54 protein-coding genes, 1 pseudogene and 1 riboswitch (1 of these 56 running past the window's edge) are annotated in these 53477 nt (G+C 74.6%); of the genes and pseudogenes, 27 read left to right on the top strand and 28 right to left on the bottom strand.

Annotated elements, in window-relative coordinates:
* Nucleotides 1-190: the 5' portion of an NCS2 family permease gene (locus ACFWP2_RS02840; RefSeq protein ID WP_380447626.1), read on the bottom strand. It extends 1271 nt beyond the left edge of the window; the window shows 190 of its 1461 coding nt (coding positions 1-190); its start codon is at nucleotides 188-190; its stop codon lies beyond the left edge, outside the window.
* Between the two features lie 176 nt (nucleotides 191-366).
* On the opposite strand from ACFWP2_RS02840, the gene ACFWP2_RS02835 reads away from it, so the two are divergent.
* From ACFWP2_RS02835 to ACFWP2_RS02825, 3 genes are all read left to right on the top strand, one after another.
* Entirely contained in the window at nucleotides 367-693 is a 327-nt protein-coding gene (locus tag ACFWP2_RS02835; RefSeq protein ID WP_380447624.1) for a DUF2530 domain-containing protein, read from the top strand.
* 52 nt (nucleotides 694-745) lie between these two features.
* Nucleotides 746-3223: an HAD-IC family P-type ATPase gene (locus ACFWP2_RS02830; RefSeq protein ID WP_380447622.1), complete on the top strand. Its 2478-nt coding sequence runs from the start codon at nucleotides 746-748 to the stop codon at nucleotides 3221-3223.
* Nucleotides 3224-3301: 78 nt separating this feature from the next.
* A complete protein-coding gene (locus ACFWP2_RS02825) occupies nucleotides 3302-3571 on the top strand; it encodes a hypothetical protein (protein ID WP_380447620.1) in 270 nt (89 codons plus the stop codon).
* Here the strand turns inward: ACFWP2_RS02825 and ACFWP2_RS02820 are convergent.
* Nucleotides 3535-6831 (bottom strand): sacsin N-terminal ATP-binding-like domain-containing protein, encoded by a 3297-nt coding sequence (locus ACFWP2_RS02820; protein ID WP_380447618.1) that lies wholly within the window; start codon nucleotides 6829-6831, stop codon nucleotides 3535-3537. The two genes, ACFWP2_RS02825 and ACFWP2_RS02820, sit on opposite strands and share 37 nt — an antisense overlap.
* Nucleotides 6832-7025: 194 nt before the next feature.
* Entirely contained in the window at nucleotides 7026-7907 is an 882-nt protein-coding gene (locus tag ACFWP2_RS02815; RefSeq protein WP_380448189.1) for a DUF3027 domain-containing protein, read from the bottom strand.
* 590 nt (nucleotides 7908-8497) lie between these two features.
* On the opposite strand from ACFWP2_RS02815, the gene ACFWP2_RS02810 reads away from it, so the two are divergent.
* The 4 genes from ACFWP2_RS02810 to ACFWP2_RS02795 all read left to right on the top strand — a co-directional run bounded on the left by ACFWP2_RS02810 (nucleotide 8498) and on the right by ACFWP2_RS02795 (nucleotide 12127).
* A complete protein-coding gene (locus tag ACFWP2_RS02810) occupies nucleotides 8498-9850 on the top strand; it encodes an MFS transporter (RefSeq protein WP_380448187.1) in 1353 nt (450 codons plus the stop codon).
* A gap of 73 nt (nucleotides 9851-9923) precedes the next feature.
* Complete coding sequence (locus tag ACFWP2_RS02805; RefSeq protein WP_380447616.1) at nucleotides 9924-10472, top strand: hypothetical protein; 549 nt, start codon at nucleotides 9924-9926, stop codon at nucleotides 10470-10472.
* A 10-nt stretch (nucleotides 10473-10482) separates the two neighbouring features.
* Nucleotides 10483-11283 carry a futalosine hydrolase gene (locus tag ACFWP2_RS02800; protein ID WP_380447614.1) on the top strand — a complete coding sequence of 267 codons (801 nt, stop codon included), beginning with the start codon at nucleotides 10483-10485 and terminating at the stop codon, nucleotides 11281-11283.
* On the top strand, nucleotides 11276-12127 hold the full coding sequence (locus ACFWP2_RS02795) for a 1,4-dihydroxy-6-naphthoate synthase (RefSeq protein ID WP_380447612.1): 852 nt from the start codon (nucleotides 11276-11278) through the stop codon (nucleotides 12125-12127). The genes ACFWP2_RS02800 and ACFWP2_RS02795 overlap by 8 nt, the downstream gene beginning before the upstream one ends.
* A 24-nt stretch (nucleotides 12128-12151) precedes the next feature.
* On the opposite strand, the gene ACFWP2_RS02790 is transcribed toward ACFWP2_RS02795, so the two are convergent.
* Nucleotides 12152-12535 carry a cold-shock protein gene (locus tag ACFWP2_RS02790; RefSeq protein WP_360348240.1) on the bottom strand — a complete coding sequence of 128 codons (384 nt, stop codon included), beginning with the start codon at nucleotides 12533-12535 and terminating at the stop codon, nucleotides 12152-12154.
* A 470-nt stretch (nucleotides 12536-13005) separates the two neighbouring features.
* Between ACFWP2_RS02790 and ACFWP2_RS02785 the strand changes: the two genes are divergently transcribed.
* The gene (locus tag ACFWP2_RS02785) at nucleotides 13006-13245 is read left to right on the top strand and encodes a hypothetical protein (protein WP_380447609.1); all 240 of its coding nucleotides are present in this window, start codon (nucleotides 13006-13008) and stop codon (nucleotides 13243-13245) included.
* 43 nt (nucleotides 13246-13288) lie between these two features.
* On the opposite strand, the gene ACFWP2_RS02780 is transcribed toward ACFWP2_RS02785, so the two are convergent.
* Nucleotides 13289-13918: an HAD family hydrolase gene (locus ACFWP2_RS02780; protein ID WP_380447607.1), complete on the bottom strand. Its 630-nt coding sequence runs from the start codon at nucleotides 13916-13918 to the stop codon at nucleotides 13289-13291.
* Nucleotides 13919-14017: 99 nt separating this feature from the next.
* Between ACFWP2_RS02780 and ACFWP2_RS02775 the strand changes: the two genes are divergently transcribed.
* The 4 genes from ACFWP2_RS02775 to ACFWP2_RS02760 all read left to right on the top strand — a co-directional run bounded on the left by ACFWP2_RS02775 (nucleotide 14018) and on the right by ACFWP2_RS02760 (nucleotide 18089).
* On the top strand, nucleotides 14018-15061 hold the full coding sequence (locus tag ACFWP2_RS02775; RefSeq protein ID WP_380447605.1) for a FecCD family ABC transporter permease: 1044 nt from the start codon (nucleotides 14018-14020) through the stop codon (nucleotides 15059-15061).
* Nucleotides 15058-16116 carry a FecCD family ABC transporter permease gene (locus ACFWP2_RS02770; protein WP_380447603.1) on the top strand — a complete coding sequence of 353 codons (1059 nt, stop codon included), beginning with the start codon at nucleotides 15058-15060 and terminating at the stop codon, nucleotides 16114-16116. The genes ACFWP2_RS02775 and ACFWP2_RS02770 overlap by 4 nt, the downstream gene beginning before the upstream one ends.
* Nucleotides 16116-16934, top strand: a complete 819-nt coding sequence (locus ACFWP2_RS02765) for an ABC transporter ATP-binding protein (RefSeq protein WP_380447601.1) — start codon at nucleotides 16116-16118, stop codon at nucleotides 16932-16934. Before ACFWP2_RS02770 ends, ACFWP2_RS02765 begins: the two co-directional genes overlap by 1 nt.
* Before the next feature lie 168 nt (nucleotides 16935-17102).
* Nucleotides 17103-18089: an ABC transporter substrate-binding protein gene (locus ACFWP2_RS02760; protein ID WP_380447599.1), complete on the top strand. Its 987-nt coding sequence runs from the start codon at nucleotides 17103-17105 to the stop codon at nucleotides 18087-18089.
* A gap of 7 nt (nucleotides 18090-18096) precedes the next feature.
* Here ACFWP2_RS02760 and ACFWP2_RS02755 read toward each other — a convergent pair whose 3' ends face one another.
* A complete protein-coding gene (locus tag ACFWP2_RS02755) occupies nucleotides 18097-18963 on the bottom strand; it encodes a DUF6597 domain-containing transcriptional factor (protein ID WP_380447597.1) in 867 nt (288 codons plus the stop codon).
* A gap of 65 nt (nucleotides 18964-19028) precedes the next feature.
* On the opposite strand from ACFWP2_RS02755, the gene ACFWP2_RS02750 reads away from it, so the two are divergent.
* Complete coding sequence (locus ACFWP2_RS02750) at nucleotides 19029-19616, top strand: TIGR03086 family metal-binding protein (RefSeq protein ID WP_380447595.1); 588 nt, start codon at nucleotides 19029-19031, stop codon at nucleotides 19614-19616.
* A gap of 181 nt (nucleotides 19617-19797) precedes the next feature.
* Nucleotides 19798-20157: a hypothetical protein gene (locus ACFWP2_RS02745; RefSeq protein ID WP_380447593.1), complete on the top strand. Its 360-nt coding sequence runs from the start codon at nucleotides 19798-19800 to the stop codon at nucleotides 20155-20157.
* Between the two features lie 78 nt (nucleotides 20158-20235).
* Here the strand turns inward: ACFWP2_RS02745 and ACFWP2_RS02740 are convergent, their stop codons facing one another.
* Both ACFWP2_RS02740 and ACFWP2_RS02735 read right to left on the bottom strand, forming a co-directional pair.
* Nucleotides 20236-21111: a LysR family transcriptional regulator gene (locus ACFWP2_RS02740; RefSeq protein WP_380447591.1), complete on the bottom strand. Its 876-nt coding sequence runs from the start codon at nucleotides 21109-21111 to the stop codon at nucleotides 20236-20238.
* A gap of 151 nt (nucleotides 21112-21262) precedes the next feature.
* Complete coding sequence (locus ACFWP2_RS02735) at nucleotides 21263-22225, bottom strand: PRC and DUF2382 domain-containing protein (protein ID WP_380447589.1); 963 nt, start codon at nucleotides 22223-22225, stop codon at nucleotides 21263-21265.
* 199 nt (nucleotides 22226-22424) lie between these two features.
* On the opposite strand from ACFWP2_RS02735, the gene ACFWP2_RS02730 reads away from it, so the two are divergent.
* Nucleotides 22425-22793, top strand: coding sequence for a nuclear transport factor 2 family protein (locus ACFWP2_RS02730; RefSeq protein ID WP_360348212.1), 369 nt, complete (start codon nucleotides 22425-22427; stop codon nucleotides 22791-22793).
* 84 nt (nucleotides 22794-22877) lie between these two features.
* On the opposite strand, the gene ACFWP2_RS02725 is transcribed toward ACFWP2_RS02730, so the two are convergent.
* The 4 genes from ACFWP2_RS02725 to ACFWP2_RS02710 form a co-directional block, all read right to left on the bottom strand.
* Nucleotides 22878-23678, bottom strand: a complete 801-nt coding sequence (locus ACFWP2_RS02725; RefSeq protein ID WP_380447586.1) for a hypothetical protein — start codon at nucleotides 23676-23678, stop codon at nucleotides 22878-22880.
* Between the two features lie 129 nt (nucleotides 23679-23807).
* Nucleotides 23808-24221, bottom strand: coding sequence for a VOC family protein (locus ACFWP2_RS02720; RefSeq protein WP_380447584.1), 414 nt, complete (start codon nucleotides 24219-24221; stop codon nucleotides 23808-23810).
* Nucleotides 24222-24293: 72 nt separating this feature from the next.
* Nucleotides 24294-25334: a fatty acid desaturase family protein gene (locus tag ACFWP2_RS02715; RefSeq protein ID WP_380448185.1), complete on the bottom strand. Its 1041-nt coding sequence runs from the start codon at nucleotides 25332-25334 to the stop codon at nucleotides 24294-24296.
* 172 nt (nucleotides 25335-25506) lie between these two features.
* Nucleotides 25507-26112 carry a TetR/AcrR family transcriptional regulator gene (locus ACFWP2_RS02710; RefSeq protein ID WP_380447582.1) on the bottom strand — a complete coding sequence of 202 codons (606 nt, stop codon included), beginning with the start codon at nucleotides 26110-26112 and terminating at the stop codon, nucleotides 25507-25509.
* A gap of 69 nt (nucleotides 26113-26181) precedes the next feature.
* Here ACFWP2_RS02710 and ACFWP2_RS02705 point away from each other — a divergent pair, with 69 nt between their 5' ends.
* On the top strand, nucleotides 26182-27054 hold the full coding sequence (locus tag ACFWP2_RS02705) for an alpha/beta fold hydrolase (RefSeq protein ID WP_380447580.1): 873 nt from the start codon (nucleotides 26182-26184) through the stop codon (nucleotides 27052-27054).
* 92 nt (nucleotides 27055-27146) lie between these two features.
* Here ACFWP2_RS02705 and ACFWP2_RS02700 read toward each other — a convergent pair whose 3' ends face one another.
* Together ACFWP2_RS02700 and ACFWP2_RS02695 are read right to left on the bottom strand one after the other, a co-directional pair.
* On the bottom strand, nucleotides 27147-27758 hold the full coding sequence (locus ACFWP2_RS02700) for a TetR/AcrR family transcriptional regulator (RefSeq protein ID WP_380447578.1): 612 nt from the start codon (nucleotides 27756-27758) through the stop codon (nucleotides 27147-27149).
* 166 nt (nucleotides 27759-27924) lie between these two features.
* A complete protein-coding gene (locus ACFWP2_RS02695; RefSeq protein ID WP_380447576.1) occupies nucleotides 27925-28698 on the bottom strand; it encodes an SDR family NAD(P)-dependent oxidoreductase in 774 nt (257 codons plus the stop codon).
* Between the two features lie 142 nt (nucleotides 28699-28840).
* On the opposite strand from ACFWP2_RS02695, the gene ACFWP2_RS02690 reads away from it, so the two are divergent.
* Nucleotides 28841-29476 carry an NAD(P)-dependent oxidoreductase gene (locus tag ACFWP2_RS02690; protein ID WP_380447574.1) on the top strand — a complete coding sequence of 212 codons (636 nt, stop codon included), beginning with the start codon at nucleotides 28841-28843 and terminating at the stop codon, nucleotides 29474-29476.
* Between the two features lie 50 nt (nucleotides 29477-29526).
* On the opposite strand, the gene ACFWP2_RS02685 is transcribed toward ACFWP2_RS02690, so the two are convergent.
* Complete coding sequence (locus tag ACFWP2_RS02685; RefSeq protein ID WP_380447572.1) at nucleotides 29527-30480, bottom strand: hypothetical protein; 954 nt, start codon at nucleotides 30478-30480, stop codon at nucleotides 29527-29529.
* 170 nt (nucleotides 30481-30650) lie between these two features.
* On the opposite strand from ACFWP2_RS02685, the gene ACFWP2_RS02680 reads away from it, so the two are divergent.
* Nucleotides 30651-33152, top strand: a complete 2502-nt coding sequence (locus tag ACFWP2_RS02680) for a helicase-associated domain-containing protein (protein ID WP_380447570.1) — start codon at nucleotides 30651-30653, stop codon at nucleotides 33150-33152.
* Between the two features lie 11 nt (nucleotides 33153-33163).
* Here the strand turns inward: ACFWP2_RS02680 and ACFWP2_RS02675 are convergent, their stop codons facing one another.
* Nucleotides 33164-33418: a hypothetical protein gene (locus ACFWP2_RS02675; RefSeq protein ID WP_049652328.1), complete on the bottom strand. Its 255-nt coding sequence runs from the start codon at nucleotides 33416-33418 to the stop codon at nucleotides 33164-33166.
* Between the two features lie 108 nt (nucleotides 33419-33526).
* On the opposite strand from ACFWP2_RS02675, the gene ACFWP2_RS02670 reads away from it, so the two are divergent.
* Nucleotides 33527-33928, top strand: a complete 402-nt coding sequence (locus tag ACFWP2_RS02670) for a hypothetical protein (RefSeq protein ID WP_380447568.1) — start codon at nucleotides 33527-33529, stop codon at nucleotides 33926-33928.
* 82 nt (nucleotides 33929-34010) lie between these two features.
* Nucleotides 34011-35648, top strand: a complete 1638-nt coding sequence (locus tag ACFWP2_RS02665; RefSeq protein ID WP_380447566.1) for a DNA repair helicase XPB — start codon at nucleotides 34011-34013, stop codon at nucleotides 35646-35648.
* Nucleotides 35649-35654: 6 nt separating this feature from the next.
* Here the strand turns inward: ACFWP2_RS02665 and ACFWP2_RS02660 are convergent, their stop codons facing one another.
* Complete coding sequence (locus ACFWP2_RS02660; protein WP_380447564.1) at nucleotides 35655-35816, bottom strand: hypothetical protein; 162 nt, start codon at nucleotides 35814-35816, stop codon at nucleotides 35655-35657.
* Nucleotides 35817-36173: 357 nt separating this feature from the next.
* Between ACFWP2_RS02660 and ACFWP2_RS02655 the strand changes: the two genes are divergently transcribed.
* Nucleotides 36174-38225 carry a HelD family protein gene (locus tag ACFWP2_RS02655; RefSeq protein ID WP_380447562.1) on the top strand — a complete coding sequence of 684 codons (2052 nt, stop codon included), beginning with the start codon at nucleotides 36174-36176 and terminating at the stop codon, nucleotides 38223-38225.
* 91 nt (nucleotides 38226-38316) lie between these two features.
* On the opposite strand, the gene ACFWP2_RS02650 is transcribed toward ACFWP2_RS02655, so the two are convergent.
* From ACFWP2_RS02650 to ACFWP2_RS02640, 3 genes are all read right to left on the bottom strand, one after another.
* Entirely contained in the window at nucleotides 38317-39003 is a 687-nt protein-coding gene (locus tag ACFWP2_RS02650) for a copper homeostasis protein CutC (RefSeq protein ID WP_380447560.1), read from the bottom strand.
* Nucleotides 39004-39101: 98 nt separating this feature from the next.
* Nucleotides 39102-40058 carry a hypothetical protein gene (locus ACFWP2_RS02645; RefSeq protein WP_380447558.1) on the bottom strand — a complete coding sequence of 319 codons (957 nt, stop codon included), beginning with the start codon at nucleotides 40056-40058 and terminating at the stop codon, nucleotides 39102-39104.
* Nucleotides 40055-40438 (bottom strand): PadR family transcriptional regulator, encoded by a 384-nt coding sequence (locus ACFWP2_RS02640; protein WP_380447556.1) that lies wholly within the window; start codon nucleotides 40436-40438, stop codon nucleotides 40055-40057. Before ACFWP2_RS02640 ends, ACFWP2_RS02645 begins: the two co-directional genes overlap by 4 nt.
* A gap of 66 nt (nucleotides 40439-40504) precedes the next feature.
* On the opposite strand from ACFWP2_RS02640, the gene ACFWP2_RS02635 reads away from it, so the two are divergent.
* On the top strand, nucleotides 40505-41236 hold the full coding sequence (locus ACFWP2_RS02635; RefSeq protein WP_380447554.1) for a hypothetical protein: 732 nt from the start codon (nucleotides 40505-40507) through the stop codon (nucleotides 41234-41236).
* Nucleotides 41237-41365: 129 nt separating this feature from the next.
* On the opposite strand, the gene ACFWP2_RS02630 is transcribed toward ACFWP2_RS02635, so the two are convergent.
* The 5 genes from ACFWP2_RS02630 to thrC form a co-directional block, all read right to left on the bottom strand.
* Entirely contained in the window at nucleotides 41366-41722 is a 357-nt protein-coding gene (locus tag ACFWP2_RS02630; RefSeq protein ID WP_380447552.1) for a hypothetical protein, read from the bottom strand.
* 113 nt (nucleotides 41723-41835) lie between these two features.
* The gene (gene groL / locus ACFWP2_RS02625; protein ID WP_270144962.1) at nucleotides 41836-43458 is read right to left on the bottom strand and encodes a chaperonin GroEL; all 1623 of its coding nucleotides are present in this window, start codon (nucleotides 43456-43458) and stop codon (nucleotides 41836-41838) included.
* A gap of 324 nt (nucleotides 43459-43782) precedes the next feature.
* Complete coding sequence (locus tag ACFWP2_RS02620) at nucleotides 43783-43986, bottom strand: cold-shock protein (protein WP_030289665.1); 204 nt, start codon at nucleotides 43984-43986, stop codon at nucleotides 43783-43785.
* Between the two features lie 524 nt (nucleotides 43987-44510).
* Nucleotides 44511-44789, bottom strand: coding sequence for a MoaD/ThiS family protein (locus ACFWP2_RS02615; RefSeq protein ID WP_380447549.1), 279 nt, complete (start codon nucleotides 44787-44789; stop codon nucleotides 44511-44513).
* 27 nt (nucleotides 44790-44816) lie between these two features.
* Nucleotides 44817-46097 (bottom strand): threonine synthase, encoded by a 1281-nt coding sequence (gene thrC / locus ACFWP2_RS02610; protein ID WP_380447547.1) that lies wholly within the window; start codon nucleotides 46095-46097, stop codon nucleotides 44817-44819.
* 16 nt (nucleotides 46098-46113) lie between these two features.
* A riboswitch (SAM riboswitch) is annotated at nucleotides 46114-46248 on the bottom strand.
* Between the two features lie 111 nt (nucleotides 46249-46359).
* Between thrC and ACFWP2_RS02605 the strand changes: the two genes are divergently transcribed.
* The gene (locus ACFWP2_RS02605; RefSeq protein WP_380447545.1) at nucleotides 46360-47397 is read left to right on the top strand and encodes a glucosyl-3-phosphoglycerate synthase; all 1038 of its coding nucleotides are present in this window, start codon (nucleotides 46360-46362) and stop codon (nucleotides 47395-47397) included.
* Between the two features lie 61 nt (nucleotides 47398-47458).
* Nucleotides 47459-48925, top strand: coding sequence for a trehalose-6-phosphate synthase (locus ACFWP2_RS02600; RefSeq protein WP_380447543.1), 1467 nt, complete (start codon nucleotides 47459-47461; stop codon nucleotides 48923-48925).
* Here the strand turns inward: ACFWP2_RS02600 and otsB are convergent.
* Together otsB and ACFWP2_RS02590 are read right to left on the bottom strand one after the other, a co-directional pair.
* Nucleotides 48912-49751, bottom strand: a complete 840-nt coding sequence (gene otsB, locus ACFWP2_RS02595; RefSeq protein ID WP_380447541.1) for a trehalose-phosphatase — start codon at nucleotides 49749-49751, stop codon at nucleotides 48912-48914. The genes ACFWP2_RS02600 and otsB overlap by 14 nt on opposite strands.
* A 122-nt stretch (nucleotides 49752-49873) precedes the next feature.
* Nucleotides 49874-50119: a DUF3263 domain-containing protein gene (locus ACFWP2_RS02590; protein WP_380447539.1), complete on the bottom strand. Its 246-nt coding sequence runs from the start codon at nucleotides 50117-50119 to the stop codon at nucleotides 49874-49876.
* 102 nt (nucleotides 50120-50221) lie between these two features.
* On the opposite strand from ACFWP2_RS02590, the gene ACFWP2_RS02585 reads away from it, so the two are divergent.
* Nucleotides 50222-50572, top strand: a complete 351-nt coding sequence (locus ACFWP2_RS02585; RefSeq protein WP_380447537.1) for a cupin domain-containing protein — start codon at nucleotides 50222-50224, stop codon at nucleotides 50570-50572.
* Nucleotides 50573-50664: 92 nt separating this feature from the next.
* Here the strand turns inward: ACFWP2_RS02585 and ACFWP2_RS02580 are convergent, their stop codons facing one another.
* Nucleotides 50665-51945: an extracellular solute-binding protein gene (locus tag ACFWP2_RS02580; protein WP_380447535.1), complete on the bottom strand. Its 1281-nt coding sequence runs from the start codon at nucleotides 51943-51945 to the stop codon at nucleotides 50665-50667.
* Nucleotides 51946-52313: 368 nt separating this feature from the next.
* On the opposite strand from ACFWP2_RS02580, the gene ACFWP2_RS02575 reads away from it, so the two are divergent.
* Together ACFWP2_RS02575 and ACFWP2_RS02570 are read left to right on the top strand one after the other, a co-directional pair.
* Nucleotides 52314-53261 (top strand): ROK family protein, encoded by a 948-nt coding sequence (locus tag ACFWP2_RS02575; RefSeq protein ID WP_380447533.1) that lies wholly within the window; start codon nucleotides 52314-52316, stop codon nucleotides 53259-53261.
* A pseudogene (locus tag ACFWP2_RS02570) lies at nucleotides 53258-53477 on the top strand (N-acetylglucosamine-6-phosphate deacetylase); the annotation flags it as partial. The gene ACFWP2_RS02575 and the pseudogene ACFWP2_RS02570, both read left to right, overlap by 4 nt.

Below are 53477 nucleotides of genomic sequence, written 5' to 3'. Positions count from 1 at the left end.
CCAGGATGATCGGGTTCAGCACCAGGATGTACGCCATGGTGAAGAAGGTGGCGACACCGCCGCGGATCTCGCGCGGCAGGGTGGAGCCTCGCTCGCTGATCCGGAAGAAGCGGTCGACGGCGCTCGTGGGGGGCTTCGGCGCGGCGTCGGCGGGTTCGGGCGACTCGGTGGTCGGCTGGACCACAGGCATGCGTGCGTCCTCTGTGGGGGAGCTGAGGAGGGGGAGGGGAGGCCCGGGGGCGACGGTGGCCGGGCGCAGATCTTTAAGTATGGTTTCCCGATCGCACACGCGCTATCTTCGCGCGTAGAGCGCGCAGGGGGTCCGAACACCCCACAACGGCCCCGGCGCACCGTACCCTAGGCCCCATGCCCAAGACGCCACTGCACCCCTCGCCCCCTCCGCTGGAGGCCAACGACGTCGCCATCGTCGGCGGCGGCACGGTGCTGTGGTTCGTCGCCTTCCTCGCCCTGCTCCCCTTCCAGGGCACCCTCTCCGCGCACGGCCACGGCACCTGGCCCTGGATCTGCCTCTCCGGCGGCCTGCTCGGCCTGATCGGCCTCTGGTACTGCCGCGCCCGGCGGGACGCCATCGCCCGCGGCCGCGCCGCCGAGGCGGCCGGACCCGCGCCGGGGCACACGGCCGAACGGACGACCGGGGACAACGGCCAGAACCCGGCCACCCGGTCGGACTGAATAGTCCTTTAGTAGCACGCACCGGACATAAGGCACCCGTAGAGTCGGTGCCATGACGCAGCCTGCCCAGCCAGCGGAAGAGCCGCCGACCGACGCAGCCCGCCCGGACGGAGCACACCCCCTCGGCCTGCTGCCCGGCCGGCGCGGCGGCCTGACGGCCGCCGAGGTGGCCGAGCGGGTCGCGAAGGGCCAGGTCAACGACGTCCCGGTACGGTCCAGCCGGTCCACCAGGGAGATCGTCCGGGCCAACGTCTTCACCCGCTTCAACGCGATCATCGGCGTGATGTTCGGGATCATCCTGATCGTCGGTCCGATCCAGGACGGCCTGTTCGGCCTGGTCATCGTGGCCAACACGGCGATCGGCATCATCCAGGAGCTGCGCGCCAAGAAGACCCTGGACAGCCTGGCCCTGATCGGCGAGGCCCGCCCGCAGGTCCGCCGGGACGGCTCCGCCCAACAGATCGGCGTCTCCGAGATCGTCCTCGACGACACCGTGCTGCTCGGCATCGGCGACAAGGTGATCGTGGACGGCGAGGTCACCGAGGCGGACGGCCTGGAGATCGACGAGTCGCTGCTCACCGGCGAACCCGACCCGGTCCTCAAGCAGCCCGGCGACCAGGTGATGTCCGGCAGCTTCGTGGTGGCCGGGGCCGGCGCGTTCACCGCGACCAAGGTCGGCCGCGAGGCCTACGCGGCCCAGCTCGCCGAGGAGGCCAGCAGGTTCACCCTGGTGAAGTCCGAGCTGCGCTCCGGCATCGACAGCATCCTGCGGATCATCACCTACCTGCTGATCCCCACCGCCCTCGGTCTGATCATCAGCCAGCTGGCCGTCGAGGGCCGGGACTGGAAGGAAGCCGTCCGGCGCATGGTGGCCGGCATCGTGCCGATGGTCCCCGAAGGGCTGGTGCTGCTGACCTCAGTCGCCTTCGCGATCGGCGTGGTGCGGCTCGGCCGCAAGCAGTGCCTGGTCCAGGAGCTCCCGGCGATCGAGGGCCTGGCCCGGGTGGACACCGTCTGCCTGGACAAGACCGGCACCCTCACCGAGGGCGGCATGGACGTCATCGACCTGCGGGTGCTCTCCGACGGGGAGCCCGCCGCCGTCGCCCCGGAGACCGTCAAGCACGCCCTGGCCGTGATGGCCGGCGCCGACGCCCGCCCCAACCCGTCCATGCAGGCGGTCATCGACGCGTACGGGCGCGGCGACGGGCCCGCGAACGGTTCTCCGGGCGGTTCGGGGGGCCGCGACGGCTGGCGGGTGATCGAGGCGATGCCCTTCTCCTCCGCCCGCAAGTGGAGCGGCGTGCAACTGCTGGAGCCGCAGGGCGGCGAGGCCAGCTGGCTGCTCGGCGCGCCCGACGTGCTGCTGCCCGCCGGGCACCCGGCGCTGGCCGAGGTGGACGAGCTGGGCGCCCGGGGCCTGCGGGTGCTGCTGCTGGGCCGCACCCCCGTCCCGCTGGACTCCCCCGACCCGGCGGCCGACCTCACCCCGCTCGCCCTGGTGGTGCTCCAGCAGCGGCTGCGCTCGGACGCCGCCGAGACGCTGCGCTACTTCGAGAGCCAGCGGGTCCGGGCCAAGGTCATCTCCGGCGACGCGGCGGTCTCGGTCGGCGCGGTGGCCGGCCACCTGGGCCTGCCCGGCGCCGACCACCCGCTGGACGCCCGCACCCTGCCCGCCGATCCGAAGGAGCTCGCCGAGACCGCCGACCGGACCAGCGTCTTCGGCCGGGTCACCCCGCAGCAGAAGCGCCTGCTGGTCGGGGCGTTGCAGTCCCGCGGCCACACCGTGGCGATGACCGGCGACGGCGTCAACGACGTGCTCGCGCTCAAGGACGCCGACATCGGCGTGGCGATGGGCACCGGCTCCGACGCCACCAAGGCCGTCGCCCAGATCGTGCTGCTGAACGACTCCTTCGCCTCGCTGCCGTCGGTGGTGGCCGAGGGCCGCCGGGTGATCGGCAACATCGAGCGGGTCGCCTCACTCTTCCTGGTGAAGACCGTCTACTCGGTCCTGCTGGCCCTCCTGGTGATCTTCACCCATTCGCCGTACCCGTTCCTGCCCCGGCACTCCACCGTGCTGTCCTCGCTGACCATCGGCATCCCGGCCTTCTTCCTCGCCCTCGCCCCCAACAACGAGCGGGCCCGCACCGGCTTCGTGAAGCGCGTGCTGCGGCTGGCCGTCCCCGGCGGGATCATCGCCGGCACCGGCACCTTCGTCGCCTACTCGCTCGCCCGCGCCGACCACGCCACCGACCTCAAGGCCGACACCAGCGTGGCCACCCTGACGCTCTTCCTGATCGCCCTCTGGGTCCTCGCCATCGTCGCCCGCCCGTACAACTGGTGGCGCCTGCTGCTGATCGGCAGCATGGGCGGCGCCTTCGCGCTGGTCCTGCTGGTGCCCCCGCTGAAGTCCTTCTTCGACCTCTCCCTGGTCGGCTTCCGCGACCCGTTGGTGGGCGTCGCCATCGCGGTGGTCTGCGGCATCGCCCTGGAGATCACCTGGTACGTCATGAAGCGCCGCGGCATGGAGTGACGGCCCGGGCGGTCGGCCGCGCCCCCGCGTGACAAGCCCCCGCGCGCACCCGATGATGGCCCCGGAAGGGGGTGCCGGATGGCACGCGGGAATGGGGACCTGGAGGCGTTCACCGCCTTCCTGGGCGGGCTGCTGGCGGCCGGACTGGCCGCCCTGGCGATGGCGGGGGTCGGTCTGGCGGTGCGGCCGACACCCACGCTGCGGACCGCCGCGCTGGTGACGCTCGGCGCGGTCTGGCTGACCGTCACCACCACCGTCTACCGACGGCTGCGACCGCGCACCGGCCGGGCGACCGGTGCGCGGCGCGGGGCTCAGCCCTCGAAGTCGCGGGCGGCCGAGAGCTCGTAGGCGCGGTCCGGCTCGCTGAGGGCGGCCAGCACCTCGAAGCGGCGGTGCCACTGCCCGACCGACCAGGCCAGCCCGGCGGCCAGGCCCTCCGGGGTGGCCGCGTGCAGCAGGCCGGGCACCGGCGGGACCTCGAACTCGTCGTCCTCGTCGCCGGCCTCGGCCAGCTCCGGGTCGTACGGCGGCTCCGGGGCGTCCGCCCCGGTGTCCCAGCGCCAGTCCACCGCCGCCTCGCCGCCGTCCGGCCCGACGACCAGCAGCTCCTCGTGCTCCTCGTAGGCGACCGGGCAGCCGGGCAGCAGCTCCCGCACCACCGCCGGGACCCGGTGCAGCACGCCCTCGGAGAGCACCCGGCCGCCCGCCACCTCGCTGGCCAGCGACACGTGCAGCCGCTCGGCGAGGTCGGCGGCCAGCGCCGGGGCGACCGGCAGCAGCGGGTACGGGTGCAGCAGCTGGACCAGGTCGGGGGCGTCGGCGACGACCGCCTCGGTGGCGTCCACCACCACGGTGTGGGCCGGCCGGCGCCCGGTCGCAGGGTCCAGCGGCGGCAGCGCCCGCACCACGTCCAGCGGCTCGATCCGCTCGCGGTCCACCCGGGCCAGCGCGGTGTGGATGCCGTGCAGCTGGCGGTGGCCGACCTCGGCGTCCGGGTCGGTCATCCGGTCCAGCACCTCGTCCGGCCCGTGCGGCTCGGCGAGCAGCGCGGCCAGCGTGGTGCGCACCCCGAGCGCGTGCAGGAACTGCTCGTCCAGGGTGGTGCGGGCCTCGTCGTACAGGCCGCGCAGCAGCGGGTCGGCCCCGGCCGCCCGCAGGCCGGCCGGCTCGCGGCCCGCCAGCACCGGGTGGTCGCGCAGCCACCAGGCGGTGTACGGCGGCAGGTCGGCGTACGAGCCGTCCGGCAGCAGGGTGCGCACCGGGGCGACCACGGCGTCCCGGTACGGCGGGCGGGCCAGCGCCGCCAGCGCCTGCGGCCAGGCGTCGTCGTCCACCAGGTCGAGGTCGCGCACGGCCAGCAGCTCGGCGGCCACCGGCGGGACGCCGACCGCCTCGTCGGCCTGCAGCGCCTCCAGCGCGTCCTCGGCCCACTCGGCGAGCCCGTCCGGCGCCTCGTCCAGCAGACCGGTGGGGTGGCCGCCGGCCGCGCGGTCGGCCGGGACGGTGGGGTCCAGCCGCTCCAGGTCGTCCGGGTCGAGCACCACGTCCTCGGCGCGCACCAGCACGAAGTCGGCGAGCACGCCGACGGCGGCGAGCACCTCCGGGCCCCAGCGCTCCAGCAGCTCGTCGTCCACCCAGCCGGCGTCCTCCTCGCGGGCGAGCGCGGCGAACGGGCTTCCGGGCAGCACGAGTTCGCCGGCGCGGGCGGGCTCGCCCTCGTCGTCGAGCAGCGCCAGCCGGGCCAGCCAGGGATGGGCGCCCGGCTCGGGGGCGGCGGCCTTCACCAGGGCCAGGACGGCGTCGGCGAGTTCGAGCGCCGCGTCCAGGTCGTCCTCGGCCAGCTCGTAGGAGCGGGCGACCGCGGCCCGCGCCTCGGGGGTGTCCAGCACCCCGGCCGGGGTGGCGGTGCCGGCGCCGAGCTTGGCCAGCAGCGGGTGGGCGGCCTCGGGGTGGGCCAGGCGCAGGTCGAGCGCGGCGAGCGCGCCCGCCAGCGTCTCGGGGTAGCCGGGGAAGGCCGCCCAGTCGGCGTCCTCGGAGGGCAGCAGGACGCGCCGCGGCCCGGTGACCGTCCGCCCGTCGGCGAGCGGGACGGGCAGCGCGCCGAGCGCCTCCGGGTCGGCCGCGCCGAGCGCCGCGTACAGGTTGCGCCACCAGGCGGGCTCGCGGTCCAGGCCGCCGAGCTGGTCCACCACCTCGGCCAGCGGCACCCGGCGCACGTTCAGCACCCGCAGCTCGGTGCGGCGCTCCAGGCCGGCCGGCAGCAGCCCCGGGAAGATCGGCGAGAGCGCCTCGACCACCGAGCCGTCCGCGCCCTCCAGCAGCGTCGCGTCCCGGGGCCGCAGCGCGGGCGTGCCCTCCTCGACCGGCGCCGGGTGCGGCAGGAACGGCGTCCCGGGCAGCCGGGAGAGCACCGCGGCGCGCAGCGCGTTGTCCAGCGCGCCCCGGCCGAGCGGGGCCGGGACGAGGCCGAGCGAGCCGAGGTCGGCGCCGCGGGCGCGCAGCAGCTCGGCGTAGCTGTCGGCGGCGCGCTCGGTGAGGAAGTCGGCCAGCGGGCCGGGGGCGGCGTGCCGGCGGGTGGAGTCCAGCGGGTAGGAGGCGATCAGCAGCGCGGGCAGGCCGACCGGCTCGTCGCTGGGGGTGGGCGCGTGCAGCACCGAGGCGATCCCGGGCCGCTGCGGGGCGCCGTCCGGGCCGACCGGGACGGCCCAGGTCACCGTCCAGTACGGGCGGGCGCGCTCCTCGGTGGGCCGGTCGACCAGCAGCTCGGCCGAGAGCGTGCCGGAGGCCCCGACGGTCTGCCAGACCGTCTGCCGCGGCCGGCCGTCGGCGTCGTCGGTGACGGTGACCTCGGTGACCCCGTCCGGGCGGGGCTCGGCGGCGTCCCGGGTGAGGGTGCGGATGCCGTCCGGGGTCTCCACCACGACCTCGCGCAGGCCGGGCAGGGTGAGCAGCAGCGCGTCGTCGATCCCGGCCAGCAGACGGCGGGTCAGGTCCTCGGCGGCGGCGTCCCGCAGCGGCAGCACCACCACGGTGTCGTAGCCCTCCGGGGCCGGGCCCTCGGCCGCGAACGGCAGCCGCAGCAGCGGCACGTGGCCGTCCCGGCGGCGCAGCTCGTCGGCCAGCTCGGGCTGGGCCGCGGCCAGCGCCCGCGCCTCGCCGAGCGACCAGCGCACCCCGCCGGTGGCGCTCAGCACGGCGGGCTCGTCGGTGACCGCGAGAACGGCGGCGAAGCCGACCCCGAACCGGCCGACGGCGGGCGTCTCGCCGCGCTTGGAGGAGGCGCGCAGGGTGGACAGCGACTCGACCGCGGCCGCGTCCAGCGGGGCGCCGGTGTTGGCGGCGGCGAGCACGCCGTCGGCGAGGGTCAGCCGCAGCCGGCCGGGGCCGTGGCCGGCCCGGACCGCGGCGTCGGCCGCGTTCTGCGCCAACTCGACCACCAGGCGGTCCCGGTAGCCGCCGAGCGCCAGCTCCTCCTCCGCGTTGGCGTCCTCCCGGAACCGGGCCGGCGAGGCGGCCCAGGCGGCCAGCACCCGTCGGCGCAGCGCGGCGCTGCCGAAGGGGTCCGCGAGGTGCTCGTCCGTGCCGCTGCCGATGATCCGAGGTTCCACTGGACCTGCCGCCTTCCGCTGCCCTGTTCGTCGTAGGGCATTCTTCCCTGCCCCACTGACTGCTCCCGACCACCGGCCGCGCCGACGGCGGCCCCGACGGCCCTTTCCGCAGCCCGCCCGCCGTCCGCGGCCCGCCCGGAAAGCACCGCGGCCCGCGCCGGTCGTTGACCGGGCGGGCCGCGAGAGCCTGGGGCTCAGGAGTGGCCGAGCTCCTCGGCCGGGGCGTCGGGCTCGACGGAGCCGGAGGCGCGGTCGGGGTGCAGCGGCAGCGGCTCGACCACCAGCTCGTCCAGGATCAGCTCGGACGGCGCCGGCGGGGCCGGGATGACGGCCGCCTCGGAGTGCCCGCCGCAGCCGTACGCGAAGGAGACGATCTGGCCGTCGGCCGGGCCGAACTCGTTGCCGCACACGCCGAAGGCCTGTCCGAGCGAGCCGCCGATCGGGACCAGGAAGCCGCAGCTCGCGCACGAGGCCGGGGCGGCCTGCGCCATCGGGGTCTGCGGGCCGTGGGTCTTCTCCCAGCGCTCGGCGGCCAGGTGCAGGCCGAGCCGGGAGAGCACCCGGCTGCGGCCGAGGCCCAGCTCCTCGGCGACGGCGTCGATCCGGGCGCGGGCCGGGGCCGGCTGGACGTGCGGGTCGGTGACGACCAGGTCCTCGTCCTGGGCCAGGGCGACCGGGGAGTTCGGCGCGGGCTCGTCCTCGCCGGTCCAGCCGGGCTCCAGCCGCAGGTCGTCGGCGCCGGTGGGCAGCAGGTCCCCCGGGCCCATGTCGCCGGGGCGCAGCCGGTCGCTCCACGGCACCCACTCGGGGGCGAGCACCGCGTCGGCGCCGGGCAGCAGCACGACCTCGTCCAGGGTCACGTTCTTGGCGCGCGGCGCGCGGGCGACGGTGACCGCCCAGTGCCAGCCGCGGTAGGCCGCGTCGAGGCACTCGAAGGTGTGGGTGACGACGCGGTCGGCGTCCGCCTGGACACCCAGGTGCGGCCCGACGGCCTCCGCACCGACGGCCTCCTCGGCGGCCTGGCGGGCGAGTTCGACGGCCTCGGCACAGAGCCGGTCGGGGGTACGGCTTCGCATCGCAGCACTCACGGCGTCGATTCTCTCCCAGTTCTTCTGTCGCCCACGGCGTGTTGCCTGTTCCGTCGCGGCTCGGTGTCCCTCGTCCATTCTGCGCGACCGGGAGCCCCCTCGGGTACCGGCCGCGCCGCTCGACCGGCCTGCCGGCGCCCCGGCGGGTCGGCGGGTCGACCCTGGGCAGGCTACCCGGCGGTCGGCACCCCGGCACAGTCCGGGGCGGACACGGCCCTTCCGGGGCCGCGCCGAGCGGAGCCCGGTCCCGCGTCGGCTCGGCGATTCTGGGGCAGGATGGGCTTGTGGCGGACCACGACCCGTCGCAGCACGCACCGGGCGCCCCGCAGGCCGGGAGCGCCGACCAGGCGGACGCCGTGCCGCGACAGCAGCCCCCGGTCCCCGGCGCGGGCGAACCGCGGCCGGCGGACGGTTCCGAGGCGCCCGCCACCCCCGTGGATCCGTCCACCCCCGGAGCCCCCGACGCCCTCGATCGGGCCACTCGGGCGCTTGACGCGGACGAGGGCGAGGAGGACGGCGAGGACGCGGACAGGGGCGAGGAGGGCGAGGACGAGGCCCCCGAGCCGCGCCGGCACTTCCTGATCCGCACCGCCTCCGCCGCCGGCTCCCGCACCGGCAAGGTGGTGCACGGCACCGGCCGCCGGATCCGCCGGGCCACCGCCGCCGAGGGCGCGGGCGAATCCGGCCTCGCCAAGCTGATCGAGCTGCACGCGCTCAACTCCTTCGGCGACATGCTGATCACCATCGCGCTGGCGTCCACCATCTTCTTCTCGGTGCCCACTGGCGAGGCCCGCGGCCGGGTCGCGCTCTACCTGCTGATCACGATGGCCCCGTTCGCCCTCCTGGCCCCGGTGATCGGCCCGCTGCTGGACCGCCTGCCGCACGGCCGCCGGGCGGCCATGGCGATGGCGATGCTGGCCCGGGCGGTGCTGGCCTGGACGATGGCCGGGGTGATCGTCGGCGGCGGCATCGCGCTCTACCCGGAGGCGCTCGGCGTGCTGGTCGCGTCCAAGGCGTACGGCGTGGTGCGCAGCGTGGTGGTGCCGCGGCTGCTGCCGAGCCGGCTGTCCCTGGTGAAGGCGAACTCCCGGGTCACCCTGGCCGGGCTGCTGGCCACCGGCGTGGCCGCCGGGGTGGGCGGGCTGCTGCACCTGATCGGGCCCGGCTGGCCGCTGCGCGGCGCCTTCCTGGTGTTCGTGATCGGCACCCTGATGGCCTTCCACCTGCCGCCCGCGGTGGACTCCGCCAAGGGCGAGCAGCGCGCCGTCCTGCACGCCGAGGTGCACGGCGAGGGCTCGCACCTGATCCACCACAAGCCGCCGCCGGTCAAGGCCTCGCTGCGCGCGGTCGGCCCCTCGGTGATCCTGGCGCTGCGGGCGATGTCGGCGATGAAGTGGCTGGTCGGCTTCCTGGTGATGTTCCTGGCCTTCCTGCTGCGGGAGGAGCCGATCGGCGGGCTGCAGCCGACGGTGGCGCTGGGCCTGGTGGCGCTGGCCGCCGGGACGGGCAACGCGCTGGGGTCGGTGCTCGGCTCCTGGCTGCGCACCCGGGGCCCGGAGGCGACCGTCACCGCGATGCTGCTGGTGGCGGCCTGCGCGACGGGGGCGGCCGCGCTCTGGTACGGCGTGGTGACGGTGGTTCTGGTCGCCGCGGTGGCCGGGATGGCGGCCTCGCTGGGCAAGCTGGCGCTGGACGCGCTGATCCAGCGGGACGTCCCGGAGGCGGTGCGGACCTCGGCGTTCGCCCGTTCGGAGACGTTGATGCAGCTGTCCTGGGTGGCGGGCGGCGCGGTCGGCATCCTGCTGCCGCTGAACGGGAAGCTGGGCCTGTCGATCGCCGCCGGGGTGGTCGGCCTGGTGCTGCTGTGGACGCTCCGCTCGCTCCTGCGGGTGGGCCCGCGGCGGCATCCGGCGGCGCCCCGGGTGGCCTGAGCGGGCCGGCGCGGCAACACGCGGCGCCGACCCCCGCGTCGCGTGATCGGCCAGGCCCGGTAGATTCTGACGCATGAGCCTCAATTCCCGTGCCATCGCCGCCCTCGGCGCCGTCGTCGTGGTCGGCGCCGCCACGGTGGGCACCTCCGTCGCCATCGCCGCCGACCAGACCGAGCACATCTCCCACCGTGCCACCCTCACGGTCGGCAACTCCTCGATCGTCGCGGACCCGCTGTGCTGGAACGCCGGCAGCCCGCTCACCGAGGACCAGCAGCAGAAGTGCCAGGAGGACGCCACCAAGGCCCTGCACGACGGCACGCTGCCCTCCTCGGACGTCACGGGCAGCGACCGGGTCGGCGTCGGGGTCTCCCCGAACGTGGCCGACACGGGCTGGTGGGCCTTCACCAACGGCGGCTCGTCCAACCAGGGCGGTCGCTTCAGCCTGTTCTCCGCCGCCAAGGGCCCGACCTGGTCCGGCTCCCAGTCGGCGAACAAGGTGCTGAACTCCAGCGGCAAGACCGTGGTGACCGTGGTCGAGGGCGACCCGAACCAGGAGGCCCCGATCGCCGTCTGGTACTTCCAGCTGAACAGCACGGACACCAACGCCAAGGACAACGGCTGACGGTCCCGCGATGACCGCGCACGCCGTCACCGACGGCCGGGACGAGCGGTCGGGCCCCGCACGGGCCCGGCTGCTCGTCGTCGTCGCGGTGGAAGCCGAGGCCGAGGCCGTGCTGCGCGGCCTGCCCGGCGCGTCCGCCGCGCTGCCGCTGCCCGGCGGCACGCTGCACCGGGCCGAGCGGGTACCGGTGGACGTACTGGCCGCCGGGGTCGGCCCGGCCGCCGCCGCGGCCGCCGCCTCCTGCGCACTGGCGGCCCACCCCTACGCCCTGGCCGTCTCGGCCGGGATCGCCGGCGGCTTCGCCCCGCTCGCCCCGGTCGGCTCCACCGTGCTGGCCGACGCGATCGTGGCCGCGGACCTCGGCGCCGAGACCCCCGAGGGCTTCGCCGACGTCACCGAGCTGGGCTTCGGCACCGTCCGCCACACCCCGCCCCCGGCCGCCGTCGCGCTGGTCGCGCGGGCGCTGGGCGGTCCGGGCCTGGCCGTCGGCCCGGTGCTGACCGTCTCCACCGTCACCGGCAGCACCGAGCGGGCCGCCGCACTGGCCGCCCGCCACCCCGGCGCCGTCGCCGAGGCGATGGAGGGCTTCGGCGTGGCCGAGGCCGCCGCCCGGTACGGCGTACCGGCCCTCGAACTGCGCACGGTGTCCAATCCGGTGGGCCCGCGCGACCGGGCCGCCTGGCGGATCGGCGAGGCGCTGGCCGCCCTGGAGCGGGCCTTCGCCGCACTGCCCGTCCACGAACTGGCCACGCGGCACGCACCGGAGACGGCCGCGCGGCACGAACCGACCGAGGAGGCCGGCCGTGGCTGAACGGCTGAGCATCGCGTACTCGCCCTGCCCGAACGACACCTTCGTCTTCCACGCCTGGGCGCACGGCCTGGTGCCCGGGGCGGACGCCCCCGAGGTGACCTTCGCCGACATCGACGTCACCAACGGCCAGGCCGAACGCGGCGAGCTGGACGTGCTGAAGATCAGCTACGGCGCGCTGCCCTGGGTCCTGGAGGAGTACGCCCTGCTGCCCTGCGGCGGCGCGCTGGGCCGCGGCTGCGGCCCGCTGGTGCTCACCCTGCCGGGCGTGGCCTCCCCCGCCGACCTGGCCGGGAAGACCGTCGCGGTGCCCTCCGAGCGCTCCACCGCCTACCTGCTGTTCCGGCTCTGGGCGGCACGGGCGGTGCCGGGCGGCTTCGGCGAGATCGTCGTCCTGCCGTTCCACGAGATCATGCCCGCCGTCCGGGACGGCCGGGTGGACGCCGGCCTGGTCATCCACGAGGCCCGCTTCACGTACCGGCAGTACGGCCTGCACAGCCTGGCCGACATGGGCGAGGCCTGGGAGCAGGAGACCGGACTGCCGATCCCGCTGGGCGCGATCGTCGCCAGGCGCTCGCTCGGCGCCGAGCGGCTGCGGGCGATCGCCGACGCGATCCGCGCCTCCGTCCGCCAGGCCTGGGCCGACCCGGCGGCGAGCCGCGCGTATGTGCTGGCGCACGCCCAGGAGATGGACCTGGACGTGGCCGAGCAGCACATCGGGCTGTACGTCACCGAGTTCAGCGAGGACCTCGGCGAGGAGGGCTACGCGGCCGTCCGCGCGCTGCTCACCCGGGCCGCCGCGGAGGGGCTGGTGCCCCCGCTCGACCCGGGTTCGCTCGCGTTCTAGCCGTCGGCCCGTTCCGGCCGCCGGTCAGACGTCGAACTGGTCGGCCACCGCGCGCAGCAGGCCGGCCAGCTTCTGGCCGGTCGGCTTGGCGGGGTAGCGCCCGCGCTGGAGGCCCGGCAGCACCGCGTCCAGCGTGGTGATCAGGTCCTGGACGATCGGCGCCATGTCGTCGGCGCTGCGCCGCTGGGCGGCGGCCACCGAGGGCAGCGCGTCCAGCAGCTGCACGGCCATCGCCTGGTCCCCGCGGTGCCCGGCGACCACGCCGAACTCGACCCGCTGGCCCGGCTTCAGCGACGTGACACCGGCGGGCAGCGCCTTGGTGTGGACGAAGACGTCGCCGCCGTCGTCGCGCGACAGGAAGCCGAAGCCCTTCGTCTCGTTGAACCACTTGACCTGGCCGGTGGGCATCTCGAACAGTCCTCGAATGGGTGTGAGGGATCCCGGCCCGGGCCGGGGATCACTGGGTGGTGGGAAGAGCGACCGGCCTCGACTCGGCGCCCGTGGGCGCTCATGGCCGGCACGCGGTCAGGAGCAGACTAACCGTCCGTCACTGCCTCATCCGCGTTCCGCGAGGGATCCGCGTTCCGAGGCCCGGTCGGGGCGGCGGGAGCGGGATCTCGCGGTCACGGGAAACCCGGCGCCGGAACGGCCGGGGCGCGGCTCCGCGCGGTCCATCGGCTCACACCCCCCGGGTCTTCGGACGCGGGACGCACCTGTAGCGCCCCTCGGCACCCCGTGCATACCCCCGCTCAACAGGGATCAAAACGTTCAGCTGCCGGGAAACTGCGCAACGTGACCGGCCCGCTCCGGTGGGGACCCCCGGCCGCCGCTCTGCCAGACTGGGGGCAGTCCCGACCGGCCCGGAGGAGTGAGCAGACGTGAGCAGCCAGAGCGCCGACCCCGGCGACGGGTACGTCAAGGCCGGGGCGGTCGTCTTCGGTCTCGGCGCACTCGCCACCCTGGTCACCTTCGTCCCGCTGTTCCTGCACCTGACGCCGCTGCCGACGGCCGCCTACTGGCTGAGCATGCTGATGCCGGCCGGCTTCCTGGCCGCGCTGACCGGACTGCTGCTGAACGCGCGGGCCCAGCGCCGCCGGAGCGCGCCCGTCGAGTCCTGACGCCTGCCGCGGGCCGCAGCGGGCCGCCACGCGCCGCCGGGCCCTAGCGTTCGGCCAGGTGCCCGGCGAGCCAGTCCGGGAAGCCGGTGAGGTCCGTCAGCACCACGTCCGCACCCGCCTCGCGCAGCTCCCGCGCGCTGTACGGGCCGGTGGGCACGCAGACCGCGACGGCGTCCGCGTACCGGGCGCCCCGGATGTCGCCCAGGTGGTCGCCGACGTAGACGCTCGCGCCGTGCTCGCGCAGCGCCTCGCCCTTGGTCTCCGCCCAGAGGTCGCCGATCACGGTGTCCGCGGCCAGCCCGGCGTGCTCCAGGTGGAGGCGGGCGTTCGGCTCGTACTTGCCGGTGATCACCGCGACCCGGCCGCCGTGGGCACGGACCGCCTCGACGGCGGCGTGCGCGCCGGGCAGCGCCACGGTCGGGGCGAAGGCGTGGTCCCGGTACAGCTCGCGGTAGCGGGTGACGGCCCGCTCCACCTCGTCCTCCGGGAACCAGTTGCGGATCTCGTCCAGCAGCGGCGGTCCGAGCCGGGTGACCACCAGGTCGGCGTCGATGGGGGTGCCGGTCTCGGCCGAGAGCGCCAGGTAGGTGGCGCGGATACCCGGCCGGGTGTCCAGCAGCGTCATGTCGAGGTCGAAGCCGACGGTGAGCGGGGCGGGCGGGATCGCGGACATGCCGTCAGGCTACCCAACCGGCGCCCCGGAGCACGAGGCGATTTGCCCGGGCTTCGCAGCTGAACTTAGGTTTGCCTGAGTTGTCTGCGGAGAGGGCCCATGACCGACACCAGCGCACCGCCCGGTGCGCCCCGCGCGCCCCACCGCGCGCCGCGGCGCCGAATACTGTGGCTCGCCGCCGCGCTCGCCGTGCTGGCCGCCGCGGTGCTGCTGAGCCTGGCGGTCGGCAGCCGGACCATCCCGTTCGGCGACACGCTCGACGCCCTGCTGCACGGCGGCGACACCGCCAACGCCGTGGTGGTCCGCGAGCTGCGGGTGCCGCGCACGGTCGTCGGACTGGCCGTCGGCGCGGCGCTCGGACTGGCCGGGGCCGTCATGCAGGGCCTGACCCGCAATCCGATCGCCGACCCCGGCATCCTCGGCGTCTCCCAGGGCGCGGCGGCCGGCGTGGTGGTCGCCATCTCCGGCTTCGGCGTCTCCACCCTCACCGGGTACGTCTGGTTCGGCTTCGTCGGCGCCGTGATCGCCACCGTGCTGGTGTACGGGCTCGCCGGGCGCGGCCGGGGCGGGGCCACGCCGATCAAACTGGCGCTGGCCGGATCGGCGATGTCCGCCTTCATCGCCTCGCTCAACACCCTGGTGCTGACCACCGACGCGGCCACCATGGACCAGTTCCGCTTCTGGCACGTCGGCTCGCTCTCCGGGCGGACCTCGGACGTGGCCTGGCAGCTGCTGCCGTTCCTGGCCGTCGGCACGGTGCTGGTGGTCGCGGTGGCCCGCGGACTGGACGCGCTGGCGCTCGGCGACGACACCGCGAAGGGCCTCGGCGCCAAGACCGGCCTGGTCCGGGCGGTCGGCGCGCTCGGCGCCACCGTGCTGACCGGTTCGGCGGTCGCGGCGGCCGGTCCGATCGCCTTCGTCGGCCTCGCCGTCCCGCACGTGGCCCGCGCGGTGGCCGGCGCCGACCACCGCTGGATCCTCGCCTTCTCCGCCGTCCTCGGCCCGGCGCTGCTGCTGCTCGCCGACACCCTCGGCCGTGTCCTGTTCCCGCCGTCCGAGGTCCCGGCGGGCGTGATGACGGCGCTGGTCGGCGTCCCGGTGCTGGTCGCGCTGGTGCGCCGCCGGAAGGTGGTGGCGGCATGAGCGGGCTCGCGGGTTCCGTCCCCCTGCGCGGCTACTCCGTCGTCCGGGCCGGCCGGGCGTCGTTCCTGGTGCACCGGCGCTCGGTGGCCGTCGCCGTCGGGCTGCTGGTGGCGCTGGCGGCGACCATGGTGGCCTCGCTCTGCCTGGGCGAGTCCACCGTCGCGCCGGGCGAGGTGGTCAAGGTGGTGCTCGGGCGGCCGAGCCCGCACGAGCTGGTGGTCGGCGAGTTCCGGCTGCCCCGGGTGGTGGTCGGGCTGCTGGTCGGCCTGGCGCTCGGGCTGGCCGGGGCGCTGATCCAGACCGTCGCCCGCAACCCGCTCGCCAGCCCCGACGTGGTGGGCGTGACCTGGGGCGCGACCGTGACCGTGGTCGGCCTGACGGCGTACGGCGTGGTCGGCTCGACCGGCCAGGCCCCGTACGCGGCGGTGGCCGGCGGCCTGGTGGCCGGGCTGCTGGTGTACGCGCTGGCCTGGCGGCGCGGCCTGCACGCCCAGCGCTTCGTGCTGATCGGCATCGGCATCAGCGTCGCGCTGTCCTCGCTCACCTCCGTCTTCCTGACCAAGGGCGACGGCTTCCAGGCCCAGGCCGCCAAGGTCTGGATGACCGGCAGCCTGAACGGCGCCGACTACGACCAGGCCGGGTGGCTCGGCTGGGTGCTGCTCGCCGCCCTGCCGGTCGCGCTGTGGGCCGCCCGCGCCCAGCGGTCGATCTCCTTCGACGACGCGACCGCCGTCGGCCTCGGCCTGCGCCTGGACCGGATCCGCCTCGGCATGGCACTGCTGGGCATCGTGCTGGCCTCGTGCGCGGCCGGGGCCGCCGGGCCGGTGGACTTCGTCGCGCTGATGGCCCCGCAGATCGCGCTGCGGCTGGCCCGCTCGGCGCAGGTCCCGCTGTTCTGCTCGGCGCTGACCGGCGCGCTGGTGGTGGTCCTCGCCGACCTGCTCGCCCGGCGGCTGCTGGCTCCGACGGAGCTGCCGGTGGGCGTGGTGACCGGCATGGTCGGCGCGCCGTACCTGATGTGGCTGCTGATCCGATCCCGCCGTGGAGGTTCCTGATGTCCGATCACCGTCTGGAGGCCCGGGGCCTCACCCTGGCCTACGAGGCGCGCACGGTCGTCGAGGGCCTGGACGTGGCCGTCCCGGACGGGCGGGTGACGGTGATCGTCGGCCCGAACGCGTGCGGCAAGTCGACCCTGCTGCGCGCCCTCGGCCGGCTGCTGAAGCCGGTCCGGGGCACGGTGCTGCTGGACGGCGAGGAGCTGGCGCGGATCCCGACCAAGCGGATCGCCCAGCGGCTCGGCCTGCTGCCGCAATCGCCGACCGCCCCCGAGGGCATCTCGGTGGCGGACCTGGTCGCGCGCGGCCGCCAGCCGCACCAGAGCTGGTGGCAGCAGTGGTCGCCGGAGGACGAGGCGGCGGTCGCGGAGGCGCTGGAGCGCACCTCCACCGCCGAGCTGGCCGAGCGGAGCATGGACGAGCTGTCCGGCGGCCAGCGCCAGCGCGCCTGGATCGCGATGGCGCTCGCCCAGGGCACCGACATCCTGCTGCTGGACGAACCGACCACCTACCTGGACATCGCGCACCAGGTGGAGGTGCTGGACCTGGTCCGCCGGCTGAACGTCGAGCGCGGCCGGACCGTCGTCGCGGTGCTGCACGACCTCAACCAGGCCGCCCGGTACGCGGACCACCTGGTGGCGATGCGGGACGGCCGGGTGGTGGCGCAGGGCCCGCCCGGGGACGTGGTGACGGCCGAGCTGGTGCGGGAGGTGTTCGGGCTGGACTCGGTCGTGGTGCCGGACCCGGTGACCGGCACGCCGCTGGTCGTGCCGGGCGCCCCGTGGGCGGCGCTCACCCCGGACGGCGCTCCCGCCTGACGGCGCCCGTGCTCGACGGCATCCGCACTCGACGGCGCCCGTGCTCGACGGCATCCGCACTCGACGGCGCCCGTGCTCGACGGCACTCGCGCTTAACGGCACTTTAGCTGCCATTTCGGACATAATCGACGGCGCCCCCACCCGCCCCGCGCCGCCAGAGGACCGCCGATGCCCCGGATCTCCCGCCGCACCCTCCTCACCGGCCTCGGCGCGGGCGCGCTCGCGGCGGCCACCGGCTGCACCACCCGGCGGTCTGGCCCGGAGACCACCGACGGCCTCGCCACCGGCGCCTCGCCGTCCCCCTCCCCGGTGCCGCCGGTGACGGTGAACGCCGCCACCGGCCCGGTGGTGGTGCCGGGCGCGCCGATGCGGGTGGTCGTGCTGGACACCGACGTGCTCGACTCCGCGCTCACCCTCGGCATCACCCCGGTCGGCGCCGCGCTGCCGGGCCGCGACACCAGCTACCCCGAGTACTGGCCGACCTCCCGGACGGCCGGGATCCGGCTGGTCGGCCCGGCCGGCGCACCCGACCTGCCGACCGTCCGGGCCCTGCGGCCGGACCTGATCCTCTCCAACCAGACCCGCGACGGCGACCGCTACGAGCAGCTGCGGGAGATCGCCCCCACCGTGCTCACCCAGACCGCCGGGGCGCCGTGGAAGGCCGACTTCCAGCTGCACGCCCAGGCACTGAGCCGGGAGGCGGCCGCGGCGGCCTTCGCCGGCGCGTACCAGAAGCACGCCGGGCAGGTGGCGCAGGCGCTGGCGGCGGCGAAGCCGTCGGGCCGCAAGGTGAGCCTGGTGCGGTTCGTGGAGGGCGGCGGCATCCGGCTGTTCGGGCGGCAGAGCTTCCCCGGGACGGTGCTCTCCGACGCCCAGGTCGGCCGGCCCGACGCGCAGAACGTCGACCAGTCGGACTTCGAGATCCCGCCGGACCAGCTCGCCAGGGCCGACGGCGATCTGCTGCTGTACGCGACGTACGGCGATCCGGAGCTGTCGGGCGCCAACGCCACGCTGGCGAGCCCGGGTTGGCAGGCGCTGGGAGCCGTCAAGGGGCACCGGGCGTTCCCGGTGGACGACCAGCTCTGGTTCCAGGGGATCGGGTACACCGGGGCCAACTACGTGCTGGACGAACTGCAGCGCTTCCTGGGGGCGTAGCCGGGGATCAGCGCGACCCCGCGTAGCGGGCCGGGGAGACCCCGACGGCGGCGGTGAAGTCCCGGGTGAGGTGCGCCTGGTCCGCGTAGCCCAGCTCGGCGGCAAGCCCGGCCAGGTCCAACTCTCCGACAGCGGCGGCGCGTTCGGCGGCCTCGTGGAGGCGGGCGCGGCGCAGCACCCACTTCGGGGAGGCGCCGACGTACTCGGCGAACAGCCGCTGAAGCCGGCGCACGGGCAGACCCAGCCCGGCGGCCAGCTCGTCCACCCGGCACAGGTCCGGTGTGCTCGTGATCCGGTCCACCATGGCGGCGACCTCGGCGGCGACCGGGTCGGGCGCGGGCAGCCGGGGGCGGAGGAAGGCGTCGGCGAACGCGGCCGGGTCGCCGGGCGTCCCGAGTACCTCCGCGTTGACCCGGTCGACCGCGGGCCCGAAGTACTCGGCGGCGGGCACGGAACGGTCGGCGAGCCCGCTCACCGGGTGCCCGGCCAGGGCCCGGAAGGCGCCGGGACGGAAGCGCGCGCCCAGCACGTGCCCCGCGCCCTCCAGCCGGCGGACGAAGACCGAGCGGTCCACCCCGTACACCCGTGCCCTCGGCGCCTCGAAGACCAGGTGGACGTTGGGGTGGGAGAGCACCTTCTGCTCGTACGGGGGCAGGCCGTGCAAGTCCCAGCGGACCAGCCAGTAGTACTCGACGAACCTCGCCACGGCCGGGTCGGGCGCGAGCCGGTCCACGGTGATCAGCTCGGCCGCCCGGGCGGGGTGGAGCACGCCGCGGCCGAGGTCGGGAGAGGCGGGTGCGGCCGGGGTGGCCGCGGTGGCCGCGGTGCCCGGGGAGGCCGGGGAGGCCGGGGAGGCCGGGGAGTCCATGCCCATGCCGCCAGGCTAGTCGTCGCGTTTCTTCAAGACCCGGAGGTGCGGCCCGGCCCAGGATCGACGCCATGAACGCCCACCCGATGCACCCGTTCCTGACCCGTGCCGCCACCGCCGCGGCCGGTGTCGCCGCCGCCGTCCCGGCCGATCAGCCGCTGGACGCGCCGACCCCCTGCGCGGAGTTCGACACCCGTGCGCTGATCAACCACTGGGTGCTCTACACCTCGCACGGCCTGGAGCACCGGGCCCGGCGGGTCGAGCTGCCCGAGGAGCTCGGCTCGCGGGACTTCGCCGCCGACGCCGACTGGCGCCCCGCCTACGCGGCTCAGCTGGAGCGCGCGGTCGCGGCCTGGGCGGACCCGGCCGTCTGGGAGGGGGACGTCGACCTCGGCGGCGCCCCGGTGCCCGCCGTCGGGATCGCCCGGATGCTGATCCTGGAGCTGCTGCTGCACGGCTGGGACGTGGCCCGGGCGACCGGCGGGCGGATCGAGGTCGACGAGGAACTCGCCCTGCTGGTCGGGGAGATCGTGGCGGAGAACGCCGAGCTCTACCGCCGGTACGCGGGCTTCGCCGAGTCGGTGGCACTGCCGGAGGACGCCGGTGCGTGGGACCGCGCGCTGGCCGCCTCCGGCCGCGACCCGCACTGGAAGGCCTGAGCCCCGGCGGCCGGGCGGCCGGGTGGCACGGAGGTTTCCGGCCAAGTTCATGGCATGACCATGATGTTCCGGGCCCGATCGTTCCGGCCGCGGGCTAGGGTCGCTCCAGTCCCACTGAACTCCGGCGCCACACGGCCGTCGTGCGGTGCCGCACGGACCTGCCCGATTGGACTGGTGTGCGATGAACAGGATGTACCAGCGCCCGGTGGACCGTCCGTCGACCGCGACCACCCGGAGCCGGCTCGCCTCCGCCGCGGGGGCCGCCGCACTGATGGCGTGCGTCCTCACCGGCGTCGCGGTCGGCGTGGCGGGCGCCGCGACCGCCGCCCCCGCCTCGGTGCCCACACCCGCCGTCACCGTGTACCGCGTGGCCGGTGCCGACCAGGCCGCCGTACCGGCGCAGCCCGCCGCCACCCAGGTCTTCGCCCCGGCGGCCACCCAGGTCGCGGCCCCGGCCGCCACCCAGGTCTTCGCCCCCGCCGCGCAGCCCGTCGCCGCCCCCGCGCCCGCACCCGCCCCCCGGCCCGCCGCGGCCGGCTGAGCCGAACCCGCACCCGGGCTCGGTGCCGGGCGGACGACCCGCGTCCGGTGCCGGGCGAGCGACCCGCGCGCCCGGCGGTCAGTCCGACCGCAGTGCGGCGGCGAGCCTCGCCCGCAACAGCCGTACCGCCGGGGACGGTAGGTCGCCGCGGGCGACCAGGCCGAGCCGGGCGCGGGTGGCGGCGTCGGCCAGCGGGACGGCCCGCAGCCCGGCGCCCGCGGCGGAGGAGGCGCTGAGGACGGCCACGCCGGCGCCGCGCTCGGCGAGCCGGAGCAGGGCGACCGGGGAGCTGGCCTCGATGTCCACCCGCGGGTCCAGGCCGAGCCGCCGGCAGGAGTCCTGGTAGGCGGCGCGGATGCCGGTACCCCGGGAGAGACCGAGGATCTTCTCGCCCCGCAGGTCCGCGAGTCGCAGCCGCGCCCGGTCCAGCGGGTGCCCGACGGGGACGACGGCCGCGATCGGCTCGTCGACGGCGACGGTGACCTCCAGGCCCGGGGAGACCTCGCCCGCGTAGCCGATCAGGGCCAGGTCGAGCGAGCCGGCCAGGACCTGCGCCTGGAGGTCCTCGGAGTGCCCCTCGTGCAGGCTGAGTTCGATGCCGGGGTGGCTGCGGCCGAGATCGGCGACGGCGTCCAGGAACGGCGGGATCGAGCAGCCCGTGATCATGCCGAGCCGGACCCGGCCGCGGACGGCGTCGGCGAACTCGGCGGCGGTGTGCCGGATGGCGTCGAGGGTGGCCAGGGCGTTCTTCGCCAGCGGGAGGACCGCCTCGCCCACCGGGGTGAGGCGCACCTGCCGGCCGGCCCGGTCGAGCAGCTGCTGGCCCAGTTCACGCTCCAGCTTGGCCACTTGGGTACTGATGCCGGACTGGCTCACGTGCAGCCGGGCAGCGGCGGCGGTGAAGGTGCCCTCGTCGACCACGGCGGCGAAGTAGCGCAGCTGGTGCATCTCCATGACCGGTGACGATATTCGACCGGGTGCGCCATCCGCTCGACCGATCGGCCGAGCGGGTCGGCGGACACCGCCGGCGGGCACCCCTGTCGGCGGACACCCGGGCCGCGGCCGCGCGGAGCGATCACGGCCCGGCGGACGTCACCGGCGGACGTCAGCGGCGCTGGTCCTTGCCCCGGATCTCCTTGCCGGGCATCCGCGCCGTCCCCCCGTCGGGCAGCTCGGCCTCGATGCGCTCCTTGCGCACCCGGCCGGTGACGGTCTGCTCCTCGACGCGTTCCTCGGTCACCAGCCGTACGCGCTCGACCGGGACGGCCTCGGTGCGCACGACCGGCCGCTCCGCGTGCAGGGTGACCTCGTACTCGGCCTCCGCGATGGACTCGCCGGACATCGCGGCACCCCGGTCGGCCGCGGTGATGGGTTCGTGCTCGATGTGGACCTCCTCGTGCCGCACCGGCACGGTCTGCCGTTCCTCCTCGGTGACGACGTACTTGCGCAGCTTCGCGTGGCCGGCTTCGTACCGCTCGACGCCGACGCGCAGCCGCTCCTCGGAACGGGTCATCGCACCGTCCTTGCCCGGGTGGACACCGGTCCGCCCGGTGGCGGAGGCGGCACCCGGAGCCGCGCCGGCGCGCGTGGCGGCGGTCGGCGTCGCGCCGGCCCGGCCGGTCACGGCGGCGCCGGTCACGGCGGCGGCACCGGTCGTGCCGGTCGCACCGATGCGGCCGGTCGTGGCGGTACGGCTCGCCGTGGCGGCGGTCCCGGCTGCGGCCCCGGCGGCGGCCTGCTTCCGGCCCCCGTTCCCGATGCCGTAGTACTGGTAGAGCCGGTGTTCCTCCCGCTCGGAGAGGTGCCCGCCACGGTCCACGTCCACCAGCGGCGCGTCCTTGACCTTCTCCTTGAGGTACGGCACCTCCAAGTGCTCGCCGACGACCCGGGCGTCCCGGATCGGCACGAACGACTCGCTCGCCCCGAACCATCCGGTCTTGACGCTGACCCACTCCGGCTTGCCGGTGACGTCGTCGAGGAACATGTGGTCCGCCTTGCCGATCCGGTTGCCCCGGGCGTCGTGGACGGGCTGGTGCAGCATGGAACGGGCCTGCTGTTCAGTGATCACGATTCACGCCTCCTTCACGTTCCAGCGATGGGCGCCTTACCGGCCCGGACAGCCCGAAACCACTTCAGCTGACTTTCACTCAGCGTGATGGCGACGGCCCGCCGATCACGCAGCGCACCCTTCTTCCATCATCAGCAGAGATGGGATCCATCTGATTCATCCGTTGGACGGATGGCTGCGGCGGCCGGAGGATGGAGGCATGACGACGACGAAGACCGCGCGTGAGCTTGCCGAGACCTACTTCACCGCCTGGGAGGCGGGCGACTTCGAGACCGTCCGGGGACTGCTGGCCGAGGACGTCGACTTCGTCGGCGCACTGGGGACGGCCTCCGGAGTGGAGGAGGCGCTGGCCGGACTGAAGGGGCTCGGACAGGTGCTGGAGAAGATCGACGTGAAGGTCCGGGTGGCCGAGGGCGACGAGGTGATCACCTGGTTCGAGCTGTGCACGAGCATCGCCCCGCCGGCGCCCACGGCGAACTGGATGCACGTCGAGGACGGGAGGATCGCCCGGATCCGGGTCACCTTCGACCCGCGCGGCCTGCTGGCCGGCTTCGAGCGCAAGGCCTGAGGCCCGACCGGGCCGAGGCCCGACCGCCCGACCGCCCCGAGGCCCAACCGGCCCGATCCGCACGAGGGTTGAGCCGCCGCCGCCCTACCCGCCCTGCCCCTGCGCGTACCTGGTCGTGAAGCAGAGCACCGCCACGTACCGGCCCTCGGCCGGCTTGGTGACCTCGCCCGGGCGCACCGGCTGCCAGGTCAGGTACTCGGACCGCTGCCCCTCGTCGTTCCGGTAGCGCCGGCCGCCGTACTCCTCGTACCAGTGGTCCTCGCCGAAGGTCAGGAGTTCGGAGCCCGGCAGCAGGGCGACGTTCACGGCCAGTTCCGTCCGGACCGCCTCGCCGCCCGTCGCCGGCTCGAACTCCACGGACGGGGAGATCGGCCTGGCCGCCGCCTCCGCGACCTCCTCCGGGGTCGCGTCGTCGGGCGGCTGGTGGGCGTACTCGTCGGCCGCCACCAGGCCCGGCCACCGCTGCGAACTCCGCCAGCCCTGTTCGTCCAGGTACCGGTCCAGATCGGCCAGCCGGGAGCGGACGTCGCCGCCGTCGAAGGCCAGGTAGACGTTCACCGTCCGCTCGCAGGCCACCGGCAGCCACTTGCCCCGGATCCACAGGTCACCGCGGTAGTCCGTGCGGCAGACGTCGACCGTCGACCTCCCCAAGCCCTGGGTCCAGGGCAGCAGTTCGGGCAGCCGGTCGACCCGGCCGGCCATCCGCTCCTCGGCCGCCCGGCGGGCCTCCCCGGTCGCCGGGTCGTGCGCCAGCCCCTGGACGTCCGGCGGGGCGGGGATGGCCGTGTCGCGGTAGAGCCGCCACCCCGCCCAGCTGCCGAACACGACCGCCACACCCAGGACCGCGATCATCGCCCATCGCAGCCAGAACCGAACCACACCCACCTCCGGCCTCCGCCCACTCCGTCCGGGCATCGTACGGGCGCGAACGCGGATCCGGACGGTCGGTGCCGCCGTACGGCGGGCCCGTACGGGACGCCGGCGGATCCGACCTCCCGTACGGGCCACCGGCGTTCAGGCCTTACCGTCGACCTGCCAGGCGGCCCGCTGGCGCAGCGCGATCCGGTTCCCGTCCGGGTCGACCGCCTCGATCCGGATGCCGAAGCCGTAGTCCTCCGGCTCCGGCTGGTCGAACGTCACGCCGCGCTCGCGCAGCAGCTCGAAGTCCGCCCGCAGGTCGTCGAATTCGAGGAAGACCGGCCCGGGCACGCCCGCTCCGGGCTGCCACCCGGCCGCCAGTCCGGCCGAGGCCGGGTGCGGCCACAGGACGATCTCCAGCGCACTGCCCGGGACGGCCACGGTGAGGAACCGCCCGTCCGGGCCCGGGTGGTCGATCCGCTTCTCCAGGCCGAGCCCGTCGACGTAGAACCCGAGGGCGCGGTCCTGGTCGGTCACGTAGACCGTCACGTACATGATGTTCTTCAGCATCGGGCTGTTCCTCCGTACCGTCGGTGGTGTCCTGCCGCTCCACCGACGGATCCCGGCGGGCGGATGTGACGCTCACCCGCCGGAGCGGATCGGCTCGCCCGCCCGGTGCAGGTGGGCGAAGATCTCCCGGTAGGAGCGGAACAGGCCCACCTCGCAGTAGGGGACGCCCTTCTCGGCGCAGAACTCCCGGGTGATCCGGGCGGCGCGGCCGAGCGCCGGGGTCGGCATGCTGGGGAACAGGTGGTGCTCCACCTGGTAGTTGAGGCCGCCCATCACCGCGTCGACGACCACCCCGCCGCGCACGTTGCGCGAGGTGAGCACCTGGCGGCGCAGGAAGTCGAGCTTCATCCCGGGCGTCACCATCAGCATGCCCTTGTGGTTCGGGGCGAAGACGCAGCCCAGGTAGACACCGAGCAGCGCCTGGTGGACGGCGAGGAAGGCGACCGCCTTGCCGGCCGGGAGCGCGGCGAACACCAGGCCGAAGTAGCCGACGAAGTGGACCACCAGCAGCACGCCCTCCAGCACCGGGCGCTTCATGACGGGGCTGCGCAGCGCGCGGAAGCTGTTGAAGCTGAGGTTGAGGCCCTCCAGCAGGAGCAGCGGGAGGAACAGGTACGCCTGCCGGCGGCCGATGAACCGGGCGAGGCCGCTCGCCTGCCGGGCCTGCCGCTTGGACCACACCAGGAGTTCGGGGGCGACGTCCGGGTCCCGCTCCTCGTGGTTCGGGTTGGCGTGGTGGCGGGTGTGCTTGTTCATCCACCAGCCGTAGCTCATGCCCATCAGCAGGTTGGCGGCGATCCGGCCGCCGATCTCGCTGGGCACCCGCCGGTCGAAGACCTGCCGGTGCGCCAGGTCGTGGGAGAGCAGGCCGATCTGGGCGAAGACGACGGACATCGCCGCCGCCAGACCGAGCTGCCACCAGGTGTCGCCCAGCGCGAACAGGGCGTACCAGCCGCCGAGGAAGGCGGCGAGCACCAGGCCCGCACGGGCGGCGTAGTAGCCGGGGCGCCGGTCGAGCAGGCCCTCGGCGGCTATCCGGCGGGTCAACTGGGCGAAGTCGCTGCCACCGCTCCCCGGCCGGGGGAAGGGGGCTTCGGGCGCTTCGGTCGTCATCACGGGCTGCGCGGGCATGCCCCGAGTCTGCTGGCGGCCGGCCTGCCGCAGAACGGGGAAAGCACCCGTCCCGTACGGGTGTTAACCCCCCTGCCGCGAGGGGTGCCGACCCGCCGGTGGTCCGCCGCGACGGCCCGCCGGTGGCCCGCCGAGTCGGCCGCCGGGTGGGCCGTCAGCCCGCTTCCGGGCGCCCGAACAGCTCGTCCAGGTGGTACGCGAGGACCGCGAGCGCCTGCTCGCCGGTGCGCTGACCGCCCAGGACGCTGGAGCCGAGCCCGTTGACCATCGCCAGCAGCCCGGCCGCGACCGCGTCGACGTCCCGCTCCGGCCCGATCTCCCCGGCCTGCTGCGCCGCGCGGAGCTGCTTGGCGAGGAAGCCCTCCAGCACGACCGGCGGCTGCGCGGCCTGCTTCGCCAGCACCTCGGGGTCGCCGAGCACCAAGGTGTAGTACGCCGCGTACGTCCTGGTGATCCGGCGGCTCTCGGCGTCCGTCGGCAGGATGCAGGACAGGATCGCCGTCACCACCTCCCGGGGGGCGCGCGCCGGGCCGATCCACCGCTCCATCCGGGCCTGGAGCTGGGTGCCGAGCCTGGCCAGGGCGTCCAGCAGCAGCCCCTCCTTGGTCGTGAAGTAGTACTGCACGAGCCGCAGGGAGACGCCGGCCTCGGTCGCGACCGCCCGCATGCTGGCGGACTGCAGGCCCTGGGTGTCGGCGATGCGCAGCAGGGCCTCGGCGATCTGCCGGCGGCGTTCCTCGTGGTCGACCTTCGCGGTCATGTTCCGGCCTCCGTACGTTCGACCCGTCCTCTTGGTACACCCGTATCATGCATGTGATACACATGTACCATGCGAATCAGCGAGTTCAGGAACGGCAAGGCCGAAGCCCGCTTCCGCACCGCCTACGAGCGCGCGCTGACCGAACTCGGGCCCCGGCCGTGGACGCCGCTCGACGTCCCCACCGGCTACGGCACCACCCGCGTCTACCGCACGGGCCCCGCCGAAGGACGGCCGATCGTGCTGCTGCCCGGCTCCGGAGGCAACGCGCTGATGTGGCACGCCCACCTCGACGCCCTCGCCGCGCGGCACCCCGTGATCGCCGTGGACACCGTCGGCGAACCGGGCGCCAGCGTGCAGAGCGCCCCCGTCGCGGACGGCCGCGACGCCGCCGCCTGGCTGGAGGAACTGCTCACCGCCCTCGACCTGCCCGCCGCCCACCTGGTCGGCTGCTCCTACGGCGGCTGGATCGCCCTCAACCACCAGATCCACCACCCCGGCCGGACCACCGGGCTCACCCTGGTCGACACGGCGGGCCTGGCCGATCCCGGCCGCCGCTTCTACACCTGGATCATCCTCGGCGGTCTCGCCGCCCTGGCCCCGCGCCCGCTGCGCCCCCGGCTGGCCCGGCTGGTCGGCAACAGCGCCGTCCTGGAGACCGAACTGATGGCCCTGGTCCGCGCCTCGACGGGCTTCCGCCGCCGACTGCCCCCGGCCACCACCCTCACCGACGAGGAACTCGGCCGCCTCACCGCCCCCGCCCTCTTCCTCCTCGGCGAGCGCAGCGCCCTGCACGACTCCCGGGCCGTCGCCGAGCGCGTGCACCGGCTGGTGCCCGCCGCCCGGGTCGAGATCGTCCCCGGCGCGGGGCACTCGCTGCCCACCGACGACCCGGCGGCGGTGACCGCCGGCATCCTCGGGATGGCCGCGCGGCGGGCCGGCTGACCGGCCGCCCGCTCCACCGGGCCCCCGCCGGCGCCGGTGCGGCTACGCCTCGCTGCCCTCGACGCCTCGGAGCGCGGGCGGTCCGCCGTCCGCTACGGCCGCTCCGCCGCCCCGCCGAGGGCGGCGCGGACCAGGCGGGTGACGGCCGGGGTGGCGACGGTCAGATCGCCTCCCCCGTCCGGGGCAGCCGCCTCCGCCGCCAGCGCGTCGTAGGTCTCGAAGGCGGTGAGGACGAAGAGCAGGCTCGCCGCGTCCGGCGGGGCGGCGGGCAGGCGACCGGTCAGGACGGCGGCGCCCTCGCGGCGGCGGGCGTCGCGGTCGGCGATGACCCGGCCCACCTCGTCGTCGAGCGCGGCGAGGGCCCGCAGCCGACGGGTGCAGACCCGGTCGACCGCCCAGAAGCCGCCCATCACCTCGACGAAACGGTCCACCGCCGCCCAGGGGTCGGCCAGGGTGAAGGCCTCGGCGAGCCCGGCCATCCCGCCCTGGGCGGCGAGGGCGTCGCAGACCGCCTCCAGCAGGCCCGCCTTGGAGCCGAACTGGTAGTAGACGGTCGCCCGGGCGACGTCCGCGCGGCGGGCGACGGCGTCCAGCGAGACCCCGCCGGTCTCGGCCAGGTGCGCACGGGCGGCCGCGACGATCCGGGCGCGGGTCTCGTCGACCTCCGCCTGCCGCTGTCCCATCCGGTAGGACCGGGGGCTCATCCCGCTCGCCTCCACTCGTTCCGCTCGTCCGCGTGAACTGGCAGTATCGCCGATCGGTCCGCCCGGGCCGGGCCGCCCGTGAGCCCGCCGGGCCCCCGGAGCCTCCGAGGGGCCGCCCCCGAGCCCGCGAGGGGCCACCCCGAAGCCCACCGGGCGGCCCCACCGCTCAGAGCATGATCCGCCCGCCGCTGACATCCAGGGTCTGCCCGGTGATCCAGGAAGACGCGTCGGAGCCCAGGAAGAGCGCGGCCGAGGCGACGTCCACCGGCTCGCCGAGGCGGCCCAGCGGGTGCGCGGCGGCGACCGAGGCCTGCACCTCGGGCGGCATCCGCTCGGCGGTCCGCTCGGTGCGGACGGCACCCGGCGCGATGGCGTTGACCCGCACGCCCTCGCCGGCGACCTCCAGGGCGAGGTGCCGGGTGAACATCAGCACGCCCGCCTTGGCCGTGGCGTACGCGGCGGAGGCGCCGCTGGGCAGCCGGCCCGCCGTGGAGGCCATCGTGACGATCGACCCGCTGCCGCGCTCCAGCAGGCCGGGCAGGAAGGCCTGGACGGTGAGGAAGGTGGCGGTGAGGTTGCCGTCCAGCACGGCCCGCCAGTGCTCCTCGGTCTCGCGGACGGTCGGCACCGGGTAGCCGTCGCCGCCGGCGAAGGCGGCCAGGACGTCGACCGGGCCGAGGTCCTGCTCGATCCGGGCGGCGGCGGAGCCGAGCGCCGTCGCGTCCGTGCAGTCGGCGACCAGCCCGAATGCCCGGGCGCCCTCCGCCCGCAGTTCCCCGGCCACCGCCGTCAGCGCCGCCTCGTCGCGGCCGAGGACGGCGACGGCCGCGCCCTGTCGGGCGAAGGCCCGGGCGGTCTCCGCGCCGATGCCACGGCTGCCGCCGGCGATCACGACCACCCGGCCGTCCAGATCGGGGTACCGAGCCTGTCGAACTCCCATGTCCCATCGCTCCTTTGGGCTTGCACTCGCGGTGTGCTGTGGTTCACTTGATTTCATTCATACAGTCCGTCTGAATGAATGGCAAGCATCACAAGCACCGCAAGCCAGCCCCCGCGCCAACGGGAATCCCCAGGAGGAACCGATGAAGATCGCAGTCGTGGGCGCCACCGGACGCACCGGCCGCCTGGTGGTCGACCTCGCGCTGGCGGCCGGGCACACCGTCACCGCCGTCGCCCGTGACCCCGCCCGGCTACCGGCCCACGCGCACGGCACCGCGCTCACCGCGCGGGCCGACGTCAGCGAACCCGGCTCCCTGCACGGCCCGCTGAACGGCCAGGACGCCGTCGTCGCCACCCTCGGCAGTGCCGGCCGCGGGGCCACCACCGTCTTCTCCGACGGTGCCCGCGAGCTGACCGCGGCGGTACGGGCCGGCGGCGTCCGGCACCTGGTGACGATGAGCTCGGCCGGCCTGGACACCAGCCGGCTCCCGTTCGCCCAGCGGGTGGTGAGCAGGCTGGTGGTCGACCGGCTGTACCGGGAGATCCACCACGACCTCGCCCGGATGGAGGCGGTACTCGCCGGCTCCGACACCGCCTGGACGGTCGTCCGGGTGCCGATGCTCAAGGACGGACCGCCGTCCGCGGGCCCGCAGGTCTCGTACGACCGGCCGCTTCCCCGCGCCGGCACCGCCACCCGCGCCACCGTCGCCCGGTGGATCGTCGGCCACCTCGGCGACCCGGCGACCTTCCGCCACCTCGTCCACCTCGCCGACGACTGACCCGGTCACCGCGCGGACCGCACGCCGCCGAGGCCGGCGTCGGCCCCGGCTCAGCCCTGCTTCGGCGGGCGGCGGCGCATGGCGAGCAGCAGCAGGACCACCGCCGACAGCACCGCGGCCAGCCGCAGCACGTTCGGGGCCGACGACCAGCTGATCTGGCCCAGCGGCGAGCCCGACTGGAGGCCGCCGCCCTGCCCCCCGGCCTGCTTGGCCTGCCGCATGGAGTAGAGGGTGGTCGCGCTCATCGTGACCAGCGGGATGCCGAGGATCACGAACTTCCTTGCGAGGTCGGAGAGTTGGCGCGACAGGTAGCCGAGTCCCCAGCCGGCCAGCATGGCCGGGAGGAAGCCGGAGACCGCCCCGCCGACCAGCAGGGCACAGGAGAGCAGGAGCAGGGGAGAGGGCTTACGGGCGGGCGCGCCCTTCTCCGCCTCCTTGCCCTTGCTCTTCCCCTTCCCCTTGCCGGCGGTCTTCCCCTTCCCGGCGGCCCTCCCCTTGCCCGCGCCCTTCCCCGCCGGGGCCTCGGGCGGCGCGGGCGGAGCGGCGGGGGCCGCCTTGAACAAGCCCCTGCGCGGCTTCTTCCCCAGGTCCGCGGGGGTGGGCGCCGCCGGCTCCGGCGCCGCCTCGGCCTCCTCCCCGGTGCGCTGCTCGGGGATCGGCTTCGGCGCGGGCCGCGGCCCGTCCGAGAAGTCGAAGAGCGTCATCGTCCACGGGCCGGTGCTCGACACCGTCGTCGGCGGGGGCGCGTCCACCCGCTCCTCGAGGGCGTTCTCCGGCAGGTGCAGGGGTACGGACGGGATGCCGGCCGCGCTCGGCGCCGGCGGGTCGTACACGCTGTCGGGGTCGGGGTCGGGGACGGGGACGGGGTCGAAGTCCGGGACGGGCCCCGGGGCGGACGGAGCCCGCGCGGCGCCGCCGGAGCCGGAGTCCGCGTCGGCCTCCGGGCCGCCGCCCGGGCGCTCGCTCCACGGCCCGCTCTTGCGCCACCACTCGCCGTCCGTCATCACCGACCACCCCGCCTCGCCCGTACCGGCCGCCCACCGAACCGCCCTCGGCGTGACGCTACCCACCCCGCCCCCGCCCGCGCGAGTCCATCCGCGGGTCCGCGATGCGCCGGAGGTGCGACGGGACGAGGGACACCCCGTCGTCCCCGCGCCCGACTAACCTAGGTCGAATGACCACACAGCAGGGCCCTCAACGCCGGGGCAGGTCCGCCACCGGCCCGCGCACCCTCGCCGAGGAGCTGCGCGCCCGTCCCGACGACGCGCTCGCCGCCCTGCTCCGCTCCCGCCCCGACCTGCTGAACCCCGTCCCCGGCGACCTCACCCAGCTGTCCGCCCGGCTCTCCTCGCGCGCCTCCGCGCTGCGCGCCCTGGAGCGGCTCGACCGCTTCACCCTCCAGGTCGCCGAGGCGCTGGCCACCTCCCCGGACGGCACCTCGCTGAGCACCGTCCGCACCCTGCTGACCGGCCCGGCGAAGGTCAGGCCGCACCCCGGCGCAACCCCGCTCACCCCGGCCGACCGCTCCGCCGTCGCCACCGCCCTGCCCCGCGCGATCACCACCCTGCGCGACCGGGCGCTGCTCTGGGGCCCCGACAACGGGCTGCGGCTGGTCCTCGCCGTGCGCGAGGCGCTCGCCCCGACGGCCACCAACCCGGGCCGCACCGGCCTCGGCCCCACCTTGGCCGACGCCACCCTCGGCATGTCCCCGGCCCGGCTTCAGCAGCTGCTCGCCTCCGCCGGGCAGCCCGCCACCCCGGACCCGGTCAGCGCCGTCGCCGCGCTCACCGCCCTGCTCACCGACCGCGCCCGCTGCGCCGCGCTGCTCGACACCGCGCCCGAGGCCGCACTGCGCCTGCTGGAGCGGCTGGTCTGGGGGCCGCCCACCGGCACCGTCCCGGACGCCGCCCGCCCGGTCACCGCCGAGGACGCCCAGAGCCCGGTCGAGTGGCTGCTCGCCCGCGGCCTGCTGCTGCCCACCAGCCCCGGCAGCGTCGTGCTGCCCCGCGAACTCGCCCTGCACCTGCGCGGCGGCCGCACCCACCGCACCGTCGAACCGGTCCAGCCCGAGCCCGCGCCCGCCGCCGCCCCGCGCGATCCCCAGGCCGTGGACGGCGCCGCGGCCGGTCAGGCGCACACCGCGGTCAAGACCGTCGAGGAGCTGCTGGACGGCCTGGGCCTCACCCCGCCGCTGACCCTGCGCGCCGGCGGCCTCGGCGTCCGCGACCTCAAGCGCACCGCCCAGGCCCTGGAGAGCACCGAGCAGCAGACCGCCTTCTGGCTCGAACTCGCCTACACCGCGGGCCTGCTGGCCCCCGACGGCGAGGTGGACGAACGCTGGGCCCCCACCCCCGGGTACGACACCTGGCTGCACCTGGACACCGCCGAGCGCTGGTCCGTCCTGGCCACCGCCTGGCTCGCCGCCACCCGCGTCCCCGCCCTCGCCGGCACCCCGGACGGCCGCGGCAAACCCCGCGCCGCCCTCGGCCCCGAACTCGACCGCACCCTCGCCCCGTCCGTCCGCCGCGCCGCCCTCGCCCTGCTCGCCGAACTCCCGCCCGGCACCCCGGCCACCGCCGAGGAACTGCTGCCCACGCTGCGCTGGCAGCGCCCGCTGCGCGGCGGCCCCACCGGCCCGGACGGCCGCGAACTGCGCGACGAGCTCACCGCCTGGACCCTCGACGAGGCCGAACTCCTCGGCATCACCGGCCGCGGCGCCCTGGCCGCCCCCGCCCGCGCCCTGCTCACCGCCGAGTCCGACCCGGCCGAGGTGCTCGCCCCGCTGCTCCCGCAGCCGCTGGACCACGTGATCCTCCAGCCGGACCTCACCGCGATCGCCCCCGGCCCGCTGCTCACCCCGCTCGCCCAGGCCCTCGCCCTGTGCGCCGACATCGAGTCCAAGGGCGGCGCCACCGTCTACCGCTTCACCCCGGCCTCGGTGCGCCGCGCCCTCGACGCCGGCCGCACCGCCACCGACCTGCGGTCCTTCCTGGAGCAGCACAGCCGCACGCCCGTCCCGCAGCCGCTCGCCTACCTGATCGACGACGTCGCCCGCCGGCACGGCATCCTGCGGGTCGGCGCCGCCTCCTCCTACCTGCGCTGCGACGACCCGGCCCTGCTCGGCGAGGTGCTCGCCGACCGCCGCTCCGCCGACCTGCGGCTGCGGCTGCTCGCCCCCACCGTCCTCGCCTCCCAGGCCGCCCCGGACGTCCTGCTCGCCACCCTGCGCACCATGGGCTACGCCCCGGCCGCCGAGTCCGCCGAGGGAGACGTGCTGATCACCCGCCCGGACAGCCACCGCACCCCGCCCCGCACCTCCCCCGTGCCCGTCCCCGACGGCCCGCCCGCACCCGACGACACCCTGCTCGCGGCCGCCATCAAGGCCATCCGGGCCGGCGACCGCGCGGCCACCGCCACCCGCCGCGAGCCCGCCGCCGACCCGCGCCGGCTCCCCCGCACCGCCGCCGCCGAGACCCTCGCCGCCCTGCAGACGGCCGTCCTGCTCGGCGAGCGCATGTGGATCGGCTACCTCAACGCCGAGGGCATCGCCAGCCAGCGCATCATCGACCCGGTCAAGGTCGAAGGCGGCTTCGTCACCGCCTTCGACCACCACGCCGACGAACTCCGCACCTTCGCCCTGCACCGCATCACCGGCGTCGCGGAACTCGACGAGTGAGCCCGGGGCCCTCAGTGGCCCTGCTGCGCCTCCTTCATCTTGTCCTGGACCGCCTTGTCCGCCAGGCTGCCGATCTGCCCCTGCCCGACCGGCATCGAACCCCCGGTGACGGTGTCCGCCAGCAGGAACCCGGGCGCCGCCAGCAGGCCGCCGGGCCCCTCGCCGATGCCCGCGAGGGCGTGGGCCGAACCGGCCGAGGAGGCGGTGGCCGCGAAGGCCGAGCCCATCAGGGCGAGGGCGGTGAGAACACGCTTCGACTTCTTCATGGCCAGCCCAACGAGCGAGCACGCACCGTGGTCACTCGAAGTCATTGACGGGCCCGCCCCACCGGCGTAGTCCGGAAGCAGGGGGTTCCCGACAAGGAGGCACCCACCATGCTCGGCGATCGGATAGCGGAGCTCACCACCACGGAAACCGGCCGACGGGTCCTCCCCACGGTCGGCAGTCCCGCGCTGGAGGTCTCGATGACCGGCACCGGCCGGCTGCTCGGCCACCAGGTCCGGGAGTTCGCCAGCTACGAGTCCGAACTGCGGCCCGACGGCTCGCTGTTCGGCGAGGGCCAGGGCGTCGGCATGACGGACAAGGGCGAGACGTACAGCTGGCACGGCAGCGGCATCGGGCACTTCACCGAGGGCGGCGCGGTCAGCTGGCGCGGCAGCATCTACTTCGAGAGCACCGCCGACGCGTTCCTGCGCCTCAACGACCTGGTCGGCCTGTTCGAGTTCGACAACGACCCCCAGGGCAACGGCAGGTCCGTCCTGTACGAGTGGAAGTAGCCCGTCCACGTTCCCGGCGGAATGCGCGACACTGGAGGGTCTGCGTCAATCCACCCTGTCAGCCAGTGGAGGGCTTCCCCGCGTGAACGACGGACCGCTCATCGTCCAGAGCGACAAAACTCTTCTCCTGGAGATCGACCACCCCAGGGCCGCCGACTGTCGGCGCGCCATCGCGCCGTTCGCCGAGCTGGAACGGGCGCCCGAGCACGTGCACACGTACCGGGTGACGCCGCTCGGGCTGTGGAACGCGCGGGCCGCCGGGCACGACGCCGAGCAGGTGGTGGACGCCCTGGTGACGTACTCGCGCTACCCGGTGCCGCACGCGCTGCTGGTGGACGTGGCCGACACCATGGGCCGGTACGGACGCCTCCAGCTGCTCAAGCACCCGACCCACGGACTGGTGCTCACCACCACCGACCGGCCGGTGCTGGAGGAGGTGCTGCGCTCCAAGAAGATCGTCCCGCTGGTCGGCGCCCGGGTCGACCCCGACACCGTGGTGGTGCACCCCTCCGAGCGCGGGCAGATCAAGCAGGTCCTGCTCAAACTCGGCTGGCCCGCCGAGGACTTCGCCGGGTACGTGGACGGCGAGGCGCACCCGATCGACCTGGAGGAGGACGGCTGGCAGCTGCGCCCGTACCAGGCGCAGGCCGTCGAGGGTTTCTGGCACGGCGGCTCCGGCGTCGTGGTGCTGCCCTGCGGCGCCGGCAAGACGCTGGTCGGCGCGGCCGCGATGGCGCACGCCAAGTCGACCACGCTGATCCTGGTCACCAACACCGTCTCGGCCCGCCAGTGGAAGCACGAGCTGGTCAAGCGCACCTCGCTCACCGAGGACGAGATCGGCGAGTACAGCGGGACGAGGAAGGAGATCCGCCCGGTCACCATCGCCACCTACCAGGTGATGACGACCAAGCGGAAGGGCGTCTACGCCCACCTGGAACTGTTCGACGCCCGCAACTGGGGCCTGGTCGTCTACGACGAGGTGCACCTGCTGCCCGCGCCGGTGTTCAAGTTCACCGCCGACCTCCAGGCCCGCCGCCGGCTCGGCCTGACCGCCACGCTGGTGCGCGAGGACGGCCGCGAGGGCGACGTGTTCAGCCTGATCGGCCCCAAGCGCTTCGACGCGCCGTGGAAGGAGATCGAGGCGCAGGGCTACATCGCGCCCGCCGACTGCTGCGAGGTGCGGGTCACCCTGACCGACTCCGAGCGGCTCGCCTACGCGACCGCCGAGCCGGAGGAGCGCTACCGCTTCTGCGCCACCACGGCGACCAAGCGGCGGGTGGTGGAGGCGCTGGTCAAGAAGCACGAGAAGGACCAGACGCTGATCATCGGCCAGTACATCGACCAGCTGGACGAGCTCGGCGAGGCCCTGGACGCCCCGGTGATCAAGGGCGAGACCAGCAACGCCCAGCGCGAGAAGCTCTTCGACGCCTTCCGGAACAAGGAGATCGGCGTCCTGGTGGTCTCCAAGGTCGCGAACTTCTCGATCGACCTGCCCGAGGCCACCGTGGCCATCCAGGTCTCCGGGACCTTCGGCTCCCGCCAGGAGGAGGCCCAGCGCCTCGGCCGGGTGCTGCGCCCCAAGGCGGACGGCCACGCGGCGCACTTCTACTCGGTCGTCGCCCGGGACACCGTGGACCAGGACTTCGCCGCCCACCGGCAGCGCTTCCTGGCCGAGCAGGGCTACGCGTACCGGATCATCGACGCGGACGACGTGCTGTAGGACGGTTCAGTACCGGACACCGTCGCGCCCGAGGAAGATCACGCGCGCGGCGGTGTCCAGGGCGATGCCGACGTTGCGGACGGCGGTGCTCAGCGGGTTGCGGTGACGCCCGGAGACGGCGGTGGCGCCGGCCGGGCCGGGTCGGGGGGTGCGGTTCGTGGTGCTCATGTCTTCAACGGTAGGCACCCGAGCGGCCGACGGCATCACTCCAAAGGCCGTATCCGCAGGTGCACGGGTCGTCCCGGGGGTGTACGGCGGCCACCGACGCCCCTCAGGGACGACCCCGAGACCCGCCCGGCCGGAACCCCGAGACCCGCCCGGCCGGAACCCCGAGACCCGCCCGGCTGGAACCGCCGGGCCGACGGGTCTAAGATCGTCCGTCTGCCCCCTCCCGAACCGTGGTACCTGCTGAAGTCCCGCAGGCAGCCGGGGGAGGTGCCGACCGTTCGGCAACCGGTCGGCATACCCACCGTGAGCTCCAACGATCCGCTGCGCCCGCCACCGGGGCAGCCGGGAAGGTTCGCTGTGCCCGCCACCCCCACCACCGACCCCCTCCAGCGCGAGCGCGACCACCTGGCCGCGTCCCGGGCCGCGCTGCGCGCCATGCGCGAGGACGTCGAGTCGCTCGACATCCGTGACGTGACCGGCACCTGGGTCACCGCCCTCATCCTCCAGAACCAGATCGAGGCCAGGATCGCCGCCCTGGCCGACCTCTCGCACACCCCGCTGTTCTTCGGCCGCCTCGACTACCTCCACGCGGTCAGCGAGGAACTGAGTGAGGGCAGCGGAGGGGAGAGCTTCTACATCGGCCGCCGGCACGTCCACGACGCCGACGGCGACCCGATGGTGATCGACTGGCGCGCGCCGGTCTCCCAGCCGTTCTACCGGGCCAGCCGCACCGAGCCGATGGACGTCGAGCGCCGCCGCCGCTTCGGCTACACCGGCGGCGAGCTCACCGCCTACGAGGACGAGCACCTCAGCGATCCGGCCGAGGGCGACACCACCTCCGCCCTGCTCGCCGCCGAGATCGAGAAGCCCCGCGTCGGCCCGATGCGCGACATCGTCGCCACCATCCAGCCCGAGCAGGACGAGATCGTCCGCTCCGACATCACGGGCACCATCTGCGTCCAGGGGGCGCCCGGCACCGGGAAGACCGCCGTCGGCCTGCACCGCGTCGCCTACCTGCTGTACGCGCACCGCGAGCGCCTCGCCCGTACCGGCACCCTGGTGATCGGGCCGAACAACGCCTTCCTCTCCTACATCGAGCAGGTGCTCCCGGCCCTCGGCGAGCTGGACGTCGCCCAGGCCACCGTGCAGCAGCTGGTCGGGCACGTCGAGGTGCGGGGCGAGGACGACCCGGAGGCGGCCCGGCTGAAGGGCGACGCCCGGATGGCCGAGGTGCTGCGCCGGGCGGTGCGCTCGGGCATCACGCTGCCCGCCGAGCCCTGCGTGGTGGTCCGCGGCTCCCGCCGCTGGCGCGTACCGGCGTACGAACTGGTCGAGATCATCGAGGAGTTGAAGGGCCGCGAGGTCCGCTACGGCGCCGCCCGGGACGCCCTGCCGCAGCGCATCGCGCACACCGTGCTGCTGAAGATGGAGCAGGGCGGCGAGGCCCCGGACGACCGGGTGCAGGACGCGGTGGCCCGCAACAGCGCCGTCAAGGCGGTGGTCAAGGAGTGCTGGCCGGCCGTCGATCCGGCGAAGCTGGTCCTGCGGCTGCTCTCCGAGCCCGAGTTCCTCGCCGAGTGCGCCGAGGGCGTGCTGACGCCCGAGGAGCAGCGGGCGGTGCTCTGGCCCAAGCCCGGCCGCTCGGTGAAGACCGCCCGCTGGACGGCGGCCGACGCCGTCCTGGTGGACGAGGCGACCGACCTGGTGCAGCGCACCCCCTCGCTCGGGCACGTGGTGCTGGACGAGGCCCAGGACCTCTCCCCGATGCAGTACCGCGCGGTCGGCCGCCGCTGCACCACCGGCTCGGCGACCGTCCTCGGCGACCTCGCCCAGGGCACCACCCCGTGGGCGACGGCGAGTTGGCCGGAGGCGCTGCGCCACCTGGGCAAGCCGGAGGCGCACATCGAGGAGCTGACCAAGGGCTTCCGGGTGCCGGAGGAGGTCATCGCGTACGCCTCCCGGCTGCTCCCGGCGATCGCCCCCGGCCTGGCCCCGGCCTCCTCGGTCCGCGAGGCCCCCGGATCGCTGGCGATCCGCCGGATCACCGACGGGGACACCACGGAGGCGGTCCTGGCGGCCTGCCGGGAGGCGCTGGAGCACGAGGGCTCGACCGGCCTGATCGCCGCCGACGCCCGCATCCCGCGGCTCGCCGAGGCGCTGACCGCCGCGGGCCTGCCGCACCTCTCCCCCGGCGCCGAGACCAGCGCGCAGGCCCGGCTCACCCTCGTCCCGGCCTCACTGGCCAAGGGCCTGGAGTACGACTACGTGGTGCTGGACGAGCCGGCCGCGGTGATCGCCGGGGAGCCGGACGAGCGGACCGGCCTGCGGCGGCTGTACGTGGCGCTGACCCGCGCCGTCTCCGGGCTGACGGTGCTGCACGGCAAGCCCCTGCCGGAGCAGTTGCGGTAGGGCGCGGGAGGGCCGGTCGGTCGACCGGCCCTCCCACCCGGGCACCCGGCACCGCCGCTGGGCACCGCCGCTCGGCACCCGGCACCGCCGCTCAGGCGTCGATCAGCCCCCGCCACTCGGCGACCTTGGCCGCGTCCACCGGCGTCCGCCAGCCGTCGACCCGCACCGCGCCGCCGACGTGGAAGGCGTCGAAGCCCTCCGCCCGCAGCTCCTTCAGGTGCTCGGCCCGCAGGCCGCCGCCGATCAGGATCCGCTGGCGGTACCCGGGCTCGCCGGCCCGGGCCAGCTCGGCCGACAGCACCTCGCGCCCGGTGTCCACCCCGGCGGCCGCGCCGGAGGTGAGGAAGGTGTCCAGGCCGGGCAGCCCGCCGACGGCGGCCCGCAGGGCGGCCCGGTCGGCGCTGTGGTCGATCGCGCGGTGGAAGGTCCAGCGGCAGCCGGCGATCGCCTCGGCGACGGTCGTGGTGGCGGCCAGGTCCACGGCGCCGCCGGCGTCGAGGAAGCCGAGGACGAACTCCTCGGCCCCCTCGGCCCGCAGCGCGGCGGCCCGGGCGCACAGCTCGTCCAGGTCGCCGGGGGCGAAGCCGTCCCGGATCCGCAGCATGACGCGCAGCGGGATGCCGACGGCGGCCCGGATCCGGCCGAAGTCCTCGACCGAGGGGGTGAGCCCGTCGGCGGCCATGTCGGTGACCAGTTCGAGCCGGTCGGCGCCGCCCGACTCGGCGGCCTGGGCGTCCTGGGGCGTCAGCGCGATGACTTCGAAAATTGGTCTAGACATATTCGACAGCCTGCCACATCCGCCGGGCCCCGGCGACTCCCGGGGACGCCGAGGGGGCCGATCCGGTCACGCCGGAACGGCCCCCTCGAAGCTCCCGGTCACGCGGGCCCGTGGACCCCCGCGACCGCCTCCCGCCGCCCGGACCGGTGCACCGCCGCCGCCACCAGCACCAGCAGCGCCACCGTCGGCGTCGCGGCCGGAAGCAGGTGCGAGATCCCGCGGGACTCGCGCCAGATGTTGAACAGGCACCCGGGCCCGGCCAGCACCAGCGTCGCCATCCCCACGGCCGCCGGCGTCGCCCGCCCGCGCAGCCCCGCGAAGGTCAGCAGCAGCGGGCCGATCAGCAGCGCCACGAACCACGGCAGGTCCAGCGGGAAGGTGGTGTCGTCCCAGCCCTGGGCCGCCTCCAGCAGCCCTCCCACGGCCGTCGAGGCGAGCACCAGGCCGCCGGTGCGCCAGGTCGGCCGGGGCAGCAGGTCGGTCGGCGCCGCGACCAGCAGCAGCGCGGCCACCACGAACGGCAGCGAGGCCATCCCGATGTAGCCGGTCCACCACGCGTCGAAGGAGGAGACCCAGACGGCCTCCGCCATGGCGTACAGCCCCACGGCCCCCAGGACCAGCGCGCCGCACCGCACCGCCGTCCACCGCCCGAGGAGCACCGCCACCAGGAGCAGCACGGCGGCCACCGGCCGGCAGAACGCCGCGAAGTAGACCTTGTACGGGTCGTCCCAGGAGAGCCAGACGGCGATCCGGTCCGCGGTGCCCACCCAGGCCACCAGCGTGGCACCGGCCACCGCGCCGGCGAGCATCGGCGCCAGCAGCGCCAGCAGCCGCCCGGCCGCCGAGGCCCCGGTCAGCCCGAGCCGCACCCGCAGCCCGTACCCCGCCAGGCCGAGGAGCTCCCGGATGACCGCCAGCCGGCCGCCCTCCGCCGCCGTGTCGGCGAACACCTCGGCCAGCTCCTCGCCGCGCTCGCGGCGGTAGCGCTCGGGGTAGAGCTGGAGCGCGGCCCGCAGCACCGCCGACGGCGCCGCGCCGATCGCCGGCGTGCTCATGAGAGGCCTCCCCCCGCCGCGGGCCGCCCCTGCGACCCGGCCTTGCCCGGCAGCATCGAGCGGAGCCGGCTCAGCCGGCGCTCGGCCTCGGTGGCCACCGCCCGCAGCCGCTCCGCCTCGGCGGCCAGCGCGTCCCGGCCGGCCTCGGTCAGCGCGTAGCTGCGCCGGGCACGGCCGTCCACCACCTCCTCGGCGGCGACCTCGATCAGGCCCTGGCCCAGCAGCCGGTCGAGCGCCCCGTAGAGGGTGCCGGTGCGCATCTTGACCCGGCCGTCGGAGATCGCGGCGATCTCCTGGATGAGCGCGTAACCGTGGCGCGGGGCGTCGGCCAGCGCGGTGAGCAGCAGCAGCGTGGGCTCCTGCATGGAGCGTTCTGTCATACGACTACATATATCGTCAACCTACCTATGGGTCCAGTGCCCGGCCGGGCCGCCACAATGGTCGCCATGCCGACCACCGAACCCGCCCCGGCCGCCGGACCCGCCCCGACCGGCGAACACGACCAGGCCGCCGAACCCGCCCCGGTCACCGAACACGACCAGGCCGCCGAGGACCCGCTCGCGGACCTGCTCACCGCCTGGACCGCGCTGCTGCACCGCTGCGGCGCCGCCGTCGACCCCGAACCGTACGGCCGGGAGCTGCTGCGCCGCTGGTCGGAGCCCCAGCGCCGCTACCACACCGCCACGCACCTGCGCGCCGTGCTGGAACGCGTCGACGAGCTGGCCGGGCACGCCGCCGACCCGGAGGCCGTCCGCCTCGCGGCCTGGTTCCACGACGCCGTCTACCGCCCCGACCGCACCGAGAACGAGGAGCGCAGCGCCGCCCTGGCCGTCCGCGCGCTGACCGCCGCCGGGCTGCCCGCCGAGCGGGTCGCCGAGGTCGGGCGCCTGGTGCTGCTCACCGTCGGCCACGACCCGGCCCCCGGCGACCGCAACGGCGAGGTGCTCTGCGACGCGGACCTCGCCGTCCTCGGCGGCACCCCCGAGGCGTACGCGGCGTACGCGGCCGCCGTCCGCGAGGAGTACGGCTTCGTCCCCGCGCCGGACTTCGCGGCCGGCCGGGCCGCCGTCCTGCGCCACCTGCTCGCCCTGCCCGCGCTCTACCGCATCCCGGTCGCGCGCGAGCGCTTCACGGCGGCCGCCCGCGCCAACCTGACGGCCGAACTCGGCACCCTCTGACGGGCCGGAACCCGGCACCCCCCGACGCCCGTCAGCCTCCGACACGGCCTCCGACGCCCGTCAGCCCCCGGCACCCGTCAGCCCCACCGCCCGGCACCGTACCCGCGGCCGGCGCGAGCCGGCCCCCGGTCACCCGAGCTTCCCCACCGGTGCCACCACCGCACCCTGCTTGCCGCACACCCAGTGCGGGTCCGGCCCCAGCTCGGGTTCCACGCTCAGGGCGTGCGGGTCCCCGTCGGCCGCGCAGTCGGCGCACAGCGGCCAGCGCCCGTACGCCTCCAGCAGCGCGTCCTGGACGTCCTGGGCGACCAGCCCGAGCACGTACTCGGTGCCGTCCGGCCACTGCTCCAGCCACCAGCGGCGGTGCGTCACGGCCTGTTCCACCAGCGAGACGACGGCGGCGTCCGCCACGTCCCGCGCGGTGAGGTCGGCCAGGATCAGTGCCCGCGCGTTGTGCAGGGCGGTCTCGATGTCGTCGGCAGCCATCCGTCCATCCTCTCCTCAAGTCCCCCGAACGCCGAAACGCCGTGTGGGCGGCCCCCCGAAGGGAGCCGCCCACACGGACGGGGAATCAACCGATCCGATCGAAGCGATCAGGATCAGAAGTCCATGTCACCGCCCGGCATGCCGCCGCCGGCGGCCGCGGCGGCCTTCTCCGGCTTGTCGGCGATGACGGCCTCGGTGGTGAGGAACAGCGCCGCGATGGAGGCGGCGTTCTGCAGCGCCGAGCGGGTGACCTTGGCCGGGTCGATGATGCCCTCGGCGACCAGGTCGACGTACTCGTTGGTGGCGGCGTTCAGGCCGTGACCGGCGGGGAGGTTGCGCACCTTCTCCACCACGACGCCACCCTCCAGGCCGGCGTTGGTCGCGATCTGCTTGATCGGGGCCTCCAGCGCGACCTTGACGATGTTGGCACCGGTGGCCTCGTCGCCGTCCAGCTCCAGCTTGTCGAAGGCGACACCGGCCTGCAGCAGGGCGACGCCACCACCGGCGACGATGCCCTCCTCGACGGCGGCCTTGGCGTTGCGGACGGCGTCCTCGATGCGGTGCTTGCGCTCCTTGAGCTCCACCTCGGTGGCCGCGCCGGCCTTGATGACGGCCACGCCGCCGGCCAGCTTGGCGAGGCGCTCCTGGAGCTTCTCGCGGTCGTAGTCCGAGTCGCTGTTCTCGATCTCGGCGCGGATCTGGTTCACGCGGCCCGCGACCTGCTCGCTGTCGCCGCCACCGTCGACAATGGTGGTCTCGTCCTTGGTGATGACCACCTTGCGGGCGGTGCCCAGCAGGTCGATGCCGGCGTTCTCCAGCTTGAGGCCGACCTCCTCGGAGATCACGGTGCCACCGGTGAGGATGGCGATGTCGCCGAGCATGGCCTTGCGGCGGTCACCGAAGCCCGGGGCCTTGACGGCGACGGACTTGAAGGTGCCACGGATCTTGTTCACGACCAGGGTCGACAGGGCCTCGCCCTCGACGTCCTCGGCGATGATGACGAGCGGCTTGCCGCTCTGCATGACCTTCTCCAGCAGCGGGAGCAGGTCCTTGACCGAGCCGATCTTGGAGTTGGCGATGAGGATGTACGGGTCCTCGAAGGTCGCCTCCATCCGCTCCAGGTCGGTGGCGAAGTAGGCGGAGATGTAGCCCTTGTCGAAGCGCATGCCCTCGGTGAGCTCGAGCTCCAGACCGAAGGTGTTGCTCTCCTCGACGGTGATGACGCCTTCCTTGCCGACCTTGTCCATGGCCTCGGCGATGAGCTCGCCGATCTGGGTGTCGGCGGCCGAGATGGAGGCGGTGGAGGCGATCTGCTCCTTGGTCTCCACGTCCTTGGCCTGGGCCAGCAGCTGGTCCGAGACGGCGGCGACGGCCTTCTCGATGCCGCGCTTCAGGGCCATCGGGTTGGCGCCGGCGGCGACGTTGCGCAGACCCTCGCGAACCAGGGCCTGGGCGAGCACGGTGGCGGTGGTGGTGCCGTCACCCGCGACGTCGTCCGTCTTCTTGGCGACCTCCTTGACGAGCTCCGCACCGATCTTCTCGTACGGGTCCTCGAGCTCGATCTCCTTGGCGATGGAGACACCGTCGTTGGTGATCGTGGGGGCGCCCCACTTCTTCTCCAGCACGACGTTGCGACCCTTGGGGCCGAGCGTGACCTTCACTGCGTCGGCGAGCTGGTTCATGCCACGCTCAAGGCCGCGGCGAGCTTCCTCATCAAAGGCGATGATCTTGGCCATCAGAAGTGGTCCTCCGGGACACGGTCGACTGCTCGGACCAAGGGGTGCCCGCGACGGACGGCCCTGGTGCGCGGAGGTCCATTCCCCTACCGCTCCCGGGGGCCTCACCGACCCGGTCCGCTGTCACTCTCACACTGTGAGTGCTAACGCCAATGATTAGCACTCCGGGTGGTCGAGTGCAAGCCCAATCGACCGATCCGCGAGCCGCCGACGGGGCCGCCCGGGAACGCCGACGGGCCCGTGCGACTCGCGTCGCACGGGCCCGTCGAGAAGCGAGAGGTCACCAGCCGTAGGGCCGCGCCGAGCTCCTGGGGTCGGAAGGGGTCAGACCGCCGCGCGGACCATGTCCGCCTGCGGGCCCTTCTGTCCCTGGGAGATCTCGAACTCGACCCGCTGGCCCTCCTCGAGGGTGCGGTAGCCGTCCATCTGGATCGCGCTGTAGTGGACGAAGACGTCCGCACCACCGTCGACCGCGATGAAGCCGTAGCCCTTCTCCGCGTTGAACCACTTGACGGTGCCCTGAGCCATTCCGAACTCCCCTAGTGCTGTGCTGGCCCTTCACGCGCCCGCAGGTCGCGGGCCCGGGTTGGTTGAAGGCCGGCCCGGGGAACCCCCCCTGGGCGCAGCCGTGCACGCCGCAACCCTCCGTGCAGGACGCCAGGCGGCTTCCGGCGAGCGGGTGATTGCGTCGACCGCCGCTGAATGTATCCGGATCGACGCCCTCTGCAACAGGGCCAGCCACCGGTAATTCCGCCCGGCCGGCAAGGGACAGGACGGGCCGAATCGGAATAATCTCGGCATTCCACGCCGGACATAGCGGACGAATTACCCAAATGTTTACGGGAATTCTGACATCCGCCTGACAGGTTTCACGGGGCCGGGCGCTCCCGGGCCGAGCACTGCGGGAGCCGAAAAGGAATCCATGTTCCCAGCCGAGCCACACTCTACTCCGACTCGACCGGGATATATTCCCGCCGAAATACAGCGGTCGCCCGCGCGTACGGAGACCGGAATTCCGTACGCGCGGGCGACCGCGGGTTCTCGCAAACTGCTCAGCAGCCGCCGGCCACCGCCGGGATGATCGAGATGCTGGCGCCGTCCTTGATCTCGGTCGCCAGGCCCTCGGCGAAGCGCACGTCGTCGTCGTTCACGTAGACGTTCACGAAGCGCCGCAGCTTGCCGGTGTCGTCCAGGATGCGGGCCGAGATGCCCGCGTGGTTCCTCTCCAGGTCGGCGACGACCTCGGCCAGGGTGGCACCCTCGGCGGTCACCTCGGCGGCGCCGCCGGTGTAGGTGCGCAGGATGGTGGGAATGCGGACGTTGGCGCTCATGACTCTCCTTGCTGGGGCGGGGGTGGTTCAGGCGGACGCGAGGCCGGCGGCGCGGAACGAGTCCAGCGTCGGGCGGATGACGGCGCTCATCCCGGCGTCGGAGACGGCGTCCAGGGTCTTCAGGCCGTCACCGGTGTTGATCGCGACGGTCTCCTTGGCCGGATCCAGCTGCCCGGTCTCGACCAGCTTCTTCAGCACGCCGACGGTCACCCCGCCCGCGGTCTCGGCGAAGACCCCCTCGGTCCGCGCCAGCAGCCGGATCGCCGCCACGACCTCGGCGTCCGTGACGTCCTCCACCGCGCCGCCGGTGCGGCGGGCGATGTCCAGCACGTACGGGCCGTCGGCCGGGTTGCCGATCGCCAGCGACTTGGCGATGGTGTTCGGCTTGACCGGCTTGATCACGTCCCGGCCGGCCTTGAACGCGGCCGACACCGGCGAGCAGCCCTCGGCCTGGGCGCCGAAGACCTTGTACGGCCGGTCCTCGACCAGACCGAGCCTGATCAGCTCCTGGAGGCCCTTGTCGATCTTCGTCAGCTGCGAGCCCGAGGCGATCGGGATCACGATCTGCTCCGGCAGCCGCCAGCCGAGCTGCTCGCAGATCTCGTACGCCAGCGTCTTGGAACCCTCGCCGTAGTACGGCCGCAGGTTCACGTTGACGAAGCCCCAGCCCTCGCCGGCCGGGTCGCCGATCAGCTCCGAGCAGAAGCGGTTCACGTCGTCGTAGTTGCCCTCGATGCCGACCAGCTCGCCGCCGTACACCCCGGCCATGACGACCTTGCCCTGCTCCAGGTCGTGCGGGATGAACACGCAGGACCGGAACCCGGCCCGGGCCGCCGCCGCGCCCACCGCGCCGGCCAGGTTGCCGGTCGAGGAGCAGGACAGCGTGGTGTACCCGAACGCCCGGGCCGCCTCGATCGCGCACGCGACCACCCGGTCCTTGAACGAGTGCGTCGGGTTCCCGGAGTCGTCCTTGATGTGCAGCTGGGCGGTGAAACCGAGCTCCCGGCCCAGGTTGTCCGCCTTCACCAGCGGGGTCCACCCCGGGTTCAGGTTGGGCTTGGACGCGACGTCGGCCGGAACCGGCAGCAGCGGCGCGTACCGCCAGATGGACGCCGGACCGGCCTCGATCCGCTTGCGCAGCTCCTCGGCGCCCTCGCTGCCGAACTCGTAGGCGATCTCCAGCGGGCCGAAGCACTCCAGGCAGACGAAGCTGGGGCCGAGCGGGAAGCGGGTGCCGCACTCGCGACAGGACAGCGCGGCGGCGGGGCCGAGGTCGACGGAAACGGGTGCGGCGGTGTCGATAGCCATGACGGCGAGGCCTCTCTCCTCATCTTCCCCGTGGCGCGGTCGCGACACGGGCCGGAATTGGCACCTGTCCCGCCGGGGCCTGTCGACGACAGCTGGCGAGAAGGTTGCCGGGACGTCAACGGGCCGTTCCCTCAGTCCCTCTGGATGAGCTTGTGAAATTGTGGTGGTGCTCAACGGAGACCCCGGCGTGCAAAGGTCCGACCGCTGTACGAAGACTGTATCCGAAGGCGTCAATCCTGAACGGGACCGTCCGCCACGCGAGATGGCCCGTCCCACCGACCCCGCCGAGGAGACCTCCGTGCCCGCCGAACCGACTCCCGAGCTCCTCCCGCAGACGGCGTCCTGGCTGCGCCGCCGCTCCTGGAGCGCGGCCGACCGGCCGGTCCGCACCCTCCTCGCCGCCAAGGAACGCACCGGCCGCACCGTCAGCGTCGTCCTCCCCGCCCTGGACGAGGAGGCCACCGTCGGCGACATCGTCCGCACCATCCGCCGCGAACTGATGGAACGCCTCCCGCTCGTCGACGAACTCGTCGTCGTCGACTCCGGCTCCACCGACGCCACCGCCGCCGTCGCCGCCCAGGCCGGCGCCCGGGTCGAGCACCGCGACGCCGTCCTGCCCCGGCTGCCCGCCGTCCCCGGCAAGGGCGAGGTGCTCTGGCGCTCGCTGCTGGTCACCCACGGCGACATCGTCTGCTTCGTCGACGCCGACCTGCGCGCGTTCGAACCGACCCTGGTCTCCGGCATCATCGGCCCGCTGCTGACCGACGACTCCATCCAGCTGGTCAAGGCCATGTACGACCGCCCGCTGGAATCGGAGGGCGCCGTCCTGCCCGCCGGCGGCGGCCGGGTCACCGAACTCGTCGCCCGCCCCCTGCTCAACCTCCACTGGCCGGAACTCGCCGGTTTCGTCCAGCCCCTCGGCGGCGAGTACGCGGCCCGCCGCTCACTGCTCGAACGGCTGCCCTTCCCCACCGGCTACGGCGTCGAACTCGGCCTGCTGGTCGACGCCCTGGAACTGGCCGGACTGGACGCCCTGGCCCAGGTGGACGTCGGCGTCCGGCACCACCGCCACCAGGACGGCCAGGCCCTCGGCCGGATGGCCGCCACCATCTACCGGACCGCCCTGGAACGCCTCGACCGCACCCACCGCCTCAAGGCCTCCGCCGACCTCGTCCACCCCCACCTCACCCAGTTCACCCGCGACCCGGAGACCCGCGCCTTCACCGCCCACACCCACCCGGTGACCGCCCTGGAACGCCCCCCGATGCACACCGTCCCCGAATACGCGACCCGGCACTGACGGACCGTCTTCGACGGGCCCCACGGGTTTGCCACGCCGACCCCCCGGCAACATGCCAACCATGGGCGATCTCACGACCAACCGTTCGAGCGCGACCGGCACCGCCCCCGTCCTGGTGGCCTCCAACCGGGGACCGGTCTCCTTCGGCACCGCCGACGACGGCACGCTGACCCTGCGCCGCGGCGGCGGCGGCCTGGTCTCCGGCCTCTCCGCCATCGAGGACCCGAACGCCGTCTGGGTCTGCGCCGCCCTCGACGACGCCGACCGCAGAGCCGCCGCCGAGGCGCCCCGGGGCCGCCTCGACCTGGCCGGCCACGCGGTCGGCGGCCAGGCCGTACGGATGCTGGACATCGACCCGCAGACCTTCGCCCGCGCCTACAACGGCGTCGCCAACTCCACCCTGTGGTTCGTCCACCACCTGCTCTACGCGACCCCCACGGCACCCGCCTTCGACGCCGCCTTCCGCACCGAGTGGGCCGCCTACCAGGCCTACAACGAGGCCTTCGCCGAGGCCCTGGCCGCCGAGGCCGCCCCGAACGCCGCCGTCCTCGTCCAGGACTACCACCTCTCCCTGACCCCGGCGCTGCTCCGCGCGGCCCGCCCCGACCTGCGGATCGGCCACTTCTCGCACACCCCCTGGGCCCCGCCCGAGTACTACCGGCTGCTGCCCGACGACGTCGCCCGGGCCGTCCTCACCGGCATCCTGGGCGCCGACCGGGCCGGCTTCCTCACCGAGCGCTGGGCCCGCGCCTTCGCCGCCTGCTGCGCGGACCTCCTGGACGCCACCGTCGACCACGACGCGCTCACCGTCACCCTCGACGGTCGCACCACCGCCCTCGGCGTCCACGCCCTCGGCGCCGACGCCGACTTCCTGCGCGAGCGCGCCCACCGCCCCGACGTCGACGAACGCCTCGCCGTCCTGCGCCGGGCCGTCGGCGACCGCCGCACCATCGTCCGGGTCGACCGCACCGAGCTGAGCAAGAACATCGTCCGCGGCCTCCAGGCCTACCGGCACCTGCTCCGCACCCGCCCCGAGTGGCACGACCGGGTGGTGCACATCGCCTTCGCCTACCCCTCCCGCACCGACCTGGCCGAGTACCGCGACTACACGGCCACCGTCCGGCGCCTCGCCGAGGAGATCGACGCCGAGTTCGCCACCCCCGCCTGGCAGCCCCTGATCCTCCACGTCGACGACGACTTCCCGCGCTCCCTCGCCGCCTACCGCCTGGCCGACGTCGCCCTGGTCAACCCCATCCGCGACGGCATGAACCTGGTCGCCAAGGAAGTCCCGGTGGTCTCCGACAACGGCTGCGCCCTCGTCCTCTCCCGCGAGGCCGGCGCCCACGCCGAACTCAAGGACGACGCCCTCACCGTCAACCCGTACGACGTCATCGCCACCGCCGACGCCCTCCACGCCGGCCTCACCATGAGCGCCGAGGAGCGCGCCGACCGCACCAAGCGCCTGGCGGCGGCGGCCACCGCACTCCCCCCGCAGCAGTGGTTCCTGGACCAGCTCAACGCGCTGTGAGCGCCTCCCCCAAGGCCCCCAGCAGCTCCACCACACCCTCCGGCCCGGCGACCACCAGATCCGCCCGGTCCGCCAGCTCCCGCACCGGCGCGTCCCCCACCGCACCGGCGCACACCAGCACCCCGGCCACGCCCTCGCCCCGCAGCTTCTCCACGGCGGCGAAGGCCGCCACGTCCCCCAGGTCGTCCCCCGCGTAGAGCACCGCACGAGCCCCCCGCTCCCGCAGGAACCCGGTCAGCGCCGCCCCCTTGTCCACCCCCGGCGGCCGCAGCTCCAACACCAGCCGCCCGGGCTCCACCACCAGCCCGTACTCGGCCGCCAACTCCCCCACCGGTGCCCGCAGCAGCTCCAACGCCTCCTCCGGCGCCGCCGCCCGCCGGGTGTGCACGGCCACCGACCGGCCCTTGTCCTCCACCCACGTCCCCTCGGGCGCCCCCAGCCGCTCCAGCACCCCCGGCAACACCCCCCGCACCCGCGCCACCCCCGGATGCACCTCAGGCGCCGAAAGCTCCCCACCCTCCCACCGCTCGGCCCCGTAGTGCCCCAGCACCACCACCCCCGGCACCCCCGCGAACCCCCCGTACTCCACCGCCACCCCGGCCGGCCGCCCCGTCACCACCACCACGGCCCCCACCACCGACCCCAGCCGCCGCAACGCCCCCACCACCCCCGGATGCGCCCGCGCCTGCCCCGGATCCGCCACGATCGGCGCCAACGTCCCGTCGAAGTCCAACCCGATCACGGCGTCCCCGGGCGCCGCCAGGACGGCCCGCACCCCGTCCCGCCCGGCCTCGGTCCCCGGCACGAACATCTCTTCAAAGCCCATACCGAGCCCCTACCCCGGACCGCCCGCCTCCGCACCCACCCGGCGAGCGGGAGCACCCACCCCCGGAGCCGCCCCCGGCCCCCACCCTCCCGAGAGCCCCCCGTCCGGCCCGCTCCGGGCCATCACCGAGCCCCCCGCCGAGCCTCCCGCACCCGCCGCAACCGGTTCACCAACACCGGCGCATGCGCCAAAGCCGCCTCCCGGTCCAACAACCCGTTCAGCACCTGGTAGTACCGCGTAGAGGAGAGCCCCAGCTCCTCCCGGATCGCCCGCTCCTTCGCCCCCGCCGTACGCCACTGCCGCCCCTCCAGCGCCAGCACCGCCCGCTCCCGCTCGCTCAGCCCGCCCGGCTCACCCGGCTCACCCATCGACAACACCTCCGCCCACCACTACGGAGTGTCATTCTCCCGCGCGACCCCGACACACAGTGCTCGCCCCACCGCACCCCGCCCCCGACTACCGTCACCCCCATGACCACGCCCAGCTTCGCCGTGCACATCCCCACCGCCGACCTCGACCCCGATCCGCTCGACCCGGCGCAGATCGTCTCCGGCACCCCCGAGGTCACCGGCAAGGTGCTCTCCGAGTCCGCCGACGGCCGCCACCTGCGCGGACTCTGGCAGATCACCCCCGGTGTGGTCACCGACGTCGAGGCCGACGAGATGTTCGTGGTGCTCAGCGGGCGGGCCACCATCGAGGTCGAGGGCGGCCCGACCCTGGAGGTCGGCCCCGGCGACTGCGCGGTCCTGCGCGAGGGCGACCGCACCACCTGGACGGTCCACGAGACCCTCCGCAAGGCCTACGCCATCACGCTCCCCTGAAAACCCGCGCCCGCACCCGCCGGGGCTGAGGCCGGTCCCCCAGCCCAGCCCAGCCCAGCCCAGCCCCGGCCCGCCCGAGTCCAGCCCCGGCCCTACTGGCGAACCTTCGCCGCTTCCTTCACCGCCGCGTCCTGCAACCCCCCGAGCACCTGCTTCGGATCCCCCGTCACCGCCTGCCCGATCCCCGCCTTGATCCCGTTGCTGACCTCACCCCAGGCCGGGTCGCCGAACGGGTAGAAGCTCGCGTTGGTCAGCCCGACCGCGAACTGCTTGAGGTCCTCGTGCTTCGGGTCCGACGACATCTGGCCGAACGCGTCCTGGGTGACCGGCAGGAGGTTGTACTGCTCGTCGAACTTCAGCTGGTTGTCCTTGCCGTAGACGAACGACAGGAACTTCTTGATCTCGTTCTTGTGCCCGTTCGCCTTGAACGCCATCATCCAGTCCGCGACCCCGAGGCTTCCGGTCCGCCCCAGCCCGTCCTTCTTCGGGATCGGCGCCGTCCCGAAGTCGATCTTCCCGGCGGTCGCCATCCGCAGCAGCGTCGGATGCCCGTTCAGCATGGCGACCTTCCCGGCCGCGAAGTCCTGGAACACCGGGGTGCGGTTCATCTTGCCCGGGTCGGGGTACGTCAGCCCGGTGCTCACCAGGTTGTTCTTCAGCCAGCCGAAGGTCGCCTGGTTCTGGGCGCTGTCGATGGTGTAGTTGCCGACGTCGTCGGAAATGCTGCCGCCCCCGCTCAGCGTCCACAGCATCGACTCGGCCGGTGCCTCCTCCGGCCCCAGCGGCAGCCCGTACGGGGTCACCCCGGGCACCTTGGCCTTGATCTTCTCCGCGTCCTGCCGCAGCTCGTTCCAGGTGGCGGGCGGCTGGGTGATCCCGGCCTGCCGGAACATCGCCTTGTTGTAGAAGAGCACCCGCGACGAGGAGACGAACGGAATCCCGTACTGCGTCCCGAGCACCTGTCCGGCGTGCGCGAAGGTGTCCAGGAACCTGGCCTGGGTGTCCACCGAGAGCACGTCGGACGCCGGGTACAGCCGGTCCGCCGCGACCTGGTCCGCGAAGCCGCCGGTCTGGAGCAGGTCCGGCGACTTGCCGGCCGCGATCATGTCCTCGACCTTCTTGCCGATCTCGGTCCAGCTGTCCACCTCGACGCTGACCTTGATCCCCGGGTTGGCCGCCTCGAAGTCCTTGGCGACGGCGTTCCAGTAGTGCTGGGAGCCGGTCTCGGGGCTCTCCCCGTAGTCCGCCGCGACCAGCTTGAGGGTGACCGGCCCGCCGTCCTGCCCGCCGCAGGCACTGACCGCGGTGAGGACCAGTGCTCCGGCCAGCGCACCGCCGAGCACACGGGTGGGGACGTGGACGCGCCTGTTCAACGCGGGTACCGCCTTCGGGGGGATGAACGTGGGTGGACGTGGGTGGACACCGACCGGATCGGGGGAAATCCGGCGGAGGCGGCGCAACACTGCCAAACCCGCCGACCACTGGTCCACACCACTGCCCGGTCCCGCCCCGGTAGTTACCGAAGTGCGCGGAGTCATTGCACAATGCGCAACAAAACCCCCGCCCCCGCCCCGCTCCCCGGCTCGGTATCCCGCTCGACGCCCCTTCGTCCCCCGGCCCCGCCGCTCGGCGCAAAGCCCCGCACACCCCCGCAGCTGCGACAAAGCTCACCCAGTATGGACCAGACCAATCCGACAACTGGACTAGACCTCTTCGACCCGCCCAAGGGAAACTGTCCTCCGTGAAGCACGTCATCGCACTCGATGTAGGCGGCACCGGCATGAAGGCCGCGCTGCTCGCCCAGGACGGCTCCGTGCTGTTCGAGGCACGCCGACCGACCGGGCGGGAGCACGGCACGGACGCCGTCGTCGCCGCCATCCTCGACTTCGCCACCGACCTGGCGGACGAGGGCCGCAGCCGCTTCGGCGTCGCCCCGCTCGCGGCCGGCGTCGCCGTCCCGGGCACGATCGACGAGAAGAACGGCATCGCGGTCTTCTCCGCCAACCTCGGCTGGCGCGACCTCCCGCTGCGGGGGCTCCTCGGCGAGCGCCTGGCCGGACCGGACGGCGGCCCGATGCCGGTGGCCCTGGGCCACGACGTGCGCTCCGGCGGCCTGGCCGAGGGCCGGCTCGGAGCCGGCCGCGGCGTCGACCGCTTCCTGTTCATCGCCCTCGGCACCGGCATCGCCGGCGCCATCGGCATCGGCGGCCGGATCGAGGCCGGCGCGCACGGCTACGGCGGCGAGATCGGCCACGTCGTGGTGCGCCCGGGCGGCCCGCCGTGCGGCTGCGGCGCCCGCGGCTGTCTGGAGACGCTGGCCTCCGCCTCCGCCGTCTCCCGCGCCTGGGCCGAGGCCAGCGGCGACCCCGACGCCGACGCGGCATCCTGCGCCGCCGCGGTGGACGCCGGGGACGACCGCGCCCTCGCGGTCTGGCAGCTGGCCGTCGACGCCCTGGCGGACGGCATCGTGCTGGCCCAAAGCCTGCTCGACCCGTCCACGGTGATCGTCGGCGGCGGGCTGGCCGAGGCCGGCGACACGCTCTTCACTCCGCTGCGCGCGGCGGTCACCGAGCGACTGACCTTCCAGATGCCCCCGAAGGTCGTACCCGCCATGCTCAAAGACACCGCCGCTTCCCTGGGCGCAGGCCTGCTCGCCTGGGATCTGCTCTCGATGGAGGTGACCGCGTGACCACCGCGGACCGTGACCGTACTGCCCTGGCCGGCGCCCGACTGGTCCTGCCCGGCGGCGTCGTCGAGGGCGACCGCCTCGCCGTCGAGGGCGAGCGCATCGCCGCCTTCGGTGGCGACACCGAGCCCGGCGACCTCGACCTGACCGGGTACACCGTCGTGCCCGGCTTCGTCGACCTGCACGTCCACGGCGGCGGCGGCGCCTCCTACACCTCCG

The sequence above is a fragment of the Kitasatospora sp. NPDC058444 genome, from assembly GCF_042721415.1.
GTDB lineage: Bacteria > Actinomycetota > Actinomycetes > Streptomycetales > Streptomycetaceae > Kitasatospora.
The sequence above is the reverse complement of the archived record's forward strand: the minus strand, read 5'-3'. Positions and strand labels throughout refer to the sequence as shown.

What these genes read in the sequence shown, in the direction of transcription:
- ACFWP2_RS02835 (WP_380447624.1), top strand. Translation starts at nt 367, where the DNA reads ATGCCCAAGACGCCACTGCACCCCTCGCCCCCTCCGCTGGAGGCCAAC.
- ACFWP2_RS02830 (WP_380447622.1), top strand. Translation starts at nt 746, where the DNA reads ATGACGCAGCCTGCCCAGCCAGCGGAAGAGCCGCCGACCGACGCAGCC.
- ACFWP2_RS02825 (WP_380447620.1), top strand. Translation starts at nt 3,302, where the DNA reads ATGGCACGCGGGAATGGGGACCTGGAGGCGTTCACCGCCTTCCTGGGC.
- ACFWP2_RS02815 (WP_380448189.1), bottom strand. Translation starts at nt 7,907, where the DNA reads ATGCGAAGCCGTACCCCCGACCGGCTCTGTGCCGAGGCCGTCGAACTC.
- ACFWP2_RS02805 (WP_380447616.1), top strand. Translation starts at nt 9,924, where the DNA reads ATGAGCCTCAATTCCCGTGCCATCGCCGCCCTCGGCGCCGTCGTCGTG.
- ACFWP2_RS02800 (WP_380447614.1), top strand. Translation starts at nt 10,483, where the DNA reads ATGACCGCGCACGCCGTCACCGACGGCCGGGACGAGCGGTCGGGCCCC.
- ACFWP2_RS02790 (WP_360348240.1), bottom strand. Translation starts at nt 12,535, where the DNA reads ATGCCCACCGGCCAGGTCAAGTGGTTCAACGAGACGAAGGGCTTCGGC.
- ACFWP2_RS02780 (WP_380447607.1), bottom strand. Translation starts at nt 13,918, where the DNA reads ATGTCCGCGATCCCGCCCGCCCCGCTCACCGTCGGCTTCGACCTCGAC.
- ACFWP2_RS02775 (WP_380447605.1), top strand. Translation starts at nt 14,018, where the DNA reads ATGACCGACACCAGCGCACCGCCCGGTGCGCCCCGCGCGCCCCACCGC.
- ACFWP2_RS02770 (WP_380447603.1), top strand. Translation starts at nt 15,058, where the DNA reads ATGAGCGGGCTCGCGGGTTCCGTCCCCCTGCGCGGCTACTCCGTCGTC.
- ACFWP2_RS02765 (WP_380447601.1), top strand. Translation starts at nt 16,116, where the DNA reads ATGTCCGATCACCGTCTGGAGGCCCGGGGCCTCACCCTGGCCTACGAG.
- ACFWP2_RS02760 (WP_380447599.1), top strand. Translation starts at nt 17,103, where the DNA reads ATGCCCCGGATCTCCCGCCGCACCCTCCTCACCGGCCTCGGCGCGGGC.
- ACFWP2_RS02755 (WP_380447597.1), bottom strand. Translation starts at nt 18,963, where the DNA reads ATGGGCATGGACTCCCCGGCCTCCCCGGCCTCCCCGGCCTCCCCGGGC.
- ACFWP2_RS02750 (WP_380447595.1), top strand. Translation starts at nt 19,029, where the DNA reads ATGAACGCCCACCCGATGCACCCGTTCCTGACCCGTGCCGCCACCGCC.
- ACFWP2_RS02745 (WP_380447593.1), top strand. Translation starts at nt 19,798, where the DNA reads ATGAACAGGATGTACCAGCGCCCGGTGGACCGTCCGTCGACCGCGACC.
- ACFWP2_RS02740 (WP_380447591.1), bottom strand. Translation starts at nt 21,111, where the DNA reads ATGGAGATGCACCAGCTGCGCTACTTCGCCGCCGTGGTCGACGAGGGC.
- ACFWP2_RS02730 (WP_360348212.1), top strand. Translation starts at nt 22,425, where the DNA reads ATGACGACGACGAAGACCGCGCGTGAGCTTGCCGAGACCTACTTCACC.
- ACFWP2_RS02720 (WP_380447584.1), bottom strand. Translation starts at nt 24,221, where the DNA reads ATGCTGAAGAACATCATGTACGTGACGGTCTACGTGACCGACCAGGAC.
- ACFWP2_RS02715 (WP_380448185.1), bottom strand. Translation starts at nt 25,334, where the DNA reads ATGACGACCGAAGCGCCCGAAGCCCCCTTCCCCCGGCCGGGGAGCGGT.
- ACFWP2_RS02710 (WP_380447582.1), bottom strand. Translation starts at nt 26,112, where the DNA reads ATGACCGCGAAGGTCGACCACGAGGAACGCCGCCGGCAGATCGCCGAG.
- ACFWP2_RS02705 (WP_380447580.1), top strand. Translation starts at nt 26,182, where the DNA reads ATGCGAATCAGCGAGTTCAGGAACGGCAAGGCCGAAGCCCGCTTCCGC.
- ACFWP2_RS02700 (WP_380447578.1), bottom strand. Translation starts at nt 27,758, where the DNA reads ATGAGCCCCCGGTCCTACCGGATGGGACAGCGGCAGGCGGAGGTCGAC.
- ACFWP2_RS02695 (WP_380447576.1), bottom strand. Translation starts at nt 28,698, where the DNA reads ATGGGAGTTCGACAGGCTCGGTACCCCGATCTGGACGGCCGGGTGGTC.
- ACFWP2_RS02690 (WP_380447574.1), top strand. Translation starts at nt 28,841, where the DNA reads ATGAAGATCGCAGTCGTGGGCGCCACCGGACGCACCGGCCGCCTGGTG.
- ACFWP2_RS02685 (WP_380447572.1), bottom strand. Translation starts at nt 30,480, where the DNA reads ATGACGGACGGCGAGTGGTGGCGCAAGAGCGGGCCGTGGAGCGAGCGC.
- ACFWP2_RS02680 (WP_380447570.1), top strand. Translation starts at nt 30,651, where the DNA reads ATGACCACACAGCAGGGCCCTCAACGCCGGGGCAGGTCCGCCACCGGC.
- ACFWP2_RS02675 (WP_049652328.1), bottom strand. Translation starts at nt 33,418, where the DNA reads ATGAAGAAGTCGAAGCGTGTTCTCACCGCCCTCGCCCTGATGGGCTCG.
- ACFWP2_RS02670 (WP_380447568.1), top strand. Translation starts at nt 33,527, where the DNA reads ATGCTCGGCGATCGGATAGCGGAGCTCACCACCACGGAAACCGGCCGA.
- ACFWP2_RS02660 (WP_380447564.1), bottom strand. Translation starts at nt 35,816, where the DNA reads ATGAGCACCACGAACCGCACCCCCCGACCCGGCCCGGCCGGCGCCACC.
- ACFWP2_RS02650 (WP_380447560.1), bottom strand. Translation starts at nt 39,003, where the DNA reads ATGTCTAGACCAATTTTCGAAGTCATCGCGCTGACGCCCCAGGACGCC.
- ACFWP2_RS02645 (WP_380447558.1), bottom strand. Translation starts at nt 40,058, where the DNA reads ATGAGCACGCCGGCGATCGGCGCGGCGCCGTCGGCGGTGCTGCGGGCC.
- ACFWP2_RS02640 (WP_380447556.1), bottom strand. Translation starts at nt 40,438, where the DNA reads ATGACAGAACGCTCCATGCAGGAGCCCACGCTGCTGCTGCTCACCGCG.
- ACFWP2_RS02635 (WP_380447554.1), top strand. Translation starts at nt 40,505, where the DNA reads ATGCCGACCACCGAACCCGCCCCGGCCGCCGGACCCGCCCCGACCGGC.
- ACFWP2_RS02630 (WP_380447552.1), bottom strand. Translation starts at nt 41,722, where the DNA reads ATGGCTGCCGACGACATCGAGACCGCCCTGCACAACGCGCGGGCACTG.
- groL (WP_270144962.1), bottom strand. Translation starts at nt 43,458, where the DNA reads ATGGCCAAGATCATCGCCTTTGATGAGGAAGCTCGCCGCGGCCTTGAG.
- ACFWP2_RS02620 (WP_030289665.1), bottom strand. Translation starts at nt 43,986, where the DNA reads ATGGCTCAGGGCACCGTCAAGTGGTTCAACGCGGAGAAGGGCTACGGC.
- ACFWP2_RS02615 (WP_380447549.1), bottom strand. Translation starts at nt 44,789, where the DNA reads ATGAGCGCCAACGTCCGCATTCCCACCATCCTGCGCACCTACACCGGC.
- thrC (WP_380447547.1), bottom strand. Translation starts at nt 46,097, where the DNA reads ATGGCTATCGACACCGCCGCACCCGTTTCCGTCGACCTCGGCCCCGCC.
- ACFWP2_RS02605 (WP_380447545.1), top strand. Translation starts at nt 46,360, where the DNA reads ATGGCCCGTCCCACCGACCCCGCCGAGGAGACCTCCGTGCCCGCCGAA.
- ACFWP2_RS02600 (WP_380447543.1), top strand. Translation starts at nt 47,459, where the DNA reads ATGGGCGATCTCACGACCAACCGTTCGAGCGCGACCGGCACCGCCCCC.
- otsB (WP_380447541.1), bottom strand. Translation starts at nt 49,751, where the DNA reads ATGGGCTTTGAAGAGATGTTCGTGCCGGGGACCGAGGCCGGGCGGGAC.
- ACFWP2_RS02590 (WP_380447539.1), bottom strand. Translation starts at nt 50,119, where the DNA reads ATGGGTGAGCCGGGTGAGCCGGGCGGGCTGAGCGAGCGGGAGCGGGCG.
- ACFWP2_RS02585 (WP_380447537.1), top strand. Translation starts at nt 50,222, where the DNA reads ATGACCACGCCCAGCTTCGCCGTGCACATCCCCACCGCCGACCTCGAC.